Origin of the sequence: Frateuria sp. Soil773 (assembly GCF_001428405.1) — a bacterium.
In the GTDB taxonomy this organism is placed as follows: Bacteria; Pseudomonadota; Gammaproteobacteria; order Xanthomonadales; family Rhodanobacteraceae; genus LMSL01.
In genome coordinates this window covers 1-47,669 of record NZ_LMSL01000011.1, presented here as the reverse complement: position 1 = coordinate 47,669, position 47,669 = coordinate 1, and the positions used below count along the sequence as shown (strand labels likewise).

At 70.7% G+C, this 47,669-nt stretch carries 43 protein-coding genes; 19 read left to right on the top strand and 24 right to left on the bottom strand.

Annotation, left to right across the window (positions count from 1 at the left end):
• Positions 1-113: 113 nt before the first annotated feature.
• Together ASG87_RS05785 and ASG87_RS05780 are read right to left on the bottom strand one after the other, a co-directional pair.
• A complete protein-coding gene (locus ASG87_RS05785) occupies positions 114-1,574 on the bottom strand; it encodes an MATE family efflux transporter (RefSeq protein WP_056002206.1) in 1,461 nt (486 codons plus the stop codon).
• Positions 1,575-1,635: 61 nt separating this feature from the next.
• Positions 1,636-2,220 (bottom strand): DUF2239 family protein, encoded by a 585-nt coding sequence (locus ASG87_RS05780; RefSeq protein ID WP_056002203.1) that lies wholly within the window; start codon positions 2,218-2,220, stop codon positions 1,636-1,638.
• Positions 2,221-2,392: 172 nt separating this feature from the next.
• Between ASG87_RS05780 and ASG87_RS05775 the strand changes: the two genes are divergently transcribed.
• Both ASG87_RS05775 and ASG87_RS05770 read left to right on the top strand, forming a co-directional pair.
• The gene (locus ASG87_RS05775; RefSeq protein ID WP_056002200.1) at positions 2,393-3,784 is read left to right on the top strand and encodes a pitrilysin family protein; all 1,392 of its coding nucleotides are present in this window, start codon (positions 2,393-2,395) and stop codon (positions 3,782-3,784) included.
• 5 nt (positions 3,785-3,789) lie between these two features.
• Positions 3,790-5,274, top strand: coding sequence for a pitrilysin family protein (locus tag ASG87_RS05770; RefSeq protein WP_056002197.1), 1,485 nt, complete (start codon positions 3,790-3,792; stop codon positions 5,272-5,274).
• 72 nt (positions 5,275-5,346) lie between these two features.
• Here the strand turns inward: ASG87_RS05770 and ASG87_RS05765 are convergent, their stop codons facing one another.
• The gene (locus tag ASG87_RS05765; RefSeq protein ID WP_056002194.1) at positions 5,347-6,447 is read right to left on the bottom strand and encodes a glycosyltransferase family 9 protein; all 1,101 of its coding nucleotides are present in this window, start codon (positions 6,445-6,447) and stop codon (positions 5,347-5,349) included.
• A 509-nt stretch (positions 6,448-6,956) separates the two neighbouring features.
• On the opposite strand from ASG87_RS05765, the gene ASG87_RS05760 reads away from it, so the two are divergent.
• The 3 genes from ASG87_RS05760 to ASG87_RS05750 all read left to right on the top strand — a co-directional run bounded on the left by ASG87_RS05760 (position 6,957) and on the right by ASG87_RS05750 (position 9,800).
• The gene (locus tag ASG87_RS05760) at positions 6,957-7,622 is read left to right on the top strand and encodes a response regulator (RefSeq protein WP_056002191.1); all 666 of its coding nucleotides are present in this window, start codon (positions 6,957-6,959) and stop codon (positions 7,620-7,622) included.
• Positions 7,619-9,013, top strand: coding sequence for an ATP-binding protein (locus ASG87_RS05755; RefSeq protein ID WP_056002188.1), 1,395 nt, complete (start codon positions 7,619-7,621; stop codon positions 9,011-9,013). Before ASG87_RS05760 ends, ASG87_RS05755 begins: the two co-directional genes overlap by 4 nt.
• A gap of 250 nt (positions 9,014-9,263) precedes the next feature.
• Positions 9,264-9,800, top strand: coding sequence for an acyloxyacyl hydrolase (locus ASG87_RS05750; protein ID WP_056002185.1), 537 nt, complete (start codon positions 9,264-9,266; stop codon positions 9,798-9,800).
• Positions 9,801-9,872: 72 nt separating this feature from the next.
• Here the strand turns inward: ASG87_RS05750 and ASG87_RS05745 are convergent, their stop codons facing one another.
• From ASG87_RS05745 to ASG87_RS05725, 5 genes are all read right to left on the bottom strand, one after another.
• Positions 9,873-11,393 (bottom strand): DHA2 family efflux MFS transporter permease subunit, encoded by a 1,521-nt coding sequence (locus ASG87_RS05745; RefSeq protein WP_056002182.1) that lies wholly within the window; start codon positions 11,391-11,393, stop codon positions 9,873-9,875.
• Positions 11,394-11,533: 140 nt separating this feature from the next.
• The gene (locus ASG87_RS05740) at positions 11,534-12,739 is read right to left on the bottom strand and encodes an efflux RND transporter periplasmic adaptor subunit (RefSeq protein WP_056002179.1); all 1,206 of its coding nucleotides are present in this window, start codon (positions 12,737-12,739) and stop codon (positions 11,534-11,536) included.
• Positions 12,740-12,749: 10 nt separating this feature from the next.
• Positions 12,750-14,204: an efflux transporter outer membrane subunit gene (locus tag ASG87_RS05735; protein ID WP_056002176.1), complete on the bottom strand. Its 1,455-nt coding sequence runs from the start codon at positions 14,202-14,204 to the stop codon at positions 12,750-12,752.
• Between the two features lie 39 nt (positions 14,205-14,243).
• Positions 14,244-14,615 (bottom strand): MarR family transcriptional regulator, encoded by a 372-nt coding sequence (locus ASG87_RS05730; RefSeq protein ID WP_200949004.1) that lies wholly within the window; start codon positions 14,613-14,615, stop codon positions 14,244-14,246.
• A gap of 161 nt (positions 14,616-14,776) precedes the next feature.
• Positions 14,777-15,016 (bottom strand): hypothetical protein, encoded by a 240-nt coding sequence (locus tag ASG87_RS05725; RefSeq protein ID WP_056002168.1) that lies wholly within the window; start codon positions 15,014-15,016, stop codon positions 14,777-14,779.
• Positions 15,017-15,290: 274 nt separating this feature from the next.
• On the opposite strand from ASG87_RS05725, the gene ASG87_RS05720 reads away from it, so the two are divergent.
• Complete coding sequence (locus ASG87_RS05720; protein WP_056002165.1) at positions 15,291-16,106, top strand: helix-turn-helix transcriptional regulator; 816 nt, start codon at positions 15,291-15,293, stop codon at positions 16,104-16,106.
• Between the two features lie 191 nt (positions 16,107-16,297).
• Here the strand turns inward: ASG87_RS05720 and ASG87_RS05715 are convergent, their stop codons facing one another.
• On the bottom strand, positions 16,298-16,576 hold the full coding sequence (locus tag ASG87_RS05715) for a hypothetical protein (protein WP_056002162.1): 279 nt from the start codon (positions 16,574-16,576) through the stop codon (positions 16,298-16,300).
• A 231-nt stretch (positions 16,577-16,807) separates the two neighbouring features.
• Between ASG87_RS05715 and ASG87_RS05710 the strand changes: the two genes are divergently transcribed.
• Positions 16,808-17,665 carry a helix-turn-helix transcriptional regulator gene (locus ASG87_RS05710; RefSeq protein WP_056002159.1) on the top strand — a complete coding sequence of 286 codons (858 nt, stop codon included), beginning with the start codon at positions 16,808-16,810 and terminating at the stop codon, positions 17,663-17,665.
• Positions 17,666-17,694: 29 nt separating this feature from the next.
• On the opposite strand, the gene ASG87_RS05705 is transcribed toward ASG87_RS05710, so the two are convergent.
• Both ASG87_RS05705 and ASG87_RS05700 read right to left on the bottom strand, forming a co-directional pair.
• Entirely contained in the window at positions 17,695-18,177 is a 483-nt protein-coding gene (locus tag ASG87_RS05705) for a DUF4124 domain-containing protein (RefSeq protein ID WP_157510897.1), read from the bottom strand.
• A gap of 419 nt (positions 18,178-18,596) precedes the next feature.
• Complete coding sequence (locus ASG87_RS05700; RefSeq protein WP_056002154.1) at positions 18,597-21,038, bottom strand: prolyl oligopeptidase family serine peptidase; 2,442 nt, start codon at positions 21,036-21,038, stop codon at positions 18,597-18,599.
• A 156-nt stretch (positions 21,039-21,194) separates the two neighbouring features.
• Here ASG87_RS05700 and ASG87_RS05695 point away from each other — a divergent pair, with 156 nt between their 5' ends.
• Complete coding sequence (locus ASG87_RS05695) at positions 21,195-23,321, top strand: prolyl oligopeptidase family serine peptidase (protein WP_056002151.1); 2,127 nt, start codon at positions 21,195-21,197, stop codon at positions 23,319-23,321.
• Between the two features lie 192 nt (positions 23,322-23,513).
• The gene (locus tag ASG87_RS19870; RefSeq protein ID WP_157510896.1) at positions 23,514-23,723 is read left to right on the top strand and encodes a hypothetical protein; all 210 of its coding nucleotides are present in this window, start codon (positions 23,514-23,516) and stop codon (positions 23,721-23,723) included.
• 190 nt (positions 23,724-23,913) lie between these two features.
• Here ASG87_RS19870 and ASG87_RS19865 read toward each other — a convergent pair whose 3' ends face one another.
• Together ASG87_RS19865 and ASG87_RS05685 are read right to left on the bottom strand one after the other, a co-directional pair.
• The gene (locus ASG87_RS19865; RefSeq protein ID WP_162258321.1) at positions 23,914-24,171 is read right to left on the bottom strand and encodes a glycoside hydrolase family protein; all 258 of its coding nucleotides are present in this window, start codon (positions 24,169-24,171) and stop codon (positions 23,914-23,916) included.
• A gap of 312 nt (positions 24,172-24,483) precedes the next feature.
• Positions 24,484-25,437: a helix-turn-helix domain-containing protein gene (locus tag ASG87_RS05685; protein ID WP_056002148.1), complete on the bottom strand. Its 954-nt coding sequence runs from the start codon at positions 25,435-25,437 to the stop codon at positions 24,484-24,486.
• Between the two features lie 127 nt (positions 25,438-25,564).
• On the opposite strand from ASG87_RS05685, the gene ASG87_RS05680 reads away from it, so the two are divergent.
• The 6 genes from ASG87_RS05680 to ASG87_RS05655 all read left to right on the top strand — a co-directional run bounded on the left by ASG87_RS05680 (position 25,565) and on the right by ASG87_RS05655 (position 30,656).
• Positions 25,565-26,206 (top strand): cysteine hydrolase family protein, encoded by a 642-nt coding sequence (locus ASG87_RS05680; RefSeq protein ID WP_056002145.1) that lies wholly within the window; start codon positions 25,565-25,567, stop codon positions 26,204-26,206.
• 35 nt (positions 26,207-26,241) lie between these two features.
• On the top strand, positions 26,242-27,222 hold the full coding sequence (locus ASG87_RS05675; RefSeq protein WP_082582768.1) for an alpha/beta hydrolase: 981 nt from the start codon (positions 26,242-26,244) through the stop codon (positions 27,220-27,222).
• Between the two features lie 145 nt (positions 27,223-27,367).
• Complete coding sequence (locus tag ASG87_RS05670; RefSeq protein WP_056002141.1) at positions 27,368-28,123, top strand: energy transducer TonB; 756 nt, start codon at positions 27,368-27,370, stop codon at positions 28,121-28,123.
• Between the two features lie 18 nt (positions 28,124-28,141).
• Positions 28,142-28,807 carry a dienelactone hydrolase family protein gene (locus ASG87_RS05665; RefSeq protein WP_056002138.1) on the top strand — a complete coding sequence of 222 codons (666 nt, stop codon included), beginning with the start codon at positions 28,142-28,144 and terminating at the stop codon, positions 28,805-28,807.
• Positions 28,808-28,885: 78 nt separating this feature from the next.
• Positions 28,886-29,965, top strand: a complete 1,080-nt coding sequence (locus tag ASG87_RS05660) for a histidine kinase (RefSeq protein ID WP_056002135.1) — start codon at positions 28,886-28,888, stop codon at positions 29,963-29,965.
• Positions 29,943-30,656 carry a LytTR family DNA-binding domain-containing protein gene (locus ASG87_RS05655; protein ID WP_056002132.1) on the top strand — a complete coding sequence of 238 codons (714 nt, stop codon included), beginning with the start codon at positions 29,943-29,945 and terminating at the stop codon, positions 30,654-30,656. Before ASG87_RS05660 ends, ASG87_RS05655 begins: the two co-directional genes overlap by 23 nt.
• On the opposite strand, the gene ASG87_RS05650 is transcribed toward ASG87_RS05655, so the two are convergent.
• A complete protein-coding gene (locus ASG87_RS05650) occupies positions 30,639-31,448 on the bottom strand; it encodes a hypothetical protein (protein WP_162258320.1) in 810 nt (269 codons plus the stop codon). The genes ASG87_RS05655 and ASG87_RS05650 overlap by 18 nt on opposite strands.
• 22 nt (positions 31,449-31,470) lie before the next feature.
• Here ASG87_RS05650 and hemC point away from each other — a divergent pair, with 22 nt between their 5' ends.
• On the top strand, positions 31,471-32,382 hold the full coding sequence (gene hemC, locus ASG87_RS05645; RefSeq protein ID WP_056002126.1) for a hydroxymethylbilane synthase: 912 nt from the start codon (positions 31,471-31,473) through the stop codon (positions 32,380-32,382).
• Between the two features lie 94 nt (positions 32,383-32,476).
• On the opposite strand, the gene ASG87_RS05640 is transcribed toward hemC, so the two are convergent.
• Entirely contained in the window at positions 32,477-33,286 is an 810-nt protein-coding gene (locus ASG87_RS05640; RefSeq protein WP_056002123.1) for a DUF481 domain-containing protein, read from the bottom strand.
• Between the two features lie 111 nt (positions 33,287-33,397).
• Positions 33,398-34,300, bottom strand: coding sequence for a hypothetical protein (locus tag ASG87_RS05635; protein ID WP_056002120.1), 903 nt, complete (start codon positions 34,298-34,300; stop codon positions 33,398-33,400).
• Between the two features lie 120 nt (positions 34,301-34,420).
• On the opposite strand from ASG87_RS05635, the gene ASG87_RS05630 reads away from it, so the two are divergent.
• Complete coding sequence (locus ASG87_RS05630; RefSeq protein WP_056002117.1) at positions 34,421-35,419, top strand: YafY family protein; 999 nt, start codon at positions 34,421-34,423, stop codon at positions 35,417-35,419.
• A 248-nt stretch (positions 35,420-35,667) separates the two neighbouring features.
• Here the strand turns inward: ASG87_RS05630 and ASG87_RS05625 are convergent, their stop codons facing one another.
• Complete coding sequence (locus ASG87_RS05625; RefSeq protein WP_056002114.1) at positions 35,668-37,440, bottom strand: SLC13 family permease; 1,773 nt, start codon at positions 37,438-37,440, stop codon at positions 35,668-35,670.
• Positions 37,441-37,647: 207 nt separating this feature from the next.
• Between ASG87_RS05625 and ASG87_RS05620 the strand changes: the two genes are divergently transcribed.
• The gene (locus ASG87_RS05620) at positions 37,648-38,598 is read left to right on the top strand and encodes a patatin-like phospholipase family protein (protein WP_056002111.1); all 951 of its coding nucleotides are present in this window, start codon (positions 37,648-37,650) and stop codon (positions 38,596-38,598) included.
• 10 nt (positions 38,599-38,608) lie between these two features.
• Here the strand turns inward: ASG87_RS05620 and ASG87_RS05615 are convergent, their stop codons facing one another.
• The 6 genes from ASG87_RS05615 to ugpC form a co-directional block, all read right to left on the bottom strand.
• Positions 38,609-38,977, bottom strand: a complete 369-nt coding sequence (locus ASG87_RS05615) for a DUF488 domain-containing protein (RefSeq protein WP_056002108.1) — start codon at positions 38,975-38,977, stop codon at positions 38,609-38,611.
• A gap of 76 nt (positions 38,978-39,053) precedes the next feature.
• Positions 39,054-41,291, bottom strand: a complete 2,238-nt coding sequence (locus tag ASG87_RS05610) for a TonB-dependent siderophore receptor (RefSeq protein ID WP_056002104.1) — start codon at positions 41,289-41,291, stop codon at positions 39,054-39,056.
• A 399-nt stretch (positions 41,292-41,690) separates the two neighbouring features.
• The gene (locus ASG87_RS05605) at positions 41,691-42,410 is read right to left on the bottom strand and encodes a glycosyltransferase (protein WP_056002101.1); all 720 of its coding nucleotides are present in this window, start codon (positions 42,408-42,410) and stop codon (positions 41,691-41,693) included.
• Between the two features lie 217 nt (positions 42,411-42,627).
• Positions 42,628-43,494, bottom strand: a complete 867-nt coding sequence (locus ASG87_RS05600) for a ParB/RepB/Spo0J family partition protein (protein WP_056002098.1) — start codon at positions 43,492-43,494, stop codon at positions 42,628-42,630.
• Positions 43,495-43,496: 2 nt separating this feature from the next.
• On the bottom strand, positions 43,497-44,384 hold the full coding sequence (locus ASG87_RS05595) for a ParA family protein (protein ID WP_056002096.1): 888 nt from the start codon (positions 44,382-44,384) through the stop codon (positions 43,497-43,499).
• A 100-nt stretch (positions 44,385-44,484) separates the two neighbouring features.
• On the bottom strand, positions 44,485-45,573 hold the full coding sequence (ugpC, locus tag ASG87_RS05590) for a sn-glycerol-3-phosphate ABC transporter ATP-binding protein UgpC (protein WP_056002093.1): 1,089 nt from the start codon (positions 45,571-45,573) through the stop codon (positions 44,485-44,487).
• 136 nt (positions 45,574-45,709) lie between these two features.
• On the opposite strand from ugpC, the gene ASG87_RS05585 reads away from it, so the two are divergent.
• Complete coding sequence (locus ASG87_RS05585) at positions 45,710-47,080, top strand: GH1 family beta-glucosidase (protein WP_056002090.1); 1,371 nt, start codon at positions 45,710-45,712, stop codon at positions 47,078-47,080.
• Between the two features lie 91 nt (positions 47,081-47,171).
• Here the strand turns inward: ASG87_RS05585 and ASG87_RS05580 are convergent, their stop codons facing one another.
• Positions 47,172-47,594: a hypothetical protein gene (locus tag ASG87_RS05580; RefSeq protein WP_157510894.1), complete on the bottom strand. Its 423-nt coding sequence runs from the start codon at positions 47,592-47,594 to the stop codon at positions 47,172-47,174.
• Positions 47,595-47,669: the final 75 nt, after the last annotated feature.

Sequence of the window (47,669 nt, the reverse complement as noted above, 5' to 3'; positions counted from 1 at the left end):
GGAACCACGACCGCAAGATCCGCAAGGCCGCCCGCCGGGAGCGCAAGGCCGAGAAGAAGCGGCTCAAGGCGCTGGGCCGGCAGCAGCCGGCGACCTGAGCGGGCAGGGCGGAATCAGTCCGCCGGCGCCGGCGCCGCCTCCAGCACCGCGCCGGCCGGCGCGTCCTGGCCGGCCGCGGGAACCGGCCGGGACGGCGCCGGCGCCAGCATGCGCGCCCGGCGCCAGCCGCCCCAGCGGTAATAGGCGGCCGCCAGCAGCACCGATGCCGCCGAGCCCAGCGGGAAGCTCCACCAGATCGCGTCCGCGCCCATCGACGGCTGCAGCAGCACCGCGAACGGCGGCCGGATGAACCACATCGTCACCACCAGCATCGCCAGCGGCGGCCACACCGCGCCGGTGGAACGCACCACGCCGAACAGCACGAAGGTGACGCCGATGCACATGAACGACCACACCACGATCGCGTTGAGGTGCTGCGCCAGCAGCAGCGCATCGCCGTCGCCGGGCAGGAACAGGTTCAGCGCGCCGCGGTTGAACAGGTAGATCGCGCCGACCAGGGTGCCGGTGAGCAGGAAGTTGTACAGCACGCCGGCCCGGGCGATCCGGCCGACCCGGTCCCACAGCCCCGCGCCCACGTTCTGCGCCGCCATCGACGACACCGCCGCGCCGATCGCCATCGCCGGCATCTGCACGTAGATCCATAGCTGGCTCGCCGCGCCGTAGGCGGCCACGCTCTGCGAGCCGTAGGCGTTGACCAGCCGCATCATCACGATCGCCGAGGAGGAGATCACGATCATCTGCAGCCCCATCGGCAGGCCCTTGAACAGCAGCGCGCGCAGGATCGTCCAGTCCGGCCGGAACAGCCGCAGCTCGCCCCGGCCGATCCACAGGAAATGCCGGCGCGCGTACAGCGTGGCGAGCAGCGCCAGCAGGGTCGCGCTCTGCGCGATCAGGGTGGCGACCGCCGAGCCGGCGATGCCCAGCGCGGGAAACGGCCCCAGCCCGAACATGAAGACCGGGTTGAGCCCGATGTCCAGCAGCACCGACACGGCCATGAACAGGAACGGCGTCTTCGAGTCGCCCGCGCCGCGCAGGGTCATCATCAGGAAGTTGTAGAAGTACATCGCCGGCATCGCGACGAAGATGATGCGCAGGTAGGCCACCGCGTACGGCATCGCATCCGCCGGCGTGCCCAGCACCCGCAGCATCCACGGCGTGCCGAGGAAGCCGCCCACCGCCACCAGCGCCGATACCGCGGTGAAGAACACCACCCCGGTGCCGACCACCCGCTTCGCCTCCGTCACGTCGCGCGCGCCCAGGCTCTGGCCGACCAGGATGGTGCAGGCCATGCCCACGCCGAACACCGCGCTGAGCAGCAGGAACAGGATCAGGCCGGCGTTGCTGCTCGCGCTGAGCGCGGCCTCGCCGAGGTAGTGGCCGATCCACATCGCGTTGACCGAAGCGTTCAGCGACTGCAGCACCGTGCTGCCGAGGATCGGCAGGGCGAACAGCAGCAGGGTGCGGGCGATCGGGCCTTCGGTAAGCAGCGGCTGGCGGCCGGCAGGCGTCGTCATCGGGAGTTTCCGGTGGAAAGGTGGGCAGACGGAAGGTGGCGGTCGCGGCCGGTGCGCGATGCTAGCCGGTGGCGCCGGCTTCGTCCCAGGCGACCGCGGCGAGCCGGCGCAGGTGGTCGCGCACGCCGGCCGGCCAGTCCGCGGTGAGCGCGGCGAAGCGTTCGCGCTCGCCGCGCCAGAACGCGCGCGAGGCTTCCTCGTGGCCGGGCAGGTTGCCGGTCATCGCCTGCATGAAGCGATCGACCGAGGCCGCCGCGTCGCCGCCGCCCGCCGGGCCGCGGCGACGCGCCTGCTCGACCAGCCGGCGCAGGGCGGCCGAGGCGCCGCCGGGCTGGTCGGCCAGCCAGTCCCAGTGGCGCGGCAGCAGGGTCACCTCGCGCGCGGTCACGCCCAGCTTCGGCCGGCCCGGGCCGCGCACCGGCGTCGCCGACGCGGGTGCCTGCAGGCGCGCCAGCACCTCGTCCTCGCTGCCGCGCAGGTCGAACTCCACCGGCAGGCTGGTGCGGTCGTCGAACACCAGCACCGGCCCCTGCGCCCCGGCGTCCAGCGCGCGCCGGGTCGCCAGCGCCACCTCGGCCAGCGGGCCGGAGGCGATCAGGCAGGTGCCGTCGAAGGCGGTGCAGGATTGGCTGTCGCGGGGATGCATGATTTTGCCCGGGTCAAATCAAGGAGCGGCGATAATACCCGGATCAAAATCGATGTCAATATCGCCCGGGCAATATGGGCGACACCCGGCAACGCCCGCATAGCCCATCAGTCCCGCTCCGCCCCGGCGCGGGGCTTGCTAAGGTGGGCTTTTCCAATGGAGGGATCGTCCCATGCGCATGCGTCCGGCCAGTTGGCTGGCTTCGTTCACCTTGCTCGCGGCCAGCGCGGCGGCGACGCCGCTGGCCGCGGCCGAGCTGGCGGTGCCGCCGATCCAGTACCACGAGCGCACCCTGCCGAACGGGCTGCAGGTGCTCAGCATCGAGGACCATTCGAGCCCGACCGTGGCGGTGCAGATGTGGTACCACGTCGGCTCGAAGGACGACCCGGAGGGCCGCTCCGGCTTCGCGCACCTGTTCGAGCACCTGATGTTCAAGAGCACGAAGCACCTGCACGCCGAGCAGTTCGACCGGCTCACCGAGGACGTCGGCGGCGCCAACAACGCCTCCACCGGCGACGACATCACCAACTACTTCGAGGTGGTTCCCTCCAACTACCTGCAGACCCTGCTGTGGGCGGAGGCCGAGCGGTTGTCCAACCTCAACGTGGACGCGGCCAACTTCAAGTCCGAGCGCGCGGTGGTGCAGGAGGAATACCGCCAGAGCGTGCTGGCGCAGCCCTACGGCAAGCTGTTCAACGCGATCGACCCGCACTCCTTCGCGGTGCATCCGTACAAGCGCCCGACCATCGGCAGCATCGAGGACCTGGACGCCGCCTCGCTGCAGAACGTGATCGACTTCCACCGCACGTTCTACCGCCCCGACAACACCACCCTGATCGTCGCCGGCGACTTCCAGCCGAAGCAACTGGACGCGTGGGTGGACCGCTATTTCGGCGGCATCGCCAAGCCCGCCACGCCGATCCCGCAGGTCACCGCGGTCGAGCCGGCGCGCACGCAGGACAAGCGCTACACCGAGACCAGCGCCACCGCGCCGCTGCCGGCCGTGGCGATGAGCTGGCTGATCCCGCCGGCGAAGGACGCCGACGTGGTGCCGCTGCAGGTGGCCGCCGCGCTGCTGTCGCAGGGCGAGTCGTCGCGGCTGTACCAGGCGCTGGTGTACCGGGCGCAGGTCGCGCAGGACGTGGGCGCGCAGGCCGACGCGCGGGTCGGGCCGGGGCTGTTCGTCGCCTACGCGATCCTCGCCAGCGGCCACCAGCCGGCCGAGGCGGAAAAACTGCTGCGCTCCGAACTGGCCCGGCTGGCCGACGGCCCGATCGACGCGGCCGAACTGGACAAGGTGAAGACCCAGTTGCTCACCGCCGAGCTGAAGCAGCGCCAGACCGCGCAGGGCAAGGCCTTCGCGATCGGCCAGGCCACCCTCACCGAGGGCGACCCGGCGCGCGTGAACAGCGACCTCGCCGCGCTCCAGCAGGTCAGCGCCGCCGACGTGCAGCGCGTGCTGAAGAAGTACGTCACCGGCGCGCACAGCGTCACCATCGACTACCTGCCGCAGGCCAGCGCCGCGGCGAGCGCCGGCAAGGGCCGCAAGGGAGGTGCGAAGTGATCCGCATGAAGACGTTCCGCCTGGCCGCCCTGGCGGCCGCCCTGCTCGCCGCCGGCCATGCGCTGGCCGCCGAGGCCGATTTCCCCGCCACGCCGCCGGCGCCGGGCCCGGCGCCGAAGCTCACCGTGCCGGCGCCCGCCGTGGAAACCCTCGCCAACGGCCTGCAGGTGGTCAGCGTGCGACGCGACGGGCTGCCGCTGGTCACCGCCGAACTGCTGCTGCGCCGCGGCGGCGAGCTGGACCCGGCCGGCAAGGCCGGCCTGGCCGACCTCACCGCCACCCTGCTGACCAAGGGCGCCGCCGGGCTGGGCGCGCCGCAGATCGCCGCCGCCGCCGAGACCCTCGGCGGCTCGCTCGACGCCAGCGCGGGCTGGGACCAGAGCACGCTCGGCATCACCGTGACCACGCCGAAGCTGCCGGCCGCACTGGCCCTGCTGGCCAAGGTGGCGCGCCAGCCCGCTTTCAGCGAGGACGAGATCAAGCGCGCCCGCGCCCAGGCGCTGGACGAGCTGCACCTGACACTGAGCCAGCCGACCTCGCTGGCCTCGCTGGCCGCCGCGCGCGCGACCTTCGGCGACGGCGCCTACGGCCATCCGCGCGGCGGCACGCCGGCGTCGCTGGCGGCCATCTCGCGCGCCGACCTGCAGCGGATGCACGCGACGATCTACCGGCCCGACAACGCCGTGCTGATCCTCACCGGCGACATCGCCCCGGCGCAGGCCAAAGCCTTGGCGCAGCAAAGCTTCGGCGACTGGATGCCGCCGGCCACGCCGCTGGCCGCCGCGCCCGCCGGCAAGGGCGAGGGCCGGCTGCCGCCGGTGCTGCTGATCGACCAGCACGGCGCCGGCCAGGCCGGCGTGGTGGCCGCGCACGCCTCGCCGCCGCGCAGCGACGCGGACTACTACACGGGCGCGGTCGCCAACGCGGTGCTCGGCGGCTCGTACTCGGCGCGGCTCAACGAGGAGATCCGCATCAAGCGCGGCCTTTCCTACGGCGCCAACAGCCGGCTGGAAGGCCGCCGCGACAGCGGCCTGTGGCTCGCCACGGCGCAGACCAAGAACCCGTCGGCGGCGCAGGTGGTCGAGCTGATGCAGGGCGAGTTCGCCCGGCTCGGCGACACGCCCGTGCCGGAGGCCGAGCTGGCCGCGCGCAAGGCCACCCTGATCGGCGGCTACGGACGCAGCCTGGAAACCACCGCCGGCCTCGCCGCGCAGGTCGGTGCGCTGGCGACGTACGGCGTGGACCTGGCCGAGATCGGCCGCTACATCGAGCGCGTGCAGGCGGTGACGCCGGCGCAGGTGCAGCACTACGCGGCCGGCCACCTCGACCGCGCCGGCACCCACGTGGTGGTGGCCGGCGACGCCGCGCAGTTCGCGCCGGCGATCCGCAAGGCGCACCCGCAGGCGCAGGTCCTGCCGATGGATGCGCTCGACCTGGACCGCGCCGACCTGCGCGCTCCGTCGGGCGCGGCCAAGCCGGCAGCGCACTGAGCTCCGCGCCGTGCGGGCCGACGGGTCCGCACGGCCCGCCTGGGCGGGCGGCGGCGATGCCCCCGCCGCCGGCTACGGCGCGGGCAGCAGCCGCAGCACCGCCCGTGCCGCCTCCGGCGCGCTCAGTTCGCGCGTATCGATCGCCGTGCTGCCATGGCCGTACGGCGCGTACTTGGCCGGATCGGTCACCGAGAACAGCCCGTAGGTCGGCGTGCCGGTGGCCGCGGCCACATGCATGACCCCGCAGTCGGCGCTGACGAAGCCGTCCATCGCCGCGATCACCGCGGCCAGCTTGCGCACGTCGCGCGTGTAGATCGAGGCGAAGCCGTCGCCGAGCTGCGAGACGCCGTGCTCGGCCAGCACGTCGACCACCAGGATATCCGGCCGCGCCGATTGCAGCGTGGCGAGGAAAGCCTGCCACCACGCCCCGTCGTAGCGCTTGGCGCCGGTGGCATGGGGAAACACGCCGAGCACGACGCGGCCGGCTCGCGAGGACGGCTCGCCCGCGATCGCGTCCAGCACCCGCCGCCCCTGCGCCTTCTCCGCTTCGCCCAGGCGCATGTCCAGCGGCGGGTAGGACGGCCGGCAGCCGCCGGCATAGGCGCGGCGCAGCACGAACACGCTGCGCTGCGCGAGGTGATCCGGCCGGCCCGGGGCCGGCTGCGCGTCGGCGGCGCCCCAGCCGGCGGCGGGGAAGCCCACCTTGTGGCTGGCCCTGACCCACGCCAGCAGCAGCCGTCCGGACTGCGAGCCGAGGCAGGCGTCGATGGCCAGGTCGTACGGGCACGCACGCAACTGCCTGAGCAGGCCGACGGTCGCGAGCAGGTGGCGTGCCACGTGGCGCGGCAGGCAGATCACGCGGCGCACGTTGAAGCGCGGCGCATACAACGCCTCGGCCGCGCGGCCGCCGGCCACGATGTCGATCTCGGCACCGGGATACAGCGCCTCGATCTCCGCGATCAGCGGGCTGATCAGCATGGCGTTGCCCAGGCGGTGGTTGGGCCGGCACACCACGATCCGGTGGATGCCGCGCGCCGGCAGGGTGCCCGGTGCGCACAACTGCCTCTCCACCGAGCGGATCAGCCGCCCGAACGCCCAGGCCACCGCGCGCCGGCGCAGGTCCAGCCGGGGGCGTGCAAGCGTTTCGTGCTGAAGCAGCGGCGGCGCGATCATCGACGGGCAATCCGAAAACCGGAGCCTCCATGATCGGAACCGGCGCTTACGGTTCGCTTACGATGCCCCGACAGGAGGAGCCCGGGCCCGTTCACGGTCGGTCCAACCGCCCTCTCTCGTCATTCCTGCAGAGGTGCTTTTCGACAGCCCAAGGGCTGCGCATCCAGCGACTTGATGCTCCATGCTCAACGACACTGGATCCCAGCTATCGCTGGGATGACGTTCCATGCTGTTCGCCATTCCTGCGGCTTTCGACAGCCGCAGGGCCGGTCAAGCAGGAATCCAGCGACTGTTTCTTCGAAAGCTCGACGACACTGGATGCGCAGTCCTTGGTCTGTCGAGAAGCGCCTCCGGCTTGACCGGCCCTGCGACCGCTCAAAGTCGCTGGGATGGCGTTTCACATGCGATACCTGACGAGCGGGAACGGGCTCTTAAGCCCTTCGTAAGACTGGCCAGGGATAATCCCGCAGGCCGCGCCGGCCGGCATGGCCCGGCCCCGAGGAATTCCCGTGCACATCATCCTGGTGGAAGACGATCCGCAGCTCGGCATCGCCATCCAGCGCGCGCTGGAACGGCTCGCCTACACGGTGAGCTGGCTGCGCGACGGCCGCGAGGCGCTGGCCGCGCTGCAGGACCAGACCGCCGACCTGGTGCTGCTCGACCTGGGCCTGCCCGGCAAGGACGGCCTGGACGTGCTGACCGAGGCGCGCCGCATGCGCGTCGGCACACCGGTGATCGTGATGACCGCGCGCGACGGCCTGGACGCGCGCGTGCGCGGCCTGGACGCGGGCGCCGACGACTACCTCATCAAGCCATTTCACCTGGAGGAACTGGCGGCGCGGATCCGCTCCCTCACCCGGCGCGCGCAGGGCCTGGCGGCGAACCGCATCGAGGCGGGCGCGCTCAGCCTCGACCTGGGCACCTCGGAAGTGGCCTTCCGCGGCCAGCCGGTCGAGCTGACCCGGCGCGAGTTCTCGCTGTTGCAGATCCTGATGGAGCGCGCGGGGCGGCTGGTGCGCCGCGAGAGCCTGGAGAACTCCCTGTACGGGCTGGACAACGCGGTCGGCAGCAGCGCGCTGGAGGTGCTGGTGCACGCGCTGCGCCGCAAGCTCAGCTTCGACACCATCCAGACCGTGCGCGGCTTCGGCTACATGATCCCGCGGGAACCGAAGTGAGGCCGGCGAGCCTGCGCGCCCGGCTGCGCTGGCTGATCATCGTCGTGCTGGCGGCGGTCCTGCTGCCGCTGGGCGTGCTGAGCTTCCTGCACACGGTGGAAGAGGTCGACGAGCTGTCGGACGGGCGGCTGGCGCAGGCGGCACGCACGCTGGAGGTGCTGATCCGGCCCGCCCGGCTCGAGGCATTGCGCGGCGGCGACGCCGGCAGCATGCAGGTGCCGGTCGGCGCCAGCCATGCGCAGCCGCTCGCGGTGGGAGGGCACACCTACGAATCCGAGGTGGGCTTCCAGGTCTTCGACCGCGACGGCCGGCCGGTGCTGGCCACCGCCAACCTCGCCGCGCTGCCGGCGCCCGCTGCCGGCGACGCCGGCTTCCGCGACGTGCGGCAGGGCCGCTACCGCTGGCGCCTGTTCACCCTGGTCGACGCCGCCAGCGGCTTCACCATCCGCTCCGCGGAACGCTACGACAGCCGCCACGAGATCACCCGCGCGCTGTGGTTCGAACACGGCCTGCCGCTCCTGGTCGGCCTGCCGCTCCTTGCCGTCCTGGTGGGCTGGGCGGTGAAGCGCGGGCTGCGGCCGCTGGAACGCCTGGCGCAGGTGCTGTCCGCGCGCGAGCTTGGCAGCCGCGAGCCGATCGTGCTCGCCAACGCGCCGCTGGAACTGCGGCCGGTGCTGGACGCGCTCAACGCGCAACTGGCGCGGCTGGAGGATGCGCTGGAGCGCGAGCGCCGCTTCAGCGCCGACGTGGCGCACGAGCTGCGCACTCCGCTGGCGTCGGCCATGATCAATCTGGAAAACGCCATGGCCATCCGCGACCCGGCTGAGGCGAACGGCATCCTGGCCGGCGCGCAGTACGGGCTGGCCGGCCTGGCGCGGCGGATCGAGCAGTTGCTGGCATTGGCGCGACTGGAGTCGGGATCGGCCTCCGGCCAGCGCGCGCCGGTCGATCTCGTCGCGGTCGCCCTGGACGTCATCGAGGAACTGGTGCCGGTGATCTCCGAGAGCGGCGTGGAGCTGAGCGTTTCGGCCCTGCCCGAACGCCTGGTCGTGCACGGCTACGAGGCCGCGCTGGCGGCCCTGCTGCGCAACCTGGTCGAGAACGCGCTGCGCCACGTGCCGGCCGGCGGGCAGGTGCAGTTGTCGGTCGGGAGAGGCACGCACGAGGCGCTGCTCGACGTGATCGACGACGGTCCCGGCATCCCGCCGGAACGGCGCGCACGCGTATTCGCGCGCTTCCACCGCGAGGCCAGCAGCCGCGGCGAGGGCTATGGGCTGGGGCTGTCGATCGTGCAGCGCGCGGCCGAACTGCACGGCGCCTCGATCGAACTGCTCGACTCACCTTTCGGCCACGGCCTGCACGTGCGCGTCGCGATCCCGCTGCCGCCCTGACCGCCTCTTTCTTGAATACCCGGCATCGGCCACGCAGGGCGCGATGCCGCATCGCCGCGCCGGCCCGAAACGGCGGACATCGCGACCCGGCGAACCACCTCGCCACGGCTCCGGCGAAGAGCCGGATTCCGTCCCGATTCGCCACTCGTGGGCGACACGGCGTTCACCTGCGCGGCTGTGGAATTTCACCTCCCGACGATGCCAATTTAGTAAACTGAGCGGTACAAAAACAGCCTCCCCCAAGGTTCCCATGCCCACATCGATGTTGTTCCGCAGCACCGTTTTTGCTCTTGCCCTCGGTGGCGCCGCCCTCTCCGCCCAGGCCGCCGAGACCGTCCATGTGGAGGTGCAGGGCGGCCGCAGCTACACGGAAGACCACGGCGCCAACGCCGCGTTCGTCGAGGCGGTGTTCGCGCCGCACCGGATCGGCGACAGCCGCTTCGACTGGTCGCCGGACCTCTCGCTCGGCTGGATCGACGGCCGCGACGTGGACCGCTACCGCGGCAAGCGCTACGGCCTGGATGACCGGATCGCCCTGTTCGCCGCCGGCGCCCGTTTCCACTACGGCGACCAGGGCGACTGGTACCGGCCGCTGTTCTTCAGCTTCCAGGGCGCGGCGATCGACGGCCGCACCCGCGCGCTGAGCAGCGGCTACCAGTTCGTCAGCACCCTGGGCTGGCAGGGGCGCCACGTCAGCTTCCAGTTGCGGCACATCTCCAACGGCGGCCTGCACAAGCCCAACGGCGGCGAGACGATGGCCCTGGTCGGCATTGGCTTCGACCTCTGACGCGCCCTCCGGGGCTGCAAAACGACGACGGCCCCGCGAGGGGCCGTCGTCGTTTGCGCGGGCGGCGATGGTTCAGTGCCCGCCGGCGGCCGGCCCGGCCTTGGCGGTGAACGGCGGGCGCGCCAGCCAGACCACCAGGATCAGTCCCATGAAGATCCATCCCAGCACGTGGAACACCTCGTTGAACGAGATCTGGAAGCCCTGCTGGGTGATCATCTGGTTCAGCACGGCGGGCGCGGTCTGCGCGTCGCCCAGATGGCTCATCGCCGCCTGCACCGACGGGTCGTACGGCGTGATGTGCTCGGTCAACTGGGCATGGTGGACCACCGCGCGGCGCTCCCACATGAAGGTGGTGAGCGAGGCGGAGAAGCTGGCGCCCAGCGTGCGCAGGAAGGTCGCCAGGCCGCCGCCGGCGGCGATCTCGTTCGGCTGCAGGTCGGACAGCAGGATCGTCGTCACCGGCATGAAGAACAGCGCCACGCCCAGGCCCTGCAGCAACTGCACCAGCGCCACCGAGGCGAAGTCGATGTCGAGGAAGAAGTCCGAGCGCAGGAAGCAGGTGATGCCCATCACCAGGAACGCGGCCGACGCCAGCAGCCGCAGGTCCACCCGTGTGGCGTATTTGCCCACCACGAAGGTCAGCAGCACCGGCAGGATGCCCAGCGGCGCGGCGGCGAAGCCCGCCCAGGTGGAGGTGTAGCCGAGGTTGCGCTGCAGCCACTGCGGCACCAGCAGGCCGATCGCGAAGAATGCCGCGTACGCCAGCACCAGCGCGATCGTGCCCATGCGGAAGTTGTGGTGGCGCAGCAGCTTCAGGTCGACGATCGGGTCCTTGTCGGTCAGCTCCCAGATCAGGAACACCGCCAGGCTGATCGCCGAGACGATCGCCGTGACCACGATGAAGGTGGAGCTGAACCAGTCCTCGTCGTTGCCCTTGTCCAGCACGATCTGCAGCGCGCCCACGCCGACGATCAGGGTGATCAGGCCGACGTAGTCGATCTTCGGGCGCTGGGTGACGTCGTTGCGCCCCTTCATCTGGTTGCCGATCACCATGCTGGCGAAGATGCCGATCGGCACGTTGATGAAGAATATCCACGGCCACGAGTAGTTGTCGGTGATCCAGCCGCCCAGGATCGGGCCGGCGATCGGCGCCACCACCGTGACCATCGCCAGCAGCGCCAGCGCCATGCCGCGCTTGGCCGGCGGGTAGATCGAGATCAGCAGCGCCTGGGTGACCGGGTACATCGGGCCGGCCACCGCGCCCTGGATCGCGCGGAACAGGATCAGCATCGGCATGCTCTGCGCGATGCCGCACAGGAACGAGGCCAGCGAGAACAGCAGGGTCGACCAGATGAACATCTTCACCTCGCCAAAGCGGCGGGTGAGGAAGCCGGTGAGCGGCAGCGAGATCGCCATGCTCACCGCGAACGAGGTGATCACCCAGGTGCTCTGGTTCACGCTCACGCCGAGGTTGCCGGCGATGGTCGGCAGCGACACGTTGGCGATGGTGGTGTCCAGCACCTGCATGAAGGTCGCCAGCGACAGGCCGACCGTGGACAGGACCATGTTGGGCGGACGGAATTGGGTGGTCATCGCGATCTGTCAGTGGGGCGGGGGCGCACTGCGTGCGTGGATCTCCGGGAAGGCGGCTTGAGCCGCGGCCGCCTTGCCCCGGAGCGTTCGGGCGTCGCGGCCGGAGCCGCTCCCGCGTGCGGTATGGCGCTGCCGCGCAATCAACGGGCCTTGTCGCCGCCGGCCATGTTGGCGTGGATGATCTGCTCGATCACGCCGTCGGCCTTCGCCAGCTGCTTCTGGTAGACGTCGGTGCTGAAGGCCGGCTGGGTCGGCGGCTGCTGCGCCAGCAGCGCGCCCTTCTGGTCGTGCAGGCCGACCACCACGTCGGTGGACAGGCCGATCCGCAGCGGATGCTCGTCGAGCTGCTTGGGCTCGGTGAACACCACGCGCACCGGCACGCGCTGCACGATCTTGATCCAGTTGCCGGTGGCGTTCTGCGCCGGCAGCAGCGAGAACGCGCTGCCGGTGCCCACGCCCAGGCTCTGCACCTTGCCCTTGTAGGTGACCGCGCTGCCGTACACGTCGGTGCGGATCTCCACCGGCTGGCCGATGCGCATGTGGGTGAGCTGGGTTTCCTTGAAGTTGGCGTCGATCCACACCTGGTGCAGCGGCACCACCGCCATCAGCGCCGCACCCGGCGCGATGCGCTGGCCGAGCTGCACCGAGCGCTTGGCGACGTAGCCGTCCACCGGCGCCACGATGGTGGTGCGCAGGTTGTCGAGGTACGCCGCGCGCAGCTTGGCGGCGGCCGTCTGCACGTCCGGGTGCGAGGCGACCACGGTGTCGTCCACCAGCACCTTGCTGGTCTGGTACGACTGCTGCGCGTTGACCAGGCCGCTCTCGGCCGTGGTCAGCGCGTCGCGCGCATGCGCCAGCTCCTCGGCGGAGATCGCACCGGAACGGGCCAGGTCGCGGCGGCGCTCGAAGTCCGCACGCGCCTTGTCCACCGCCACCTGCCGCGCGGCCACGTCGGCCTGCGCGCCGCTGACGTTGCTGTACAGGCCGCGCACCTTGCGCACGGTGCTGGCCAGGCCGGCCTTGGCTTCGGCCAGCGCCACCTCGGTGTTGCTGGAATCGAGCTTCACCAGCACGTCGCCGGCATGCACCAGGTCGCCGTCGTCGGCGCCGATCGTCACCACCGTGCCGGGCACCTGCGGGGTGACCTGCACCACGTTGCCGGAGACGTAGGCGTCGTCGGTGCTCTCGTACCAGCGGCCGTCGAGGAAATACCACAGCGCCCAGCCGATGGCGGCGAGCACCACCACCACGACGAGCGCGCGCAGCAGAAAGCCGCGCTTGCTCTTGGGCGGCTGCGCCGCCGGCTCGGCCGCGGCGCTCTGTTGGGGAAGGGACTGGCTGGACATGGGGTCTGCCTCAGGAATGCGAAGAAGAAGGGGTGGAAGAGGGAACCGCGTCGCCGGACTGCGGCACGAAGCCGCCGCCGAGGGCCTGGATCAGTTGCACGGAAAGGTCGACCTGCTGCGCCTGCAGGGCGGCCATGGCCTGTTCGGCCTGCAGCAACTGCTGGCGCACGCTGAGCGCCTCCAGGTAGCTGCCGACGCCGCCCTTGTAGCGCTGCTCGGCCAGCCGCCACGCCGCGCGCGCGGCGTCGAGCGCACGCTGCTGGGCGGCGATCTGCGCGGCCAGCGACTGCTGCGCGGCGTAGTCGTCGGCGACCTGGTTGAGCGCGCCCACCAGGGTCTCGTTGTACTGCGCCACGGCCAGGTCGTACTGCGCGTCCTTGCCGGCGAGGTTCGCGCGCAGGCGGCCGCCGTCGAAGATCGGCAGGCTCAGCGAAGGGCCGACCTGGTAGAACCGCGACGAAGCCTCGAACAGGTTGCCGCCGCCCATGCTGAGCAGGCCGGCCATCGCGCCGAGGCTCACGTTCGGCAGGAACTCGGTCTTGGCGACCTTGATGTCCTTGCCGGCGGCCTCGACGCGCCAGCGCGCGGCGACCAGGTCGGCGCGGTGGCCGAGCAGTTCCACCGGCAGTTCCGCCGGCACCGCGAGGGCCGCCGGGGCGAGCGGCTGCGGCCGCGCGATGTCCAGGCCGCGGTCCGGGCCCTTGCCCAGCAGCACCGACAGCGCCGACCGCGCCGCGTCGATCGCGCGGTCCGCCAGCGCCTGCTCGCGCTCGGCGCTGGCCACCTCGGCGTCGACCTGCTTTAGCTGCAACTGGCTGTCGAGGCCGGCGGCCACGCGCTGGCGGGTCAGCTCGCGCGCCTTGCCGGCGCGCTCCAGTTCGGCCTTCGCCACGTCCTGCTGGGCATAGGCATAACCGAGCTGCACGTAGCCGCGCGCCACGTTGCCGGACAATTCGACCCGCGCGGCGCGCGCCTCGATGTCGGCGGCGCGCGCCTGGCCCAGCGCGGCTTCCCATGCGGCGCGCTTGCCGCCCCACAGGTCCAGGCCCCAGTTGAAGCTGGCGTAGCCGTACTTGGCCACCGCGAAATGCGCCATCTCGCCGAACGCGCCCGGCGGCCGGGCGCCGGCGACCGAGGCACCGCCGTTCACGGTGGGGCCGCGCGCCGCATCGGCGACGCCGGCCGCGGCCTGCGCCGCGCGGGCGCGCGCATCGGCGGCGGCGAGGCTGGGATTGTCCTGCAGCGCCTCGTCGATCAGCGCCGCCAGTTGCGCGTCGCCGAGCCCGCTCCACCAGTCGCGCGCCGGCCACGCGGCCGGGCTGACGGCGAAGCCGGCAAGGCTGCGCCCGGCCTTCAGCGAGGCCGGGTCGGTGAGCGTGCCGTCCGGGTGCAGGCCGCCGCTGCTGGCGCAGCCGGCGAGCGCGAGGGTCAGGGCGGTCGTCGCCGCAAGGGTTTGCAGACGCATGGGTGGGGGTCCAGGAATGCCAGTCGGGTGATAGGGGAATCAGTTCTTGTCGCGCAGGCCGTGCAGCACCCGCGTCAGGTAATCGTGCAGGCGCTCGCGCTCGGTCTCGCTGAGCGAGCGCTGGGCCGCGGCCAGCACGCGTTCGTTGCAATCGGTCATCCGCCGCCACAGCGCCTCGCCGTCGGCGGTCAGCTCGATGCGTAGCGCGCGGCGGTCCTGCTCATGCGGGCAGCGGCGCAGGTAGCCCTTGCGCTCGAGCTGGTCGAGCTGGCGCGTCATCGCGCCGCCGTCCAGCTCCACCGCGCGCGCCAGCTCGCTGGCCGACATCGGCCCCAGCTTGGCCAGCCGCTTGAGGATCAGGAACTGGTTGAAGCGCAGGTCGACGCCCAGCACGGCCAGCTCGGCCTCCATCGCGCGGACGATCTCGGAGCGGACCAGGCCGAGCAGCACGCCGAGGCTCTCCTGGGGGTTGGCATCGGGGGGATTCATGGCCGCGCATTCTATTGCCTTGCTAATAATTGTCAAGGCAAATATATGTTGTGCAGCATTTGCCCCGGCAAAATCACCGCGTATCAATGCGCAGCCAGCTCGTCGGCCAGCCAGGCGCGCATCGCCGGGTCGCGCAGCTCGAACAGCTCGAACACGCCCAGCGCGCGCAGGGCCGGCAACTGCGCCAGCAGGCGCGGCTCGGTGGCGCGGCGCACCGCTTCGGGGGTCATCGGGTCGAGCATCTGGTGGGCGCAGGCCACGAAGGTCTCCAGCGGCGAGGCGGACGCCTTGGACTTCATCGGCAACGGCTTGATCGCGGACATGGGGTATTCCGGGTTCGGTTGAAACATCTCGGCTCACTCCTGGAAAGGACGCGCCGGGCGGCCCCCGCGTGACCGCGGCGGGCGATCCCGGCCGACCGACCGCGCCGGGGCCGCCCATGCGGCTCCGGCTGGCAACGGGGGACGTCTGGTGGGCCGCGGGCGGCGGCAGCGGCGGCGATGCCCGTGCCATGTCCTGGCCGGGTGCCTTAGAGCATAGGCAGGGACGAAATGAGTTTGTTATCGTTATTTAGTCAAAAAATATCGAGAAACAGCCATGAACACGGCCAAGCAGCAGGTCCACGCGCTGATCGAACGCGCCGACGGCCCCGCGTTGATCGCCTACTGGCTCGAGGTCGAGGCCACCAGCGAGTACGGCGAGGGCACGCAGGCCTACGACTGGCACCGCCACCTGCGCGGGCAGTTCTTCTGCATCGAGAGCGGGCTGGTCCACGTGCATACGGAACACGGCTCGTGGCTGCTGCCGCCGCACCGCGCCGGCTGGATGCCGCCGGGCGAGCTGCACACGGTCAGCATCAGCGGCGATATGAGCGGCTGGGGCGTCTTCATCACCCCGTCCATCGACCATGGCCTGCCCGAGCACCCGTGCGTGATCGGCATCAACGAGCTGATGCGCGCGCTGGTGCGCCGCGCCAGCTGGTGGGCCTGGCACGACGAACTGGACGACGAGCAGGAGCGGGTGATGGCGGTGCTGCTGGACGAGATACGCCGCGCCCCGCACGAACCCCTGCACCTGCCGATGCCGCTCGACCGCCGCCTGATGCGGATCGCCCAGGCGGTGCTGGAGCAGCCGCAGGACAACCGCAGCCTCGACGACTGGGCGACCTGGGCCGGCCTGTCCGCGCGCAGCCTGAGCCGACTGTTCCGCGCCGAGACCGCGCTGAGCTTCGCGCAATGGCGCCAGCAGGCGCGGTTGAGCCGCGCGCTGGAGCTGCTGGCCGAGGGCCAGGCGGTCGCCAGCGTCGCCGATGCGCTCGGCTATGCCAGCGTCAGCGCCTTCGTGGCGATGTTCCGGCGCTGCTTCGGCCAATCGCCCGGACGCTATTTCGCGCTGAAGCCGGCCGCCACCTGAGCGGCACCCCATCCGTGCCGGGAAACGGTCCACGCTTTCCCGGCCTGCCGCGGCGGGGGCTCGCCCATGCGGGAAAGCGCCGCGGCGGCTTCGGTTCGCACGGAATGGACGTCCATCCGCGAGCGGACGACGGCCCGCGGACCCGGCCACCGCCGCGGGCGATGGCACGGGTCCGGAACGCGGGGCGATCCTCAGGACTCCACCTGCGCGACGGCCGCGCCGGGGCAGCCGCGGGGCGCCAGCGCCGTCGCGAGTTCGTCCCGCACCAGCGCCTGCAGGGCGGGATCGCGGATCGCGAACAGCTCGAACACGCCCAGCGCCTGCAGCGTCGGCAGCAGCGACAGCAGGCGCGGCTCGGCCTGGCGCCGCATCGGCTCGGGCGTGGCCGGATCGAGCATGAGCTGGGCGTGCACCACGAACTCGGTGAGGGCATCCGAGCCCGCGGCTGGGTTGGAGGGTAGCGACGGCATATCGATCTCCTGTCCGGGGTGTGCTGCTGGGGAACGTCGGGTGTACCCGCGGCGCGAAGTGCCGGGCGGCGGAGCGAGGCTCCGTTCTGCGTTGACGGGCTGGTCCTGCCGACGGAATCGACCGCGCATTGCACGCGATCTTGAGCTTGGGGACTGCCGACACTAGATCACAACGGCTAGCATGGATAGGCAGTCCCCACTGCTGGTACCCCCACTACCACGCCGGTCGCCATGACGAACTCCCAGCAACGCTCCGAGTTGAAGGCCTTCCTGCGCGCGCGGCGCGCGGCGCTCAGCCCCGAGGCCGCCGGGCTGCCGCGCGGCATCCGCCGTCTCACCCCCGGCCTGCGCCGCGAGGAAGTCGCCCGCCTCGCCGACGTCGGCGTCACCTGGTACACCTGGCTCGAACAGGGGCGCGCGATCAACGTGTCGGCCGCGGCGCTGGCACGCATCGCCGGCGCGCTGTCGCTCACGCCCACCGACGAGGCCTACCTGTTCTCGCTGGCCGGCCTGCCGCGGCCGGAGGTGCCGGTGGCCGGCTTCGAGCTGCCGATGCAGACGCAGGGCATGCTCGACCTCTACCAGGCGCCGGCGTTCGTGCTCGATCCGGTCTTCGACGTGCTCGCCTACAACCGCATGGCGGACCGCCTGTACGACTTCGATGCCGGCACCGGACCGTTCGCCCGCAACCACCTGTGGAACGCCTTCTTGAACCCGGCGCGGCAGCGGCTGTACCCGGATTTCGAGGAGGGCGCGCTGAACCTGCTGGGGATCTTCCGCATGAACCATGCGGCGCATCCGGAGGAGCCGCGCTTCGACCGGCTGATCGAGGCGCTCGGCGCGGCCAGCCCGGCCTTCGTCGAACTGTGGCAGCGCCGGCATACCGCGCCGCTCACCGGCGTCACCGCGCCGATCTTCCATCCCGAATTCGGCGACCTGCTCGTCCACTCGATGCGCCTGCCGATCCGCCAGGGCCACTGCGAAGGCGCCACGGCGTTCCTGTTCGTGCCGGCGAACGCCGAGACCGCGGAAAGCTTCTCGCGGATGGCGGCGAAGCTGGCGTCGTCGCGGCAGACGACGTCCGCCTGAAATCCACGGCACCGACCCCGCGCGGCAGGCTACCTGTCGCCCGAGTCGCACCGGTAATGCCCGCCGCCGCTGGAAGCGCCGCCCGGGCACAGCGTCCTCAGGCGATCGCGCATGGCCCGCTCCTGCCGGTCGTTCTCGGCGAAGCGTTCTTGCCAGCCCTGCCTGAAGCGTTCGACCCCGCTGCGCTGCGCCGGCGAATCCGGTTGGCCGGCGAAACGCAGCCGGAGCTGCGCCAACTCCCGATCCTGCTGCGCCTGCAGCGTGCGGTACTGCTCGGACAGCCTGCGCAGGCCGTCGAGCAGGCCGCGCGGATCGCCCGGCACCGCGGCCATTCCCGCCGTCCCGCAGCCGGCACCGGTCAGGCGGCCCGCGTCGGGCTTGCCGCCCGGGCATGGCTGGTCCTGGTAGACCGTCGCGTCCTTCACCACGCATTTGTAGATGCCACCCGCCCGCGCGGCCGGCATCAACGCCGGGCTGGCAAGGGCCAGCGTCCATCCATGACGTCCGTTCATTCCTTGGCAACTCCCGGTCAATGCGCCCGGCTCGATGTTGCAGGCCCGTCATTCCTGCGGCTTTCAACAGCCGCAGGGCTGGTCAAGCAGGAATCCAGCGACTGGGTGCTTCAAAAAAGCAGAGGCACTGGATCCCTGCTTTCGCAGGGATGGCGCTTCGATGAGAGATGCTTGGGGATTTTGAAGGCGACGGCGGATTGAGTCATCAGCGATGGCCGGCAGGGCGTTGCCGGCTCGGAACTTTAAGCCCGTTCCAACCCATCCGCCGAATCGGGGATCCCGAGTCGCACGCAAGCCCGTCATTCCCGCGAAAGCGGGAATCCAGCGACTTGATGCCTCAAAAAAGCAGAGGCGCTGGATCCCGGCTTTCGCCGGGATGACGTTGCAATCGGAGGTGCCCGGGAATCTTGAAGGGGCTCTTACGGCGCGCCCGTCCTCACCGGCTTCACATAGGTTTCGAACAGCTCGTCGATGCGGCGGTACTCGTCGTGCCACGAGTCGGGATGCACGAAGCCGTGGCGCTCCATCGGGTACAGCGAGATCCAGAAGTTCTTCTTGTGCAGCTCGATGAAGCGCTGGTACAGCCGGATCGAGTCCTGCGCCAGCACGTTGTCGTCGATCAGGCCGTGCTGGATCAGCAGCGGGTCGCGCAACTGGTCGGCGTACTCGATCGGCGAGCTGGCCGCATAGGCGTCCGGATCGAGCTGCGGGTCGTTGAGGATGTTGGCGGTGTACTCGTGGTTGTACAGCGTCCAGTCGCTCACCGGGCGCAGCGCGGAACCGGCGGCGAACTCGCCCGGCGCGCGCAGCAGCGCCATCTCGGTCATGAAGCCGCCGTAGCTGCCCCCGTAGATGCCCACCCGCTTCGGATCGACGCCGTGGTTCTTCACCAGCCAGGCCTTGCCGTCGAGCAGGTCCTCCAGCTCCGGGTGGCCCATGCGGCGGTAGATCGCGGTGCGCCAGCCGCGGCCGTAGCCCTCGGAGGCGCGATAGTCCATGTCGAGCACCACGTAGCCCTGCTGCACCAGCAGGTTGTGGAACATCTGCTCGCGGAAGTAGTTGGACCACGACAGCGTGACGTTCTGCAGGTAGCCGGCGCCGTGCACGAAGATCACCGCCGGGCGCGAGGCCGGCGCATCGGCTTCGCCGGCCGGGCCGTAGTACTTCGCCCAGATCGTGCCGGCGCCGTGGCTGGACTTCACCTCGACCAGCTTCGGCGCGATCCAGTCGCGCGCGGCGAACGCGGGCTTCATGGTGTCGGTCAGCTCACGCGGCGTGCCGCCCGCGGCCGGCTGCACCGCCAACTGCGGCAGCACGTAGGGCGAGGAATGCAGCACCGCGAGCCGGCTGCCGTCCGGCGACAGCGCGAAGTCGTCCATGCCCTGGTACTGCGTGACGCGGGCCAGCTCGCCGCCGCCGCTGGGCACGCGGTAGACGTCGTAGCTGTACGGCGCGACCCGGTTGGCGCGCAGGTAGAACCACTGGCCGTCCTCGCTCAGCACCGGATGGCTGACCTCGAACCTGCCGCTGGTCAGCGCCTGCGCCTTGCCGCCGAGCGGCTTGCGGTAGAGCTGCGAGTAGCCGGTTTCCTCGCTGAGATACCACAGCGTGCGGTTGTCGCCGAGCCAGCCGAAATCGTTGAAGTTCCAGTTGATCCAGGCGTCGTCGTGCAGGCGGTGCTGGTTGACCAGCGCGTGCCTGGCGAAATCGACGCTGGCGATCCAGCGGTCCTTGTTGTCGATCGCGCGCAACTGGATGGCGACGTTGCCGCCGTCGTCGCTCCACACGATGCCGCCGCCACCGCCGTCGTCGGCGTCCGACACGATGCGCACGGCGCGCACGTCCGGCGCCTTCAGCGCCTTGGCGCGGTCGTTCTTGCCGGCCTTCTCCAGCGCCGCGACGGTCTTCGCGCGGATCGCCGCGAGCGGGTCGTCCTTGATCCCGGGCAGGCTGTCGGTGGCCAGCGGGTAGCTCGCGTGCGCGGCCAGGTCGAGCAGCAGCAGCGACTGCGGCGCCGGATCGTTGCGGCCGACGTAGACGCGCGTCTCCTCCTGCTCGGCATAGCCGGAGTCGGTGACGTAGTGGGTGAGCTGGGGCGCCTTGCCCGGCTCGGCGTCCTTCGGCTGGGTCACCAGCAGCAGCCAGCGGCCGTCCGGCGACAGCTCGCTGCCGACCAGGCTGATCTTGTCGCCCAGCCAGAACGGCCGCGGCGCGCGACCCGGATCGGCGGCGGCCAGCGCCTCGTCGTTGCTGCGCCGGGCGGCCTTGTCCGCCTCGATCTGGCGCAGCGTGCCGAACAGGCGCAACTGGTCGTCGCGCAGGGCATCGGATTTCTTCGCCTGCGGATCGTCGGCGAACTTCAGCTCCGCGACGGCGCCGCCGGCCCCGCTGGCGAGGTCGTAGCGGAACCAGTCGTTGCCGGCGCGGTATTGCAAGGCGCGGCCGTCGGCGGAGAAGCGCGGCGCGGACTCCTCCACCGCGGTGCGGGTCACCTGCACGGTGCGGCCGCTGGACAGGTCGCGCACGAACACGTCGCCGTGGCGCACGAACGCCGCGTGCCGGTGCGCGCGGTCGAACACCGCCGGGCCGTCGGCCTGCGCGACCGCGGCCGGATCGAGCTTCGCGCCCTGGCCGCTGGCCGGGTCGACGCGGTACAGGTCGCGCACCTTGCTGCCGTCGCGCTTCACCGAGTAGTACAGGTTGCGGCCGTCGACGCTCCAGTACGGCGACTCCACCGCCTGGCCGATCCAGTCGGGATTGGCCATGACCGTTTCCAGGTCGAGGCCGGTACCGGCGGGCATGGCCGCCGCCGCGGGCAGCACGGTGAAGGCGGCGAGGCCGGCCAGGAACATTCGGCGCATGGGACGCTCCGCAGTCGAAAGCGCCCGAGCATAGCGAAGCGCGGCCGCGCCGCAACCGCCACCGGTCCGGTTCCACTCCGCGGCGCGGCCGGCTACCCTCGGGGATCGCCCTGCGGCCCGCCGCGTGGCGCTTCCGTACCGCTGCCCGAGACGTCCATGCTTCCGATCACCCGACGCCTGCTCGCCGCCGCGCTCTGCGCCGGCTTCGCCATCCATGCCATCGCCGACGACGCGGCGCCGGCCGCGCCGCCGCCCACGCCGCAGCATCCGGCCAGCGACACGCTGCAGGGCATCGTGGTGAACGACCCGTACCGCTGGCTGGAGAACCCCGACGACCCGGCGGTGCAGGCATGGATCGCCGCGCAGAACCGCTACACCGAGGCGGTGCTGGCCGCGATGCCCGAAGGCAAGGCGCTGAACGCGCGCGTGCAGCAACTGGCGATCGGCACGCCCACCCGCTCCGGCCCGCTGCTCGCCGGCGGCATGCTGTTCTACATGCAATACACGCCGCCGCAGGCGCAGCCGGTGCTGATGGCGCAGGCCTGGCCGGACGGCAAGGCGAAGCCGGTGGTCGACCTCAACCAGGGCGACGCCGGGGGCGCGATCACCGGCTACTGGCCCTCGCCCAGCGGCCGCTACCTCGTCTACGGCACCGCCGAGGGCGGCAGCGAGCTGACCACCCTGCACGTGCTGGACGTGCTCAGCGGCGCCACGCTCGACGACCGCCTGCCGTGGGCGGGCGGCGGCACCTCGGCACAGGGCGTGGCCTGGGATGCCGACGAAAAGGGCTTCGGCTACGTGCGCTTCGCGCCGCCCGCGGACGGCCAGCCGTTCCGGCCGTTCGACGCCACGCTGGTGCACCACGTCGTGGGCGAACCGGCCGACAAGGACGCCACGGTCTTCGGCAAGGGCTACTCGCCGGTGGCCGAGTACGTGCTGGTGAACGCGCCGGCCAGCGCGCGCAGCGCGATCCTCGCCCACGTCGGCGACGGCGACGCCGCCGAGGTGTTCGTGCGCGAGCGCAACGGCCGCTACCGCCGCGTGCTGGGCCGCGACGCCAACGCGCGCACCGCCGCCTGGGTCGGCCAGCGGCTGGTGGTGGCGGTGTTCGAAGACGCGCCACGCGGCCGCCTCGTGGCGATCGATGCGAACGGTCGCAGCACGCCGCTGCTGGCCGAGCGCGCCGGCGCGATCCAGCAGGTCGCGCCGCTGGGCGACGGTTTCATCGTGGTGCGCAGCAGCGGCCCCGACTGGTGGGCCGAGCAGTACGACGCCAAGGCGGCGCTGGTGCGCCGGCTGCCGCTGCCGCCGCGCGGCATCGCGATCGGCAGCATCGCCTCCGAATCCGGCCAGGCCAAGGCGCTGGTCAGCTACCACGGCTGGACCACGCCCACCCGCTGGGTGGAATACGACGGCGACAGCGGCGCCGTGCGCACGGTGTTCGAGGTCAAGCCGCCGGCCGACTACGACAAGATCAGCGTGCGCCGCATCGAGGGCACCTCCAAGGACGGCACGCGCATCCCGGTCACCCTGCTGATGCGCGACGGCACCCGCCCGGACGGCAACCACCCGACCATCCTGTACGGCTACGGCGGCTTCGACCTCCCGCTGGCGCCCAGCTTCATCGGCGCCAACCTGGCCTGGCTGGAGCGCGGCGGCGTGCTCGCCTTCGCCAGCCTGCGCGGCGGCAACGAGTTCGGCCAGGAATGGCACGCGCAGGGCCAGAAGCTGCTCAAGCAGAACGTGTTCAACGATTTCCGCGCCGCCGCGCACGCGCTGTTCGACACCCATTGGACCCGCCCCGCCAGACTCGGCATCCTCGGCGGCAGCAACGGTGGCCTGCTGATGGGCGCCTCGCTGGTGCAGCACCCGGAGGACTACCGCGCGGTGGTCGCCAAGGTCGGCATCTACGACATGCTGCGGCACGAGACCGAGTCGGCCAACGGCAAGTACAACGTCAACGAGTACGGCACCATCGCCGACCCGGCCCAGTTGCAGGCCACGCTGATCTACTCGCCGCTGCAGAACGTGAAGCCGAAGACCGCGTACCCGGCCGTGCTGCTGACCACCGGCGTCAACGACTCGCGCGTGTCGCCGTGGCAGTCGCGCAAGTTCGCCGCCGCCCTGCAGAACGCCACCACCTCCGGCCAGCCCGTGCTGCTGCTGACCCGGATGGACGCCGGCCACGGCATCGGCGCCCCGTTCAGCCAGCGCGTGAGCGACGCCGCGATCACGCTCACCTTCTTCGCGCACGAGCTGGGACTGGACGCGGCCGCACCCTGAGCACCTCGACTCGACGCCGGCAGGCCGGCCACGCACATGGCCGGCCTGTCTGGTCCAAAATCGGGCCGGCCCACAACCGGGCCGGCGTTCAGGCCATCAAGGTTTCCGCGCGATGCGTTCGGCCGTGTACCACGCGCCCCAAAGACCAGATGGTCACCAACCATGAAGACCGACAGGCAGCCCGTGTAGAGCATGGGCGCCCTGGCCGGCAATCCGGCCGCGGCGGGCGATCCGGCAGCCTTTGCAGGCACTTCCGACGAAGTGTCGACCTCTTCCACCGAAACGGTTCCGGGCGGGCGGCATGGCGGCTCGTCCGCCAGGATCACCTTGTCGGCGGCGAGCACCAGCGATTTTCCGAGAAGCGCATTCATACGCGCCTCGCTCTGCGTGACGACGCCATAGGCATTGATCCGGGCGATCTTCCAGGTCCCGTAGAAATCCGCGGGCGCCACTCCCGCGCTTTTTGCAGCACAGGCGCTCGTGGCGACCATGACGAGCGCAGCGAACAGGGGGCGCTTCATGGATTCTGCCCCGTGAATGGAGCCGGCTCGCGGTTACGACGGTTGACCAGGCCATTGCTCACTCTGCACGATCAGGGAATGCGCCGACCCCGCCGGTCGTACTGGCAGGCATACACATACTGGTGCATCTGCTGCGCAACCTCGGCCATGCGGCCGGCATTGGCCGGTTGCAGGGCATCGGTCCGTCCCGTGTTGTAGACGAACGAAACGGCGGCATCGAACTGTTCCTGCGTAAGTTGCCGGTCGCGCACCGACGATCTGACCTGCCGCTCCGCGGCAGCGATGCCGCTGGACAGGCTTTGCTGGACCATCCGGTCGGTGACGGGCATGGCCATTTACGCAGCGGTACAAGGTCCATGATGGACCAGGGTCCCGGCACCGAACGTGCAGTTGTTTCCCTGATCGTTGTAATGAGTCCTGCGCTCCGCTTCCGAACGAGTCAGGGCTGTTCGCCCCTGCGCACTCATCGTCATTCCTTCGTTCGCCATGGTCATCCTTGCGTCACCCACAGTAGCGCGATGAATCTAGCTCGCGTTGCACGCGCGAAATATGGACCGCATCCCGATATGGCGCGTCCGGGGGCGCTTCATGCAACGACCCACTGTGCTGCCGCCATCGCACCGCCACGCCGAGTATCGTGTTCAACCGCCGCGGAACTCGCGGCGGTGCATCGACGGCGTGGTGTTGAGCATGGCGCTGAAATGCTGGCGCATCGACAGCGCCGAGCCGAAGCCTGCGCGCTCGGCGATCCGCTCGATCGGCTGGTCGGTGGTCTCCAGCAGGCGCTGCGCCAGCGCCAGGCGCTGGCCGAGCAGCCACTGGCCCACCGTGGTGCCGGTGCGCTGGCGGAAATGGCGGGTGAAGCTGCGCCGGCTCATCGCCGCGCGCGCGGCCAGCGAGTCGAGGCTGTGCGGCGCGGCGAGATGGCGCGCGGCCCAGTCCAGCGTCTTCGCCAGCGGCCCTTCGTCCGCGCCCTCAGCCACCGGCTGCTCGATGTACTGCGCTTGGCTGCCCTGGCGGTGCGGCGGCACCACCAGGATGCGCGCGATGCGGTTCGCCGTTTCCGCGCCGAGGCGCCGGCGCACCACGTGCAGGCAGCAGTCGATGCCGGCGGCGGTGCCGGCCGAGGTGAGCACGTCGCCGCCGTCCACGTACAGCACGTTGGAATCGACCTGGACCGCCGGATAACGCTGCGCGAAACGCTCGGCCCAGCGCCAGTGGGTGGTGGCGCGGCGGCCGTCGAGCAGGCCGGCCTCGGCCAGCACGTACGCGCCCAGGCACAGGCCGACGAGCAGCGCGCCGCGCCGGTGCGCGCGCCGCAATGCGGCCAGCAGCGACGCCGGCGGAACCTCCTGCGGGTCGCGCCACGACGGCACCACCACGATGTCCGCCCGCGCCAGCTCGCGCAGGCCGTGGCGGGCGGCGATGCCGAAGCCGGCAAGGCTGCGCAGTTCGCCCGGCTCGGCCGCGCATACGCGCACCTCGAACGGCGCCGCGGCCGCCCCGGCGGCCTCGCCGAACACCGCGCACGGCACGGAAAGGTGGAACGGGCTGATCCGGTCGAAGGCCACGATGGCCACGCGCGCGGTCGTCATCTGCATGCTCCGCCATGGAACGGGTTGGCCCGATTCTAACCAAATATGGCATCCGGGCCACTCACGACGGAAAGGCGCCGGCGGGATCATCTCCCCACCGAACTTCCCGACCGAGAGGAATGCCGCCATGACCCAGCTCCCCGCCCCGCGCCGCGCGCTCATCGTGATCGACGTGCAGAACGAATACGAAACCGGCGGCCTGCGCATCGAATACCCGCCGGTCGCCGACTCGCTGCGCCGCATCGGTGAGGCGATGGATGCCGCCCAGGCTGCCGGCATCCCGGTGATCGTGGTGCAGCAGATGGCGCCGGCCGATTCGCCGCTGTTCGCCGAGGGCTCGCACGGCTGGCAGCTCCATGCCGTGGTCGCCGGCCGGCCGCGCCAGCACCTCGTGCAGAAGCATCTGCCCAGCGCCTTCGCCGGCACCGCCCTGGGCGACTGGCTGGCGGCGCACGGCATCGACACGCTGGCGGTGGCCGGCTACATGACGCACAACTGCAACGACACCACCATCAAGCACGCCTTCGACGCGGGCCTGCAGGTGGAGTTCCTGATGGACGCCTCCGGCAGCGTGCCTTACGCCAACCGCGCCGGCGCCGCCAGCGCCGAGGAGATCCACCGCGTGTTCAGCGTGGTCGAGCAGTCGCGCTTCGCCGCGGTGACGACCACCGCCGAATGGATCGCCCACCTCGCCGCCGGCACCGTGCCGGAGCGCGACACCATCCACGCCTCGCACGAGCGCGCGCTGGCCGCCGCGCGCGCGGCCTGATCGCGGCTCGATCCCAGGGCGAACGGAGCACCGCCATGTCCCTGCCTTCCCTGGCCCTGGCTGGCAGCGTCCTGGCCGGCGGCCTCGCCGCCGGCACGCTCGCCGGTCCCGCCCATGCCGCATCCGGCGATGCGGCGGTGCATCACCGCACCGTCCGGGTCGATGGCGTGGACGTGTTCTACCGCGAGGCGGGCCGGCAGGAGGCGCCGGCCATCCTCCTGCTGCACGGCTTCCCCACTTCCTCGGCGATGTACCGCGAGCTGATCCCGCTGCTGGCGCCGCACTTCCGCGTGCTGGCGCCGGACTATCCGGGCTACGGACACTCCGACGCACTGCCGCCTGCGCAGTACGCCTATACCTTCGACCACTTGGCGCAGACCATGCGCGGCTTCCTCGACCGGCTGGGCGTAAAGCACGCCATCCTCTACATGCAGGATTTCGGCGGCCCGGTCGGCTTCCGCCTCGCGCTGGCGCAGCCACAGCGGATCGATGGCATCGTGGTGCAGAACGCCAACGCCTACCTGGAAGGCTTCGCGCCGCAGGTGAAGGCGCAGATGCAACGCTACTGGACCCATCGCACGCCGCAGACCGAACAGGAGCAGCGCTTCGCCTTCTCGCCCGAAGGCATCCGCTGGCAGTACGTGACGGGCACGCACGATGCATCCGCGCTCGACCCCGACGCCTGGACGCTGGACGCCGCACGGATGGCGCGCCCCGGCCAGGACGCGATCCAGCTCGACCTGCTCTACGACTACCGCAGCAACCCGGCCAGCTATCCGGAATGGCAGGCATGGCTGAAGCAACGCCAGCCGAAGACACTGATCCTCTGGGGCAAGGGCGATCCGCTGTTCACCGTCGAAGGCGCCCGCGCGCTCAAGCGCGACGTCCCCGGTGCGCGCCTGGTGGTCTACGACGCCGGCCACTTCCTGCTGCAGGAACACGCCGCCGACGCGGCGCGCGAGATCGTGGCGATGTTCGGTTCGGCGGACGGCAGTGAGGTGCACGAGCGGGATTGAGCGGCCTCGTCGCGCCGAATACGACGCCGGCGCGCTTTCTGCGCGCCCGGCAACCGGGCACCACCCTGTTCGCCTTCCGGCCCGTAAGGCATGATGCCCGCGGACACGGAGCGGGCCCGCCCGCGAATCACGGAAGGGGGATGCGATGAAAATCATCATGCTGTGCGCCGCCGCGCTGGCGCTGGCCGCCGCCATGTCGGCGCGGGCCGCGGAAACACGCGAGGAAACCTATGTCATCGGCGCCGACGTGGACCCCCAGGGCCACGTCGGTGCGGTGCAGTTCGACGACGGCGTGCCTGCCGCGTTCACCGGCCTGCTGACAAGCGCGGTGAAGCAGTGGCACTTCATGCCGGCCATCCTCGATGGCCGGCCGGTACCGGCGCATACCTTCATCTACGCCAAGCTGAGGGCCACTCCGGATGCCAAGGGTCATTACCGCCTGCTCGTCAGCTTCATCGGAAACGGTCCCAAGCTGATAAGCAACTTCGGATTGAAGTATCCGGCAGATGCCGAGCATGCACGTGAAGCCGCCCTCCTTATGCTCGACGCCTCCGTGCAGCCGGACGGCCGCCTTGCCGTTATGCAGGTACGCAGCAAGTTCGAGGAATGGCCCGTGCGCCCTTCGTTCAAGACCGCCGTACTCGTCGCCGCCAAGCACTGGCATGGCATACCCGAGCAGGTCGATGGCAAGCCGATGGCGACCCAGGTACGTATCCCGGTGAACTTCTATTTGAATCAAGCCGACTTCACCGCAAAGCAGATCAGCCTCCTGCGCGAAGCCGCCCGCCAGGAAGCCATGACGGAAAGCGAGTCCGGCATCCCGCTACCGTCCAATCAGGAGGTGGCACTGGACAGCCCGCTCAAGCCCGACGCCGTCCTCACCGTCTCCAGCGCTCTTTAGAAACTTGCCGAGTACCCCATGATCCTGCCCACCGTCGAACACGAAACCGCCCCCAACCCCCGGCACAGCGTGATCTGGCTGCACGGCCTGGGCGCCGACGGCAACGACTTCGCGCCGATCGTGCCGGAACTGGTGGCGAAGGACTGGCCGGCGCTGCGCTTCGTGTTCCCGCATGCGCCGGTGCGCCCGGTGACGGTGAACGGCGGCATGCCGATGCGCGCGTGGTACGACATCAAGGGCGTGGCGATCGCCGACAAGCAGGACGCCGACGGCATCCGCGCCTCGGTCGCCCAGGTGGAGGCGCTGATCGCGCGCGAGCACGAGCGTGGCGTGCCGAGCGGGCGGATCGTGCTGGCCGGCTTTTCGCAGGGTGGCGCGATCGCGCTGTCGGCCGGGCTGCGCCACGCGCATACGCTGGCCGGGATCGTCGCACTGTCCACCTACCTGCCCCTGGCCGACGCGCTGGCCGCCGAGCGCAGTGCGGCGAACGCCGCCACGCCGATCTTCTGGGGCCACGGCACGCAGGATCCGATCGTGCCGTTCGCGCTCGGCAACGCCTCGCGCGAGGCGCTGCAGGCGCTTGGCTACCGGATCGACTGGCACAGCTATCCGATGCCGCACTCGGTGTGCGCGGACGAGGTGGCCGACCTGCGCGACTGGATGGGCGCGCGGCTGGCCGGCTGACTGGCCCGCCGGAGCGCCCATTCCATCGCCCGCACCCCATCGCCCGGGACGGCGCCGCGCTTGCGGCATACTGCGCCGATGCCCGACGCCGCCCGCCAGCGCCCGACGATCGAACGCAGCCCGCTGCCGGATTTCTGCAGCCTGCCGGTGCTGTTCGCGCTGTTCGTGGTCGGCGCGCTGACCGTGACCGTGATGTGGCTGGCGCCGGAAAGCAGCCGCGGCTGGCGCGGCTTCACCGTGGGCATGTCGTTCGTCGCCTGGCTCGCCCTGCTGCTGGCGGTGGCGCTGTGCAAGTCGGCGCCGCTGCTGCAACGGCTACCGCGCCGGCTGCCGTATGCCGGGGTGTGGCTGCTGATGGTGCTGATCGTGGTGCTGGCCAGCGCCGTCGCCGGCTGGCTGGACAGTGCGCTGCAACTGCAACTGATCCGCGGCACCACGCCGTCCTTCATGCGCGACAACGCGTTGATCGCGGCCCTGCTCGGCGCGGCGATGCTGCGCTACTTCTACGTGCTGGCGCAGTGGCAGGCGCGCATGGCGGCGGTAGCGCACGCGCAGTTGGACGCGTTGCAGGCGCGCATCCGCCCGCACTTCCTGTTCAACAGCATGAACACGGTGGCGGCGCTGGTGCGGGTGGACCCGGCCGCGGCCGAGCGCACCGTCGAGGACCTGTCCGAGCTGTTCCGCGCCGCGCTCGGCCAGCACGGCAGCCGCGACGGCACCCTGAGCGAGGAGCTGGCGCTGGTCGAACGCTACCTCGCGATCGAGCAGCTGCGGCTGGGCGAGCGGCTGCGCGTGCAACGCGAACTGGATGCGCTGCCGCCGGACTACCCGCTGCCGCGCCTGCTGCTGCAGCCGCTGGTGGAGAACGCCGTGCGCCACGGCATCCAGCCGCTGCGCGAGGGCGGCGAGATCGTGCTGCGCGGCCACCGCGAGCCGCACGGGCTGGCGATCGAGATCGACAATCCGCTGCCCCCGACGCCCGCCGCCGCAGGCAACGGGCACGGCCTCGACAACGTGCGCCAGCGCGTGCAGTTCCGCTATGGTTCGCGCGCGCAGGTGCATGCCGGACCGCAGGACGGGCGCTTCGTCGTGCGCCTGCAATTGCCGCTGGAAGATGCGCCGGGGGAGGGCCGCAATGCGCGTACTGATCGTCGATGACGAACCGCTGGCGCGCGCGCGCCTCGCCGCCCTGCTCGGCGAATGCGGCGACGACGGCGCGGTCGAGGTCTGCGGCAGCGTGGGCGACGGCGAGGCCGCGCTGGAACTGATCGGCACCCGGCAGCCGGACCTGCTGCTGCTGGACATCAACATGCCCGGCCTCGACGGCACCGCGCTGGCGGCCCGCCTGGCCGGCCGCGCGCGGCCGCAGGTGGTGTTCTGCACCGCCTACGAGAACCACGCGCTGCACGCCTTCGAGCTGGGCGCGGTCGATTACCTGCTCAAGCCGGTGCGTGCCGAGCGCCTGCGCGATGCCTTGCGGCGCGCGCGCCAGCGGCTCGCCGCCGCGCCGCCGGAGGCGGGCGTCTTCCTGCACGGCCGCCTGCGCGGCGAGCCGGTGCGCCTGGCGCTTGCCGAGGTGAGCTGCCTGCTCGCCGACGAGAAATACGTGGTGGCGCACCATGCGCGCGGCGAACTGCTGATCGAGGAATCGCTGCGCCAACTGGAAGAGGCGTACCCGCAGCAACTGGTGCGCCTGCACCGCAACTGCCTGGTGCCCGCGCCGCGCCTGCTCGGCCTGAAGACCCTCGCCGACGGCCGCGTACTGGCCCAGCTCGCCGGCACCGGGCTCAGCCCCGAGGTCAGCCGGCGCAACCTGCCGGCGCTGCGCCGGCTATTGCGGATGAGCTGACGCTCGCGCTGAAGCGGCCGCGAGCGGAGACCGCGACGGCGCATCGGCCCGCGCGGCCGTGTCGATCAATTGGCGCACCAGGGCTCGCTCGCGCGATGTCCAGTACAGCGTGGTGCGAAGCGCCGCCGCGTCGGAACCCCAGCGCAGCGGATCGCTGGACGCGGCGGCGCGATACCAGGCGAGCGCCGCCTCGCGGTCGCCGGCGGCGGTGTAGGTCAACGCCATCGCCATCGGCTGCCACGCGGGGCGGCGGTCCGGACGCAGCGCCAGGTTGCGCCGGAAGGCCGCCATCGCCTGCGCCGGCCGCTCCAGGTTGAGCAGGGCCCAGCCGTACGCCCACAGCAGTCGCCGGTCGTTCGGCTGGATGCGCAGGGCGCGGCCGAAATTGATCCGCGCCGCGCTTTCCCGGTGCGTCGCCGCCGCCAGCCAGCCTTCGTCGGTGAGCCGGCGCACCGGCGACAACTGGGGAAACACGCCGCGCAGGGCATGCCGGCCAGGCTGCGCCGCCTCAGGCAGGCCTCGCGCGGACACGTCCGCATCGCGGTAGGGCTTGCCGTCGGGCAAGAGCCGCGGCAGCGATGCGCCGCCGGGAGTTGCCGCGCTGGCGGCGCCCGCCAGCAGGACGAGGAAGGCGACCCATGCCGCCATGCCGGTCTTCATGCGCAAGCCTCCGATGCCTACCCGCGTTCCAGCATAGCGCGCTGCGACGATATGCTGCGCGCCGCCGCCTGCGCGGCCAGGCCAATTACGCGACAATACCGGCCTGCCTCGCCCGCCGCAGGCCTTGTCCATGCGGCCCAGCTCCGGGAAATCCATGAATCCATCCACCTTGCGCATCGCCACCCGCAAGAGCGCGCTCGCGCTGTGGCAGGCCGAGCACGTGGCCGCGCTGCTGCGCGCCGCCCATCCGGACCTGAAGGTGACCCTGGTGCCGCTGAGCACGCGCGGCGACGAGATCCTCGACCAGCCGCTGGCCGCCATCGGCGGCAAGGGGCTGTTCCTGAAGGAGCTGGAGGTGGCGATGCTGGAAGGCCGCGCCGACCTCGCCGTGCACTCGCTGAAGGACGTGCCGGCGGAACTGGAAAACGGCTTCGTGCTGCCGGCGATCCTGCCGCGCGCGGACGCCGCGGACGCCTTCGTCAGCAACCGCCATGCCGACCTGGCGGCGCTGCCGCAGGGCGCGCGCGTGGGCACCTCGTCGCTGCGCCGCCAGGCGCAGTTGCGCGCGCTGCGCCCGGACCTGCGCCTGCTCGACCTGCGCGGCAACGTCGGCACCCGGCTGGGCAAGCTCGACGCCGACGGCTACGACGCCATCGTGCTGGCCTGCGCCGGGCTCGAACGGCTGGGCCTGCGCGAGCGCATCCGCAGCCGGCTGGCCGCGCCGGAATGGCTGCCGGCGCCCGGCCAGGCGGCGATCGCGATCGAGGCGCGCGCCGACCAGCCGGCCGTGCTGGCGCGGCTGGCCGCGCTCGACGACGCCGACACCCGCCTCACGGTGAGCGCCGAGCGTGCGATGAACCAGGCGCTGGGCGGTAGCTGCACGGTACCGGTGGCCGCCTGGTGCGTGCTCGGCGAACACGGCCTGCATCTGAGCGGCCTGGTCGGCGACGCCGCCAGCGGCAGGCTGCTGCGCGCCGAGGCCAGCGGCAGCGAGGCCGAAGCGCTGGGCCGCCAGGTCGCCGAGGCGCTGTTCGCGCAGGGAGCCGGCGCGCTGCTCGCCGGCTGACCGGCGCGCCACGCGAAAAGGCCCTGCCGCATGCGGCAGGGCCTTTTCGTTTCCGCATCGCAACGGCGCCAGGTGGCGCGCCGCTGCGGCCTGCTCAGAAGTTGTAGACCAGGTTGGTGGTGGTGAGCGTGTCGGTGTTCTTGGTGCCCGGCTGCACGTTGCTGTTGTAGCGTGCCTGGAAGCCGAGCTTCAGCGCCATCTTCTTGGTCATGCTGACCGACAGGCCGGCGTCGTTCTGGTAATACTTGTTCTTCGAGCCCGCTTCGAGCAGGAAGGTGTCCTCGAACGCGGTGTTGTCGGTGATGCGGAACTTGTAGTTGACCAGCCCGCGCGCGACCGCCTCGCCCTCGGTGGGCTGGCGCAGCTTGGTGTTCACGCCGTCGATCTCCTCGACCTTGTCGGCCGGGCGGTAGCGCTTGTAACCGGGGCCGATTTCGAACGACAGCTCGTTGCGCTCGTTCTTCAGCGCGATGTAGCCGTAGCCGAGCGAGACGATGCCCTGCCACAGGTTGGCGCCGAAGTCGTCGTGCTCGTAGCGCGCGGCGCCCACGATGTAGCTGCGCGGGTCGAGCTTGTAGCCGACCGAGGCGCCGGCGTCGTAGCGGTTCGCGGTGGTGGTGAAGCGGTTGATCTCGTTGCCCTCGGCGTCCTGCACCGAGACCTCGCCCTTGGAGCGCATGCCGTTGAGGAAGAAGTTGTTCTTCCACTGCTCGTTTTCCTGGCTCAGGCCGAGCTTGGCGTTGGCGTTGTCGGTGCGCGAGTTGCCGCGCGCGGAGGCGAAGCCGAATTCGCCCGAACCGGTCCAGCCGCCGTTGTTCGCGCCGCTGTCACCCGCATCCTGCGCCTGGGCGGTGAAACTGGCCAGCGCCAGCAGGCACAGGCTGGCGATCAAGGTCTTTTTCATCGAAATCGGTCCCGTTTGTTAAACAAAAGTAAGCCGCCACCTTAGCGCGGCGATTTGAACTCGCAGTGAACATGGCCGCAGAACGGCTGCGGAACGGCCGTGGAAAGCCGCTCAGCCACAGCCGGCCGGCCGGCCCAGCGCCGTCTCGTACAGCCTCTGCTCGATGGTCTTGCCGACCGTGCAGCTCACCGCGGCGGCGGCGACCGGCAGCAGCCCGATGCCGGACAGGTCGTCCAGCAGCAGTACCGAACACGGCAAGGCGTAGACGAACAGCGAGGCGACGAAGCGGGCCGGGCGGATGTCCTGCCGGGCCGGCCTGGCGAACGCCTGCGGCTGCAGCGACTGCCAGCGCAGCACCTCGATCAGGCCGAGCAACAAGGCCAGCATCAGCATCAGCATGACCCAGGCATGGCTGCTGGCCGTATGGCCGGGGTCGCCGCCGTCCTCCAGGCGCAGGCACAGCCACAGCCACAGGCCGCCGCCATAGCAGGCCGAGACCACCCGGCTGATCGGCAGCGTGCTGGAGATCCGCTGCGCGCCTTCGCCGAGCTGGCGCCGGTAGTGCCAGGCGCTGTAGGTGAGGCTGCCCAGGCTGCACAGCAGCAAGGCCATGCCGGCCAGCCGGGTCGCCCAGAAATCGTTGGACCCGCGCACCAGCCCGGCCACCGCCATCATCGGCAGGTAGGTGAGCAGGGCCAGCAGGGCGTCGCGGGTGGGCCGCTGGCCGATGCCGGGCCGCCAGCCGTGCCAGTCGAGCCCGGGCCGCAGGCCGGCGGCCAGCAGGCCCAGGCTGACGAAGAGGCAGCCCAGGCCCAGCGGTAGCAGCGCCTCGCTGCGGCCCTCGCGGTACACGCCCAGGCTGAGTGCGGCGCCCAGCAGCAGCCACAGGCCGTAGCCGCCGACCGCGAGTACCCGCAGCAACACGCCCAGGCGGTCGGGCGCCGCCGCGGGCGGCGGAGGGGAAACGCAGGCCGGATCAGGCGGAGCGACGGGGAATTCGCTGGACGACGGCATCAAATCAGCAACCTTGCAGCCGAAAACGGGCCGGGGGGACGCGACACGGGCGACCGCGGCGACTTGCGGCCGCCACCGGCCATGCCATGCTACACAAGGCCCACACCCGAACGATATGCCATGGACCGTTACGAGCGCATCCTCACCCTGCATCGCCTGCTGAAGTCGGCCCACTACCCGGTGCCGCTGCCCCGGCTGATGGACGAGCTGGAATGCTCGCGCGCGACGCTGTACCGCGACGTCGCCTTCCTGCGCGACGCGCTCGGCGCGCCGATCGAGAGCGCCGGCGGCGAGCATGCCGCCTTCCGCTACGAGGCCGTCGAGGGCGAGCGCTTCGAGCTGCCGGGGCTGTGGCTGACCTCCGACGAGCTGGCCGCGCTGCTGGCGCTGAACGAGCTGATCGGCCGTTCCGGGCCGGGCGTGCTGGCCGGCGCGCTGGCGCCGTTCAAGGCGCGCATCGAGCACCTGCTGGGCGACCAGGGCAACGGCAAGCCGCTGCCGATCGAGCGGATCCGGGTGATCTCGTGGGGCGAGCGCAAGCTGGACCAGCACGCCTTCCGCACCGTGGCCGGCGCGGTGCTCGAACGGCGCCAGTTGCGCTTCCACTACCGCGCGCGCACCACCAATTCGGACAGCAAGCGCACGGTATCGCCGCAGCGGCTGACCCACTACCGCGACAACTGGTACCTCGACGTGTGGGACCACGACCGCGAGGCGCTGCGCAGCTTCGCGGTGGACCGCATCAAGGACGCTCAGGCGCTGGATGCCGCCGCGGTCGACGTCGCCGAGGCCGACCTCAACGAACTGCTCGCCTCCAGCTACGGCATCTTCGCCGGCAAGCCGAAGGCATGGGCGACGATCCGCTTCTCGCCGCACGCCGCGCGCTGGGTCGCCGACGAGCACTGGCACTCGCAGCAGAAGGGCAACTGGCTGCCCGACGGCCGCTACGAACTGCAGTTGCCGTACTCGAAGTCGAAAGAGCTGCTGATGGACGTGCTCAAGTACGGCCCCGACGCGGAGATCGTCGCCCCGCTGCCGCTGCGCGAGGAAATGAAGAGCCTGCTGCATATGGCGTTGAGCGCTTATGGGAATCGGGAATCGGGATTCGGGATTCGCTAGAACCTGTCCAAGATTTGCAGGTATCCCTCACGAAACGTCATCCCAGCGAAAGCTGGGATCCAGCGCCTTTGGGCTTTGGAGCATCAAGTCACTGGATTCCTGCTTTCGCAGGAATGACGGCGAGGCAGTCTGGAACGGCGAAAGGATCGTGAGCAGGCGGCTCTCAGGAGCACAGGCAAGCAACTGACGCATCGGCGCACCCGGAGCGCGCACCGCTTTTCCGAATCCCGAATCCCGAATCCCGGCCCTCAAGGATAAAATGGCCAGAACTGCGGAATAAGCCACATCGACAGCGCGCAGAACAGTGCGATCAGCGGGATGCCCACCTTCATGAAGTCGGTGAAGCGGTAGCCGCCGGCGTAGTAGACCATGGTGTTGGTGGGGTAGCCGACCGGCGTGGCGAACGAGGTGGCCGCCGCGAACGCCACCGCCACCACGAACGGGCGCGCGTCGGCATGCACCGCGTGCGCCACCGATACCGCGATGCCCACCATCAGCACCACTGACGGGTTGTGCCCCATCAGCTCGGTGAGCAGGGCGGTCAGCAGGTAGACCATCAGCAGCGCGGCCAGCGGCCCGTGCGTGCCGACCAGGCCCATGCCGAGCTGCACCAGGGCGGTGGACAGGCCGGTCTTCTCGATCGCCAGGCCCAGCGGCAGGATCGCGCCGAGCAGGATGATGATCTTCCAGTCCATGCCTTCGTAGACGTCCTTGCGGCCGAAGCAGCCGGCCAGCGCCATCAGGGTCGCGCCGCAGATCGCGGCGATCGGGATCGGCAGCCAGCGCAGCCCCGACGCCAGCACCACGCCCGCCATGATCGCCACCGCCACCAGCGCCTTGCGCGGCGTCCGCCGCGCGTCCTCGCGCTCGCTCAATACGATCACCGCCTCCTCGCCGCGCAGCCGCGACATGCTGGCCTCATCGACCAGCACCAGCAGCACGTCGCCCACCGCGAGGCTGACCTCGCTGGGCTTGTCGCGCAGCACGGCGCCGCGACGGTGGATCGCCAGCAGGGTGGCGTCGTGGCGCCAGCCGAGGTCCGACTCGGCGAAGCGGCGGCCCTCCAGCATGCCGGTCGGCGCCACCAGCAGCTCGGTGAGCACGCGCGGCGGCGGCTCCTCGCCGTCGCGCGCGTAGTGCTGTTCCGGCGCGTTGCGCAGCTTGGCCTGGCGCTGGAATTCCTCGATCTTCTCCCAGTCGCCGCGCACCAGCAGCACGTCGCCCGCCGCCAGTTCCTGCGAGCGCGGCGACCACATGTGCTGCTCGCCGCGCAGCAGCTCCAACGGGTACACGCCGAAGCGCTCGCCGAGCTTGGCGTCGGCGATCCTGGTGCCGATCAGCGGCGACTCGGCGGTCACTTCCAGCTCGGTGACGTATTTGCCGATCTCCATCTCGTCGGGCAGCTCGGCGTCGATGTGCCGCGGCAGCAGCCAGCGCCCGACCAGCATCAGGTAGGCGATCCCGGCCACGCCCAGCAGCGCGCCCAGCCGGGTGAATTCGAACACGCCGAACCCCGCCATGCCGTGGCCCTGCGCCAGGCTGTCGGCGAGCAGGTTCGAGGAGGTGCCGATCAGCGTGCACACGCCGCCCATCTGCGCCGCGTAGGCCATCGGCATCAGCACGCGCGCGGGCGAGGTGTGCGTGCGCTGGCACACCCGCAGCGCCAGCGGCAGGAAGGTGGCGACCAGGGCGATGTTCTTGATGAAGGCGCCGAGCGGCGCTATCGCCAGCATCATCGCCAGGGTCAGCAGCCACGGCCGCTTGATCCGCACCAGCCAGCGGCTCAGCGGCTCCAGCGCGCCTGAGCGCTCGATCCCCAGGCTGAGCGCGAACATCGCCGCGACGGTGACGGTGGCCTCGTTGCTGAACCCGCTCAACGCGTCGGCCGGGCTGACGATGCCCAGGATCACCAGCGCCGCCAGCACCATCAGCGCGACCAGGTCGATCCGTACCTTCTCGCTGGCGAACAGCGCCATCGCGGCCGCGATCACGGCCAGCGTGGCCCAGGCCTGCCACGTCATGCGGCCGCTCCGCCGCGCCGCGCCGGCCGGATGCTGCGGATGTCGTCGGTAAGGTGCATGCGGGTCCCCCTGGGCTTGCTGCGGGCGCAGCTTGTCATCATCCTAACCGCAGCCAGTCGCGGGTTCGCCAGCGGGAGCGGCGCGCCCGGAGAATGGCGGCCGCATGGTGGAGCGCGCGACGCATGCAATCCGTGATCGAAACCGCCCATGAGCCTTGAAGAGAACCCCGAAGAGCGCGCCATCGCCCCGGACACCGCCGCGCCGCGCAGGCCCACCGTGGCGCTGGCGCTCGGCGCCGGCGGCGCCAAGGGCCTGGCGCACATCGGCGCGATCGAGGAGATCGAGGCGCGCGGCTTCGAGATCGTCGCCATCGCCGGCGCCTCGATGGGCGCGCTGATCGGCGGCATCTACGCCATGGGCAAGCTCGACGTCTACCGCGACTGGGTCACCACGCTGGCCCGGCTCGACGTGTTCAAGCTGCTCGACTGGACCTTTTCCGGCGGCGGCCTGATCAAGGGCGAGCGGATCATCGGCACGCTGCGCGAGCTGATCGGCGACGTCTGCATCGAACAATTGCCGATCGCCTTCACCGCGGTCGCCACCGACCTGGACCGCGAGCGCGAGGTGTGGCTCACCCGCGGCTCGCTGTTCGATGCGATCCGCGCCTCGATCGCGATCCCGACCGTGTTCCGGCCCTACCACCTCGACGGCCACCGGCTGGTCGACGGCGCCCTGCTCAACCCGGTGCCGGTGACGCCGCTGATCCGCGATCCGGCCGACTACCTGTTCGCGATCAGCATGGACGGGCCGGCGGAAACCGTGCCCGCGGCAACCCCGCCCGAGCCGGAGGCGGAGCGCAACGGCCACCGCCACCGCATCGGCGAGCTGTTCGGCCGGCTGCTGCCGCACAGCGAAGGCAAGCCGCGCGAGCCGGGCGCCTTCGAGCTGCTCAACCAGTCGATGGACCTGATGCAGGCGAACCTGTCGCGGCTGCGCCTGGCCGCCTACGAGCCGGACCTGCTGATCCAGTTGCCGCGCAACGTGTCCACCGCCTACGAGTTCTACCGCGCCGGCGAGCTGATCGAGCGCGGGCGCGAGCAGGCGCGCACCGCGCTGGAAGGCTGGGCGGCACCGGGCACGCCGCTGCGCCAGTCCTGACCGCCGCGCTTCAGCGCGGGCCGTGCGTGTGCAGCCAGTTCTCCAGGTAGGCCTTCAGCACGACCGCGTTGTTGTGCTCCTCGTCGCGGGCGCCGTAGAGCAGGGTCACCGTGTGCCGCGCCGAACGCTCGGCGAGCGGGCGCCAGAGCTCGGCCTGCGCGTCCAGCTCGGTGGCGTAGCGATGGCGGAAGCCCTCCCAGCGCGACGGCTCGTGGCCGAACCACTGGCGCAGGGCGGTGGACGGCGCCAGCTCCTTCGCCCACAGGTCCAGCGGCACCGCCTCCTTCTTCAGCCCGCGCGGCCACAGGCGGTCGACCAGGACGCGGTAGCCGTCCGCCTTCGCGGCAGGCTCGTAGACACGCTTGACGTTGATGGCCATGGCTGCTGCCCCCGCGCGGCAGGGAGGGAAGGACCAAGCATACGCCGCCGCCGGCCGGCGGCGCATGGCGCCGCGCTCACATCTTCACGCGCAGGCTCAGCATGACGTTGCGCGGCTCGCCCCAGAACACGCCGTCGTAGAAGCCGACGTTGCGGTAGTAGCGGCGGTCGAACAGGTTGCTCACGTTGAGCTGGGCCGACAGGTGCGCATTGAAGCGGTAGCCGGCCATGGCGTCGGCCACCGCGTAGCCGCCCTGGCGGATATGCGGGTACGGCTCGGCGTGCAGCGGCGGCCGGCCGTACCAGGACACCTCGTAGATGCCGCTCTGCAGCTTCACGCCGGCGCCCACGCGCAGCCCTTCCAGCGCGCCGCCGAACTGGTAGGCGGTCGACAGGCGCAGCAGGTGGCGCGGCTGGTTCGGCACCGCGCGGCTGCCGTCGGCCTCCCGCGCGCGCAGGAAGGTGTAGCCGGCGCTGAGGTTCCAGCCCGCCACGGGGTTGCCGGCCACCTGCGCCTCGACGCCGGTCACCGTGATGCCCTTGCCGTTGGCGACGTAGGCGTCGCTGCCGTCGGGCAGCTTGAAGCCGGGCGGCACCGTGGTGTCGCGCTCGGCGACGTCGACCTTGCGCGTGCGGAACACCGCCAGCGAGGCGTCCAGCGCGCCGTCGTTCCAGGTGCCCTTGATGCCGGCCTCGGTATTGCTGCCGGTGGCGGGCTTCAGGTAGCGGTTGTCGCGGTCGCGGTAGCTCTGCGGCTGGAACAGGTCGGCGTAGCTGGCGTACAGCGCGTAGGTGGGATTGAGATCCCAGGTGATGCCGGCGTAGGGCGTCACCTGCTCGCTGATCGCGAGCCGGTCGCCGGTGCCAGCGAGCCGGCCGGAGGTATCGTACCGGCGCGTCCAGGTGCGGTAGCTGCTGACGCGCACGCCGGCGATCGCATGCAGCGTCTCGGCGAGGCTGAAGCGCGCGGCCAGGTAGCCGCCGCCCAGTTGCGTGTACTGGTCGCTGCGGCTGCCGTCGGGCACGAACACCGGCCGCGGGATGTCGCCGGTCCAGTGGCGGTAGTCGGGGACTTCCGCCGGGTAGCCGATGTCCGCGCTGCCGCCGACGCTGCGGTACTTCTGGAACCAGCCGTTCCAGCCCGCGACCAGGGTGTGCTCGCGCCCGAACAGCTCGAACGGGCCGGTGGCGTACACGTCCAGGTTGTCGTTGGTGTAGCGGCCTTCGCCCCACACGCCGCTCCACAGGCTCATGCCCGCGCCGGTGGCGGGATCGGGGTAGCCGCTGCCGGCGTAGGCGACGGTGGTGTCGTTGACGCTGGTGGTGCGCGCCAGCGCCAGCCGCAGCAGCCAGCCGTTGGCGAAGGCGTGCTGCAGGGCGCCGCTCAGCGTGTGCTGGCGGTTGCGCCAGGTACTCCACGGCGTGCTCAGGCTGAAGTCGCGCGGCAGCTTCGCCAGGCTGCCGTCGGCGTTCCAGTACGGCACCGCGCCCCAGGTGGCGCCGGTGGGCACGTTGTTCTGGAAGTCGTAGCTGAAGGTGAGCAGGGTGTGGTCGGTGAGATCGGCCTCCAGCGTCGCCAGGCCCACGTTCTTGCGCTCGTGGTACATGCGCATGAAGGCGTCGTGCTCCTGCCAGGCGCCGCTGGCGCGGGCGCGGATCCGGCCGTCGGCGGTGAGCGGCACGCTGACGTCGCCTTCGACGCGGTGGTGGTTCCAGCGCCCGGCCTCGACGCGCGCGCTGGCGGCGAGCGTGCGCCCGGGCCGCTTGCGGATCATGTTGACCGTGGCCGACGGGTCGCCGGTGCCGCCGAGCAGGCCGGTGGCGCCGCGCACCACGTCCACCCGCTCGTAGATCGCGGTGTCGGCCAGCGGCGCGTTCAGGCCCTGCGGCACGCCGTCGATCTGGAAATTGCTGATCGGGAAGCCGCGCGCGTAGAAGCTGGTGCGCTCGCTGTCCAGCTGCTGCACCATGATGCCGGTGGTGTGCTCCAGCACGTCGTCGATGGTGTCGAGCGCCAGGTCGTCCATCTGCTGCCGGGTGACCACACTGACCGACTGCGGCGTCTCGTGCAGCGACAGGTCCAGGCGCGTGGCGCTGTTGCTGGCGTCGGCGGCGTAGCCCTGGGGCAGGGCGTCGGCGCGCACGTTCACCGATTTCAGGGTGCGCACCGGCACGGCGGGCGCTTCGGCCGCGGCCGGCGTGGGCGAGGCGGATTCCGCCATGGCGGCGCACGGCAGCAGGACGGCGACGGGGCCGGACAGCAGGCGCAGGGCAACGGCCGCCCGGCACGCATGCGGGCGCGATCGAATAGGCATCTTCGTTCATTCCGGAAAATGGGCGCGGTCCGCCCGGCCCGGGGCCGGGCTGATGGACGCCTGCGCGGAAAGCGGGAGGAGGCGGGCACGCCGGTACTGGCGTGCGTGGCACCCGCGGCAACGGTTCGGTGCGCGAGACTAGTACAAATGCGAATCACTCGCAATTATATGCGGTGCTTTGAGGCCTGGGCGGCGTGCCCGGAACCGGATCATCACTGATCGCCTGGCCCTTGAGCCTGTCCACGTTCTCCGGATATCACCACGTCATCCCAGCGAAAGCTGGGATCCAGCGCCTTTGGAGTTTTGGAGCATCAAGCCACTGGATTCCTGCTTTCGCAGGGATGACGGCGAGGCGGTTGGAACGACCGATAGATCGTGAACGCCTCTCAAGGCGCCGGACTAGATTTCCTCCACCCGCGTCACCTTCCCGCGGCGCATCAGCCAGGCCACGCCGCGCAGGTCGGCCAGGCCGACCCATAGGCGGTCCAGCATGCCGTACTTGGAGGTGCCGGCGGTGCGCGGGCGGTGGCCCACCGGCACGCTCTGGCTCTGGAAGCCGGCGCGCTTCACCAGCGCCGGCAGGTAGCGGTGCATGTGGTCGAAGTAGGGCAGGCGCAGGAACACCTCGCGCTCGAACAGCTTGAGGCCGCAGCCGGTGTCCGGCGTGGCGTCCTTGAGCATGCGCGAGCGCACCGCGTTGGCGATCTTCGAGGAGATCCGCTTGTTGAAGCTGTCGCGGCGGGTGGTGCGCCAGCCGGCGAACAGCTTCAGGTCCGGCCCGGCGGCGTCGCGGGCGGCGAGCAGCTTGGGAATGTCGGCCGGATCGTTCTGGCCGTCGCCGTCGAGCGTGGCGATCCACGGCGACTTCGCCGCGCGCACGCCGTTCCATACCGCGGTGCTTTGTCCGCTGCGGCTCAGGTGCCGCACGATGCGCAGCTCCGGGTAGCGCGCCGCCTTTTCCGCGGCCAGCACGGCGACGCTGTCGTCGCTGGAATCGTCGTCGACGTAGACGATCTCGAAATCGATCCGCCCGCGCAGCGCGGCGGCGATCTCGGCGAGCAGCGGTGGGATGTTGTCGCGCTCGTTGAAGACGGGCACGACGACGGAGAGCTGGGGCATGGGACCCGTCCGGAAGCGATCAGGCGGCGATTATCGCCGATGTGGGCGCGTGGCACAGCGGAGGGCAATGTCCCGGCCGCGTCATGCCCGTCGTCCCGGCGCAAGCCGCGATCCAGCGACTTCGGCCGCGACAAGCAACGACACCGGATCCCAGCTTGCGCCGGGATGACGTCCGGCGTTCCCGATATGCCGCTTCGAGCCGCCGTGGCAAGGCGTGTCAGCGGATCTTGCCGAGGATGCCTTCCAGCTCGTCGTTGCTGTGATAGTGGATCACCAGCTTGCCGCGGCCGCCGCGGCCGGTCGCCAGCTCGACGCGGGTAGCGAAGCGTTCGGCCAGCTCGCGTTCCAGGTCGGCGACGTTGGGGTCGCGCGCGGGCGTGCTCTTGGCCTTGCCTTTCGGCACGGTCTGCGCGCGGCGCGCCGCTTCTTCCAGCTCGCGCACCGACCAGCCCAGCGTCGAGGCCTGGCGCGCCAGCGGCACCGCGATCGCCTCGTCCAGGGTCAGCAGGCAGCGGGCATGGCCCATTTCCAGCTTGCCCTCGTCGAGCAGGCGCTTGATCGGTTCCGGCAGCTCGGTGAGCCGCAGCATGTTCGACACCGACGCGCGCGAGCGGCCGACCGCGTCGGCGGCCTGCTGGTGGGTGAGGTCGAAGTCGTCGATCAGGCGCTTGAGCGCGTCGGCCTCTTCCAGCGGGGTGAGGTCCTGGCGCTGGATGTTCTCGATCAGCGCCATCGCCGGCACGGCGGCCTCGTCGACGGTCTTGACCAGCGCCGGGATCTCGCTCATCTGCGCGCGCTGGGCGGCGCGCCAGCGGCGCTCGCCGGCGATCAGCTCGTAGGCGTTGCGGCCGGTCGCGCGCACCACCACCGGCTGGATCAGGCCCTGCGCCCTGATCGAGGCGGCCAGCTCGTCCAGCGCCTCGTCGTTCCAGTGGCGCCGCGGCTGGTACTTGCCGGGCTGGATCTGCTGGATCGGCAGCGTGCGCAGTTCGCCTTCCTGCTCGATCGCCGACGGCGCGCCTTCGCCGTCGCCGCCGAGCAGGGCGTCGAGTCCGCGTCCGAGGCCTCGTTTCTTGGCTGCCATGCTTACTCCTGGTGGTTGGCGGCGGGCGCCTTGAGCAGCGCGCCGCTGTCTTCGGGCACGACCGGCGGCGCGGGCGCGGCCGGCTCGGCGGCGGCTTCGGCGGCCGTCGTGCCGCCGGCAGCGGCGAGGTTGCGCTCGCGCCGGATCAGCTCGCCGGCCAGGCCGGTGTAGGCCAGCGCGCCGCGCGAGCTGCGGTCGTACAGGTGGATCGGCTGGCCGTGGCTGGGCGCCTCGGCCAGGCGCACGTTGCGCGGGATGATCGAGCGCAGCACCTTGTCGCCGAAGTGCTGGGTGAGCTGGGCGGAGACCTCGTTGCCGAGGTTGTTGCGCACGTCGTACATGGTGCGCAGCAGGCCCTCGATCTCCAGGTTCGGGTTCAGCCGCTGGCGCACCGCGCGCACCGTGTCGAGCAGGCTGGAAAGCCCTTCCAGCGCGAAGTACTCGCACTGCACCGGGATCAGCAGGCCGTCGGCGGCGGTCAGCGCGTTGAGCGTGAGCAGGTGCAGGGTGGGCGGGCAGTCGATCAGGATGGTCTGGTACCTGTCGGCCACCTTGGCCAGTTGTTCCTTCAGCCGGTGCTCGCGCGCCAGCGCGTCCATCAGCTTCAGCTCGGCGGCGGTGAGGTCGCCGTTGCCGGGCAGCAGGTCGTAGTGGGCTTCGGTGGCGACGATGGCCTGCTCGATCGGCGCCTCTTCCAGCAGCACCGCGCAGCCGTTCGGCACGGCCTCGCGCTTGTCCACGCCGGACGCCATCGTCGCGTTGCCCTGCGGGTCGAAGTCGACCAGCAGCACCTTGCGCTTGGCGGCGGCGAGCGCCGCGGCGAGATTGACGGCGGTGGTGGTCTTGCCGACGCCGCCTTTCTGGTTGGCGACAGCGATGATGCGAGCCATGTGTCGTCGATACCGTGCACGGAAAGGGGCTAGTGTAGTGCCTCGCCCGGACTCGCGCCTTCCCGCCGCCGGCCGCGGCAGGGCGGCCGGCGGCGCCGGCTTAGTCGCCGATCCGCCGGCCGTCGCCGGCGTCGAAGAAGTGCAGCCGCTCCGCGGCCAGGGCCAGCCGCAGCGTCGCGCCGGGTTCCGGCAGCGGCCGCGGCGGGATGCGCGAGACCAGCGCCAGGTCGCCCAGGCGCAGGTTGAGGAAGACCTCGTTGCCGACCGGCTCGGCCAGCTCCAGCCGCGCCTCCAGCGCGGCTTCGCCGGCGGCCGGCTGCAGGTGCTCGGGGCGCACGCCGACCACCACCTCGCGGCCGTGCCATGCCCGCAGCGCGGTGGCCTGCGGGGGCTCGCCCAGCGCGATCTCACCGTGCGCCGTGGCCAGCATCAGCCCGTGCCCGGCCCGCAGCGTGCCGTGGAACCGGTTCATCGCCGGGCTGCCGAGGAAGCCGGCGACGAACAGGTTGGCCGGCCGCTCGTACAGCGCCATCGGCGTGTCGATCTGCTGCACCACGCCGCCGTCGAGCACCACGATGCGCTGGCCCAGCGTCATCGCCTCCACCTGGTCGTGGGTGACGTAGACCATCGTGGCGCCGAGCCGCCGGTGCAGCCGCGCGATCTCCACCCGCATCGCCTGGCGCAGCTTGGCGTCGAGGTTGGACAGCGGCTCGTCGAGCAGGAACACCTTCGGGTCGCGCACCAGCGCGCGGCCCAGCGCCACGCGCTGGCGCTGGCCGCCGGACAGCGCGGCGGGGCGCGCGTCCAGCCGCGATTCCAGCTCCAGCAGGACCGCCGCCTCGCGCACGCGGCGCTCGATCTCGGCGGCCTTGTGGCCGCGCAGCTTCAGTCCGAAGCCGAGGTTCTCGGCCACCGTCATGTGCGGGTACAGCGCGTAGTTCTGGAACACCATCGCGATGTCGCGGCCCTTCGGCGGCACCTCGTTGACCACCGTGCCGCCGATGCTGAGCGTGCCGCCGCTGATCGACTCCAGCCCGGCGATCATCCGCAGCAAAGTAGTCTTGCCGCAGCCGGAGGGGCCGACCAATACCATCAACTCGCCGTCGGCGATCTCGAAGCTGGCCCCGGCGACACCGACGTGCCCGTTGGGATAGACCTTGCACAACTGCTGCAGGCTCACGGCCGCCATCGGTTGTCTCCTCGCCAGGGCCAGCCGCCGGCCGGCGCACGAAGAACCGGTCCGGACCGACTGCAGATTGCACGATATTCGGCTATTCTGCCTATGTAATCGTTTACATCAAGACCTTGAGCCAGAGACGGCCCTCATGACCCGCAGCTTCCGCTTTCCCGAAGGTTTCCATTGGGGCGCCGCCACCTCGGCCTACCAGATCGAGGGCTCTCCGCTGGCCGACGGCGCCGGGCCGAGCATCTGGCAGCGCTTCGCGCATACGCCGGGGATGATGGTCAACGGCGACACCGGCGACCTCGCCTGCGACCACTACCGGCGCTACCGGGACGACGTGCGATTGATGAAGGCGCTCGGCCTGAAGGGCTACCGCTTCAGCATCAACTGGGCGCGCGTGCTGCCGGAGGGCACCGGCCGGGTCAACCCGAAGGGGCTGGATTTCTACTCGCGGCTGGTCGACGAACTGCTCGAACACGGCATCGCGCCGAACGCCACGCTGTTCCACTGGGACCTGCCGGCGGCGCTGGACGACCGCGGCGGCTGGCTCAACCGCGACAGCGCGCACTGGTTCGCCGAGTACGCCGAGACCATGTTCAAGGCGCTCGATGGCCGCGTGCGGCGCTGGGCCACGCTCAACGAGCCGTGGGTGGTCACCGACGGCGGCTACCTGCACGGCGCGCTGGCGCCGGGCCATCGCAGCAAGTACGAGGCGCCGCTCGCCGCGCACAACCTGATGCGCGCCAGCGGCGCCGGCATCCAGGCCTACCGCGCGCACGGCCGGCACGAGATCGGCGTGGTATTCAACATCGAGCCGAAATATCCCCACTCGGACAGTCCCGAGGACCTCGCCGCCACCCGCCGCGCGCACGCCTACATGAACGAGCAGTTCGCCGACCCGGCCCTGCTCGGCAGCTACCCGCCGGAACTGCGGGAGATCTTCGGCGACGCCTGGCCGGATTTCCCCGACGACGATTTCCGGCTGACCTGCCAGAAACCTGACTACGTCGGCATCAACTACTACACCCGCGCCGTGGTGCGGCACGACCTCGGCCAGTACCCGCTGCGCGCCTCGCCGGTGCGCCAGCCCAACAAGACCTATACCGAGACCGGCTGGGAAGTGTTCGAGCAGGGCCTCACCGACACGCTGACCTGGTTCAGGAGCCGCTACGGCGACCTTCCCCTGTACGTCACCGAGAACGGCTCGGCGTTCTACGACCCGCCCGTGGCCGAGGGCGGCGTGCTGGACGACCCGCTGCGCACCGACTACCTGCGCCGGCACCTCAGGGCGCTGCACCGGGCGATCGGGGCCGGGGTGAACCTGAAGGGCTATTACGCCTGGTCGCTGCTGGACAACCTGGAATGGTCGCTGGGCTTCTCCAAGCGCTTCGGCCTGTACCACGTGGACTTCGCCACGCAGGAACGCACGCCCAAGGCGAGCGCGAAACTGTATGCCGAAGTGATCGCCAGCAACGGTGCGGCGCTGGACGACCAGGCCAACGCGACAAGATGACGGATGAGCGGCCGGCCCTGACGCGCGGAGACGGGAGTTTCTACCGGAACGGTAGTCTAACGACGCGCCACCGAATCCCAGAACACAACGGTTAATGCCGCTGCTCAGTATTCACTATCTTTATGTGCCCACTAGCATCGCCACCAATGTCCAGACCTGTCAAACCGCATTCCGACAGACTGATGCCGTACGAGTAATTGCTTGCACGGAACAGGCCTCTGATTTCGATGTACTTGCCGTTGTACAGGTCTTCCTTCTCGCCGAGGTCTCCGGTGTTGAGAAGACTCAAGCAACCGGAGTCCTTCGCCCAATAGTCTTTGTCGTACCCCAAGCGGGTCACCAGATACATTGACTCCGGCCCAACGACTAAGTAGCCGCGCAATGTCATTTGCTGGCCATCGTATTGCGCCCGATTGGCATTAAGCTTCGAAATATCCAGCGTACTGTCAGTGGCTATGCCATCTATTGGCATCATGAAAAAAACTAGCAACAGTAGAAGTAAAAGAACTCTCATTCGGCTGGCCTCAGAACCTGTTCACGATCTTTCGCGAGTGTTGCACACTAGTGGAATGCGCAAGAAGACGTATCC

Coding starts and splice junctions, on each gene's coding strand:
- ASG87_RS05785 (WP_056002206.1), bottom strand. CDS start 1,574: ATGACGACGCCTGCCGGCCGCCAGCCGCTGCTTACCGAAGGCCCGATC.
- ASG87_RS05780 (WP_056002203.1), bottom strand. CDS start 2,220: ATGCATCCCCGCGACAGCCAATCCTGCACCGCCTTCGACGGCACCTGC.
- ASG87_RS05775 (WP_056002200.1), top strand. CDS start 2,393: ATGCGCATGCGTCCGGCCAGTTGGCTGGCTTCGTTCACCTTGCTCGCG.
- ASG87_RS05770 (WP_056002197.1), top strand. CDS start 3,790: ATGAAGACGTTCCGCCTGGCCGCCCTGGCGGCCGCCCTGCTCGCCGCC.
- ASG87_RS05765 (WP_056002194.1), bottom strand. CDS start 6,447: ATGATCGCGCCGCCGCTGCTTCAGCACGAAACGCTTGCACGCCCCCGG.
- ASG87_RS05750 (WP_056002185.1), top strand. CDS start 9,264: ATGCCCACATCGATGTTGTTCCGCAGCACCGTTTTTGCTCTTGCCCTC.
- ASG87_RS05745 (WP_056002182.1), bottom strand. CDS start 11,393: ATGACCACCCAATTCCGTCCGCCCAACATGGTCCTGTCCACGGTCGGC.
- ASG87_RS05740 (WP_056002179.1), bottom strand. CDS start 12,739: ATGTCCAGCCAGTCCCTTCCCCAACAGAGCGCCGCGGCCGAGCCGGCG.
- ASG87_RS05735 (WP_056002176.1), bottom strand. CDS start 14,204: ATGCGTCTGCAAACCCTTGCGGCGACGACCGCCCTGACCCTCGCGCTC.
- ASG87_RS05730 (WP_200949004.1), bottom strand. CDS start 14,615: ATGGAGGCCGAGCTGGCCGTGCTGGGCGTCGACCTGCGCTTCAACCAG.
- ASG87_RS05725 (WP_056002168.1), bottom strand. CDS start 15,016: ATGTCCGCGATCAAGCCGTTGCCGATGAAGTCCAAGGCGTCCGCCTCG.
- ASG87_RS05720 (WP_056002165.1), top strand. CDS start 15,291: ATGAACACGGCCAAGCAGCAGGTCCACGCGCTGATCGAACGCGCCGAC.
- ASG87_RS05715 (WP_056002162.1), bottom strand. CDS start 16,576: ATGCCGTCGCTACCCTCCAACCCAGCCGCGGGCTCGGATGCCCTCACC.
- ASG87_RS05710 (WP_056002159.1), top strand. CDS start 16,808: ATGACGAACTCCCAGCAACGCTCCGAGTTGAAGGCCTTCCTGCGCGCG.
- ASG87_RS05705 (WP_157510897.1), bottom strand. CDS start 18,177: ATGAACGGACGTCATGGATGGACGCTGGCCCTTGCCAGCCCGGCGTTG.
- ASG87_RS05700 (WP_056002154.1), bottom strand. CDS start 21,038: ATGCGCCGAATGTTCCTGGCCGGCCTCGCCGCCTTCACCGTGCTGCCC.
- ASG87_RS05695 (WP_056002151.1), top strand. CDS start 21,195: ATGCTTCCGATCACCCGACGCCTGCTCGCCGCCGCGCTCTGCGCCGGC.
- ASG87_RS19870 (WP_157510896.1), top strand. CDS start 23,514: ATGGGCGCCCTGGCCGGCAATCCGGCCGCGGCGGGCGATCCGGCAGCC.
- ASG87_RS19865 (WP_162258321.1), bottom strand. CDS start 24,171: ATGCCCGTCACCGACCGGATGGTCCAGCAAAGCCTGTCCAGCGGCATC.
- ASG87_RS05685 (WP_056002148.1), bottom strand. CDS start 25,437: ATGACGACCGCGCGCGTGGCCATCGTGGCCTTCGACCGGATCAGCCCG.
- ASG87_RS05680 (WP_056002145.1), top strand. CDS start 25,565: ATGACCCAGCTCCCCGCCCCGCGCCGCGCGCTCATCGTGATCGACGTG.
- ASG87_RS05675 (WP_082582768.1), top strand. CDS start 26,242: ATGTCCCTGCCTTCCCTGGCCCTGGCTGGCAGCGTCCTGGCCGGCGGC.
- ASG87_RS05670 (WP_056002141.1), top strand. CDS start 27,368: ATGAAAATCATCATGCTGTGCGCCGCCGCGCTGGCGCTGGCCGCCGCC.
- ASG87_RS05665 (WP_056002138.1), top strand. CDS start 28,142: ATGATCCTGCCCACCGTCGAACACGAAACCGCCCCCAACCCCCGGCAC.
- ASG87_RS05660 (WP_056002135.1), top strand. CDS start 28,886: ATGCCCGACGCCGCCCGCCAGCGCCCGACGATCGAACGCAGCCCGCTG.
- ASG87_RS05655 (WP_056002132.1), top strand. CDS start 29,943: ATGCGCGTACTGATCGTCGATGACGAACCGCTGGCGCGCGCGCGCCTC.
- ASG87_RS05650 (WP_162258320.1), bottom strand. CDS start 31,448: ATGGACAAGGCCTGCGGCGGGCGAGGCAGGCCGGTATTGTCGCGTAAT.
- hemC (WP_056002126.1), top strand. CDS start 31,471: ATGAATCCATCCACCTTGCGCATCGCCACCCGCAAGAGCGCGCTCGCG.
- ASG87_RS05640 (WP_056002123.1), bottom strand. CDS start 33,286: ATGAAAAAGACCTTGATCGCCAGCCTGTGCCTGCTGGCGCTGGCCAGT.
- ASG87_RS05635 (WP_056002120.1), bottom strand. CDS start 34,300: ATGCCGTCGTCCAGCGAATTCCCCGTCGCTCCGCCTGATCCGGCCTGC.
- ASG87_RS05630 (WP_056002117.1), top strand. CDS start 34,421: ATGGACCGTTACGAGCGCATCCTCACCCTGCATCGCCTGCTGAAGTCG.
- ASG87_RS05625 (WP_056002114.1), bottom strand. CDS start 37,440: ATGACGTGGCAGGCCTGGGCCACGCTGGCCGTGATCGCGGCCGCGATG.
- ASG87_RS05620 (WP_056002111.1), top strand. CDS start 37,648: ATGAGCCTTGAAGAGAACCCCGAAGAGCGCGCCATCGCCCCGGACACC.
- ASG87_RS05615 (WP_056002108.1), bottom strand. CDS start 38,977: ATGGCCATCAACGTCAAGCGTGTCTACGAGCCTGCCGCGAAGGCGGAC.
- ASG87_RS05610 (WP_056002104.1), bottom strand. CDS start 41,291: ATGCCTATTCGATCGCGCCCGCATGCGTGCCGGGCGGCCGTTGCCCTG.
- ASG87_RS05605 (WP_056002101.1), bottom strand. CDS start 42,410: ATGCCCCAGCTCTCCGTCGTCGTGCCCGTCTTCAACGAGCGCGACAAC.
- ASG87_RS05600 (WP_056002098.1), bottom strand. CDS start 43,494: ATGGCAGCCAAGAAACGAGGCCTCGGACGCGGACTCGACGCCCTGCTC.
- ASG87_RS05595 (WP_056002096.1), bottom strand. CDS start 44,384: ATGGCTCGCATCATCGCTGTCGCCAACCAGAAAGGCGGCGTCGGCAAG.
- ugpC (WP_056002093.1), bottom strand. CDS start 45,573: ATGGCGGCCGTGAGCCTGCAGCAGTTGTGCAAGGTCTATCCCAACGGG.
- ASG87_RS05585 (WP_056002090.1), top strand. CDS start 45,710: ATGACCCGCAGCTTCCGCTTTCCCGAAGGTTTCCATTGGGGCGCCGCC.
- ASG87_RS05580 (WP_157510894.1), bottom strand. CDS start 47,594: ATGAGAGTTCTTTTACTTCTACTGTTGCTAGTTTTTTTCATGATGCCA.